The sequence below is a fragment of the Vibrio rubrogenes genome, assembly GCF_059641415.1.
In genome coordinates this window covers 115,344-165,583 of record NZ_JCARSY010000009.1, presented here as the reverse complement: position 1 = coordinate 165,583, position 50,240 = coordinate 115,344, and the positions used below count along the sequence as shown (strand labels likewise).

General features: G+C 44.8%; 47 protein-coding genes (1 of these 47 only partly in view). 17 read left to right on the top strand and 30 right to left on the bottom strand.

Annotated elements, in window-relative coordinates:
• Positions 1–39: 39 nt before the first annotated feature.
• The 16 genes from nadA to cysS form a co-directional block, all read right to left on the bottom strand.
• Entirely contained in the window at positions 40–1,101 is a 1,062-nt protein-coding gene (nadA, locus tag AC55NX_RS09225; RefSeq protein WP_496995452.1) for a quinolinate synthase NadA, read from the bottom strand.
• 193 nt (positions 1,102–1,294) lie between these two features.
• A complete protein-coding gene (gene ybgF, locus AC55NX_RS09220) occupies positions 1,295–2,077 on the bottom strand; it encodes a tol-pal system protein YbgF (protein WP_496995451.1) in 783 nt (260 codons plus the stop codon).
• Between the two features lie 20 nt (positions 2,078–2,097).
• Positions 2,098–2,640, bottom strand: a complete 543-nt coding sequence (gene pal, locus AC55NX_RS09215) for a peptidoglycan-associated lipoprotein Pal (RefSeq protein WP_496995450.1) — start codon at positions 2,638–2,640, stop codon at positions 2,098–2,100.
• A 31-nt stretch (positions 2,641–2,671) separates the two neighbouring features.
• A complete protein-coding gene (gene tolB, locus AC55NX_RS09210; RefSeq protein WP_496995449.1) occupies positions 2,672–4,024 on the bottom strand; it encodes a Tol-Pal system beta propeller repeat protein TolB in 1,353 nt (450 codons plus the stop codon).
• A gap of 34 nt (positions 4,025–4,058) precedes the next feature.
• Positions 4,059–5,069: a cell envelope integrity protein TolA gene (gene tolA / locus AC55NX_RS09205; protein WP_496995448.1), complete on the bottom strand. Its 1,011-nt coding sequence runs from the start codon at positions 5,067–5,069 to the stop codon at positions 4,059–4,061.
• A gap of 14 nt (positions 5,070–5,083) precedes the next feature.
• Positions 5,084–5,524 carry an ExbD/TolR family protein gene (locus AC55NX_RS09200; protein WP_496995447.1) on the bottom strand — a complete coding sequence of 147 codons (441 nt, stop codon included), beginning with the start codon at positions 5,522–5,524 and terminating at the stop codon, positions 5,084–5,086.
• A gap of 5 nt (positions 5,525–5,529) precedes the next feature.
• Positions 5,530–6,213 carry a protein TolQ gene (gene tolQ, locus AC55NX_RS09195; RefSeq protein WP_496995446.1) on the bottom strand — a complete coding sequence of 228 codons (684 nt, stop codon included), beginning with the start codon at positions 6,211–6,213 and terminating at the stop codon, positions 5,530–5,532.
• A 2-nt stretch (positions 6,214–6,215) separates the two neighbouring features.
• Entirely contained in the window at positions 6,216–6,623 is a 408-nt protein-coding gene (gene ybgC / locus AC55NX_RS09190) for a tol-pal system-associated acyl-CoA thioesterase (protein ID WP_496995445.1), read from the bottom strand.
• A 153-nt stretch (positions 6,624–6,776) separates the two neighbouring features.
• Complete coding sequence (locus AC55NX_RS09185; protein WP_496995444.1) at positions 6,777–7,079, bottom strand: cyd operon YbgE family protein; 303 nt, start codon at positions 7,077–7,079, stop codon at positions 6,777–6,779.
• On the bottom strand, positions 7,072–7,179 hold the full coding sequence (gene cydX, locus AC55NX_RS09180) for a cytochrome bd-I oxidase subunit CydX (RefSeq protein ID WP_021020147.1): 108 nt from the start codon (positions 7,177–7,179) through the stop codon (positions 7,072–7,074). Before cydX ends, AC55NX_RS09185 begins: the two co-directional genes overlap by 8 nt.
• Before the next feature lie 14 nt (positions 7,180–7,193).
• The gene (gene cydB / locus AC55NX_RS09175) at positions 7,194–8,330 is read right to left on the bottom strand and encodes a cytochrome d ubiquinol oxidase subunit II (protein ID WP_496995463.1); all 1,137 of its coding nucleotides are present in this window, start codon (positions 8,328–8,330) and stop codon (positions 7,194–7,196) included.
• A 15-nt stretch (positions 8,331–8,345) separates the two neighbouring features.
• Complete coding sequence (cydA, locus tag AC55NX_RS09170) at positions 8,346–9,932, bottom strand: cytochrome ubiquinol oxidase subunit I (RefSeq protein WP_496995443.1); 1,587 nt, start codon at positions 9,930–9,932, stop codon at positions 8,346–8,348.
• Between the two features lie 457 nt (positions 9,933–10,389).
• Positions 10,390–11,394 (bottom strand): Holliday junction branch migration DNA helicase RuvB, encoded by a 1,005-nt coding sequence (ruvB, locus tag AC55NX_RS09165; protein ID WP_496995442.1) that lies wholly within the window; start codon positions 11,392–11,394, stop codon positions 10,390–10,392.
• Positions 11,391–12,008 (bottom strand): Holliday junction branch migration protein RuvA, encoded by a 618-nt coding sequence (ruvA, locus tag AC55NX_RS09160; RefSeq protein ID WP_496995441.1) that lies wholly within the window; start codon positions 12,006–12,008, stop codon positions 11,391–11,393. Before ruvA ends, ruvB begins: the two co-directional genes overlap by 4 nt.
• Positions 12,009–12,091: 83 nt before the next feature.
• Positions 12,092–12,613: a crossover junction endodeoxyribonuclease RuvC gene (gene ruvC / locus AC55NX_RS09155; RefSeq protein ID WP_496995440.1), complete on the bottom strand. Its 522-nt coding sequence runs from the start codon at positions 12,611–12,613 to the stop codon at positions 12,092–12,094.
• Between the two features lie 77 nt (positions 12,614–12,690).
• Positions 12,691–14,076 carry a cysteine--tRNA ligase gene (cysS, locus tag AC55NX_RS09150; RefSeq protein ID WP_496995439.1) on the bottom strand — a complete coding sequence of 462 codons (1,386 nt, stop codon included), beginning with the start codon at positions 14,074–14,076 and terminating at the stop codon, positions 12,691–12,693.
• A gap of 152 nt (positions 14,077–14,228) precedes the next feature.
• Here cysS and AC55NX_RS09145 point away from each other — a divergent pair, with 152 nt between their 5' ends.
• From AC55NX_RS09145 to AC55NX_RS09135, 3 genes are all read left to right on the top strand, one after another.
• Positions 14,229–14,723 (top strand): peptidylprolyl isomerase, encoded by a 495-nt coding sequence (locus AC55NX_RS09145; protein WP_496995438.1) that lies wholly within the window; start codon positions 14,229–14,231, stop codon positions 14,721–14,723.
• A gap of 69 nt (positions 14,724–14,792) precedes the next feature.
• Positions 14,793–15,539 carry a UDP-2,3-diacylglucosamine diphosphatase gene (gene lpxH / locus AC55NX_RS09140; protein ID WP_496995437.1) on the top strand — a complete coding sequence of 249 codons (747 nt, stop codon included), beginning with the start codon at positions 14,793–14,795 and terminating at the stop codon, positions 15,537–15,539.
• Positions 15,540–15,627: 88 nt separating this feature from the next.
• The gene (locus tag AC55NX_RS09135) at positions 15,628–16,023 is read left to right on the top strand and encodes a YchJ family protein (RefSeq protein WP_496995436.1); all 396 of its coding nucleotides are present in this window, start codon (positions 15,628–15,630) and stop codon (positions 16,021–16,023) included.
• 74 nt (positions 16,024–16,097) lie between these two features.
• Here the strand turns inward: AC55NX_RS09135 and AC55NX_RS09130 are convergent, their stop codons facing one another.
• Together AC55NX_RS09130 and AC55NX_RS09125 are read right to left on the bottom strand one after the other, a co-directional pair.
• On the bottom strand, positions 16,098–16,757 hold the full coding sequence (locus AC55NX_RS09130; RefSeq protein ID WP_496995435.1) for a YccT family protein: 660 nt from the start codon (positions 16,755–16,757) through the stop codon (positions 16,098–16,100).
• A 174-nt stretch (positions 16,758–16,931) separates the two neighbouring features.
• A complete protein-coding gene (locus AC55NX_RS09125) occupies positions 16,932–17,900 on the bottom strand; it encodes a porin (RefSeq protein WP_496995434.1) in 969 nt (322 codons plus the stop codon).
• Positions 17,901–18,408: 508 nt separating this feature from the next.
• On the opposite strand from AC55NX_RS09125, the gene dinG reads away from it, so the two are divergent.
• From dinG to xthA, 5 genes are all read left to right on the top strand, one after another.
• On the top strand, positions 18,409–20,490 hold the full coding sequence (gene dinG, locus AC55NX_RS09120; RefSeq protein WP_496995433.1) for an ATP-dependent DNA helicase DinG: 2,082 nt from the start codon (positions 18,409–18,411) through the stop codon (positions 20,488–20,490).
• A 36-nt stretch (positions 20,491–20,526) separates the two neighbouring features.
• Complete coding sequence (locus AC55NX_RS09115; RefSeq protein ID WP_496995432.1) at positions 20,527–21,306, top strand: sulfite exporter TauE/SafE family protein; 780 nt, start codon at positions 20,527–20,529, stop codon at positions 21,304–21,306.
• Positions 21,303–21,860 carry a primosomal replication protein PriC gene (gene priC, locus AC55NX_RS09110; protein WP_496995431.1) on the top strand — a complete coding sequence of 186 codons (558 nt, stop codon included), beginning with the start codon at positions 21,303–21,305 and terminating at the stop codon, positions 21,858–21,860. The genes AC55NX_RS09115 and priC overlap by 4 nt, the downstream gene beginning before the upstream one ends.
• Complete coding sequence (rsmS, locus tag AC55NX_RS09105; protein WP_496995430.1) at positions 21,857–22,027, top strand: pleiotropic regulatory protein RsmS; 171 nt, start codon at positions 21,857–21,859, stop codon at positions 22,025–22,027. Before priC ends, rsmS begins: the two co-directional genes overlap by 4 nt.
• 163 nt (positions 22,028–22,190) lie before the next feature.
• A complete protein-coding gene (xthA, locus tag AC55NX_RS09100) occupies positions 22,191–23,003 on the top strand; it encodes an exodeoxyribonuclease III (RefSeq protein ID WP_496995429.1) in 813 nt (270 codons plus the stop codon).
• 121 nt (positions 23,004–23,124) lie between these two features.
• Here xthA and AC55NX_RS09095 read toward each other — a convergent pair whose 3' ends face one another.
• From AC55NX_RS09095 to AC55NX_RS09085, 3 genes are all read right to left on the bottom strand, one after another.
• Complete coding sequence (locus AC55NX_RS09095; protein WP_496995462.1) at positions 23,125–23,802, bottom strand: ABC transporter permease; 678 nt, start codon at positions 23,800–23,802, stop codon at positions 23,125–23,127.
• 2 nt (positions 23,803–23,804) lie between these two features.
• Complete coding sequence (locus tag AC55NX_RS09090; RefSeq protein ID WP_496995461.1) at positions 23,805–24,545, bottom strand: ABC transporter permease; 741 nt, start codon at positions 24,543–24,545, stop codon at positions 23,805–23,807.
• A gap of 89 nt (positions 24,546–24,634) precedes the next feature.
• Positions 24,635–25,408, bottom strand: coding sequence for an ABC transporter substrate-binding protein (locus tag AC55NX_RS09085; protein ID WP_496995428.1), 774 nt, complete (start codon positions 25,406–25,408; stop codon positions 24,635–24,637).
• Between the two features lie 610 nt (positions 25,409–26,018).
• Here AC55NX_RS09085 and pflB point away from each other — a divergent pair.
• Positions 26,019–28,295, top strand: a complete 2,277-nt coding sequence (gene pflB, locus AC55NX_RS09080; protein ID WP_496995427.1) for a formate C-acetyltransferase — start codon at positions 26,019–26,021, stop codon at positions 28,293–28,295.
• A gap of 99 nt (positions 28,296–28,394) precedes the next feature.
• On the opposite strand, the gene AC55NX_RS09075 is transcribed toward pflB, so the two are convergent.
• Positions 28,395–30,275: a methyl-accepting chemotaxis protein gene (locus tag AC55NX_RS09075; protein ID WP_496995426.1), complete on the bottom strand. Its 1,881-nt coding sequence runs from the start codon at positions 30,273–30,275 to the stop codon at positions 28,395–28,397.
• A gap of 347 nt (positions 30,276–30,622) precedes the next feature.
• Here AC55NX_RS09075 and pflA point away from each other — a divergent pair, with 347 nt between their 5' ends.
• The 5 genes from pflA (at position 30,623) to AC55NX_RS09050 (ending at position 37,335) form a co-directional block, all read left to right on the top strand.
• Complete coding sequence (gene pflA, locus AC55NX_RS09070) at positions 30,623–31,363, top strand: pyruvate formate lyase 1-activating protein (RefSeq protein WP_496995425.1); 741 nt, start codon at positions 30,623–30,625, stop codon at positions 31,361–31,363.
• 160 nt (positions 31,364–31,523) lie between these two features.
• Positions 31,524–32,024: a YfbU family protein gene (locus tag AC55NX_RS09065; RefSeq protein WP_496995424.1), complete on the top strand. Its 501-nt coding sequence runs from the start codon at positions 31,524–31,526 to the stop codon at positions 32,022–32,024.
• Positions 32,025–32,343: 319 nt separating this feature from the next.
• Positions 32,344–34,278 (top strand): PrkA family serine protein kinase, encoded by a 1,935-nt coding sequence (locus AC55NX_RS09060; protein ID WP_496995423.1) that lies wholly within the window; start codon positions 32,344–32,346, stop codon positions 34,276–34,278.
• Positions 34,279–34,496: 218 nt separating this feature from the next.
• Entirely contained in the window at positions 34,497–35,768 is a 1,272-nt protein-coding gene (locus AC55NX_RS09055) for a YeaH/YhbH family protein (protein WP_496995422.1), read from the top strand.
• 13 nt (positions 35,769–35,781) lie between these two features.
• A complete protein-coding gene (locus AC55NX_RS09050; protein WP_496995421.1) occupies positions 35,782–37,335 on the top strand; it encodes a SpoVR family protein in 1,554 nt (517 codons plus the stop codon).
• A gap of 77 nt (positions 37,336–37,412) precedes the next feature.
• On the opposite strand, the gene kdsB is transcribed toward AC55NX_RS09050, so the two are convergent.
• From kdsB to AC55NX_RS09025, 5 genes are read right to left on the bottom strand one after another with little or no spacing between them, the layout of a single operon-like run.
• Positions 37,413–38,174: a 3-deoxy-manno-octulosonate cytidylyltransferase gene (gene kdsB / locus AC55NX_RS09045; protein ID WP_496995420.1), complete on the bottom strand. Its 762-nt coding sequence runs from the start codon at positions 38,172–38,174 to the stop codon at positions 37,413–37,415.
• Complete coding sequence (locus AC55NX_RS09040; RefSeq protein WP_496995419.1) at positions 38,174–38,353, bottom strand: Trm112 family protein; 180 nt, start codon at positions 38,351–38,353, stop codon at positions 38,174–38,176. Before AC55NX_RS09040 ends, kdsB begins: the two co-directional genes overlap by 1 nt.
• The gene (lpxK, locus tag AC55NX_RS09035) at positions 38,334–39,341 is read right to left on the bottom strand and encodes a tetraacyldisaccharide 4'-kinase (RefSeq protein ID WP_496995418.1); all 1,008 of its coding nucleotides are present in this window, start codon (positions 39,339–39,341) and stop codon (positions 38,334–38,336) included. The genes AC55NX_RS09040 and lpxK overlap by 20 nt, the downstream gene beginning before the upstream one ends.
• 3 nt (positions 39,342–39,344) lie before the next feature.
• Complete coding sequence (gene msbA, locus AC55NX_RS09030; RefSeq protein WP_496995417.1) at positions 39,345–41,093, bottom strand: lipid A ABC transporter ATP-binding protein/permease MsbA; 1,749 nt, start codon at positions 41,091–41,093, stop codon at positions 39,345–39,347.
• Positions 41,094–41,110: 17 nt separating this feature from the next.
• Positions 41,111–43,294: a DNA internalization-related competence protein ComEC/Rec2 gene (locus tag AC55NX_RS09025; RefSeq protein ID WP_496995460.1), complete on the bottom strand. Its 2,184-nt coding sequence runs from the start codon at positions 43,292–43,294 to the stop codon at positions 41,111–41,113.
• 92 nt (positions 43,295–43,386) lie between these two features.
• Between AC55NX_RS09025 and AC55NX_RS09020 the strand changes: the two genes are divergently transcribed.
• The gene (locus AC55NX_RS09020) at positions 43,387–43,896 is read left to right on the top strand and encodes a DUF2062 domain-containing protein (protein WP_496995416.1); all 510 of its coding nucleotides are present in this window, start codon (positions 43,387–43,389) and stop codon (positions 43,894–43,896) included.
• Positions 43,897–44,144: 248 nt separating this feature from the next.
• Here the strand turns inward: AC55NX_RS09020 and lolE are convergent, their stop codons facing one another.
• Genes lolE through lolC form a run of 3 tightly spaced genes read right to left on the bottom strand, consistent with a single transcriptional unit; the run spans position 44,145 to position 47,280 of the window.
• Positions 44,145–45,392 carry a lipoprotein-releasing ABC transporter permease subunit LolE gene (gene lolE, locus AC55NX_RS09015; protein WP_496995415.1) on the bottom strand — a complete coding sequence of 416 codons (1,248 nt, stop codon included), beginning with the start codon at positions 45,390–45,392 and terminating at the stop codon, positions 44,145–44,147.
• A gap of 12 nt (positions 45,393–45,404) precedes the next feature.
• Entirely contained in the window at positions 45,405–46,079 is a 675-nt protein-coding gene (gene lolD, locus AC55NX_RS09010; protein ID WP_496995414.1) for a lipoprotein-releasing ABC transporter ATP-binding protein LolD, read from the bottom strand.
• Positions 46,072–47,280: a lipoprotein-releasing ABC transporter permease subunit LolC gene (lolC, locus tag AC55NX_RS09005; RefSeq protein WP_496995413.1), complete on the bottom strand. Its 1,209-nt coding sequence runs from the start codon at positions 47,278–47,280 to the stop codon at positions 46,072–46,074. Before lolC ends, lolD begins: the two co-directional genes overlap by 8 nt.
• 164 nt (positions 47,281–47,444) lie before the next feature.
• Between lolC and AC55NX_RS09000 the strand changes: the two genes are divergently transcribed.
• Positions 47,445–48,011: a PilZ domain-containing protein gene (locus AC55NX_RS09000; protein ID WP_496995412.1), complete on the top strand. Its 567-nt coding sequence runs from the start codon at positions 47,445–47,447 to the stop codon at positions 48,009–48,011.
• 7 nt (positions 48,012–48,018) lie between these two features.
• Positions 48,019–50,240 carry the 5' portion of a transcription-repair coupling factor gene (gene mfd / locus AC55NX_RS08995; protein WP_496995411.1) on the top strand. The gene runs 1,243 nt beyond the window's last position, so the window shows 2,222 of its 3,465 coding nt (coding positions 1–2,222); its start codon is at positions 48,019–48,021; the stop codon falls past the right edge of the window.

Below are 50,240 nucleotides of genomic sequence, written 5' to 3'. Positions count from 1 at the left end.
CTATACCAGCCTTCCTTTCATCGTTGAATTCATATCAACTTATGCATTACCTTTGACAGAGAGATTCAGCTGTTCGGCAAAATCCAACATGCGGTTCAGCGGAATCAGCGATTTAACCCGAATCGATTCATCAACAAAGATTTCGTGCTCCTCTCCCCCGTCCCTGAGCGCTTTCTCAATCGCCTGAAGCCCGTTCATCGCCATCCAAGGACAATGGGCGCAACTTCGGCATGTCGCCCCGGCACCAGCCGTCGGTGCCTCAATCAGCTCTTTTTCAGGGACAAGCTGCTGCATCTTAAAGAAAATACCTTTATCCGTTGCCACAATCATTTGTGGGTGCGGTAAAGCTTTCGCAGCTTTGATTAATTGGCTTGTTGAGCCGACTGCATCAGCCAATTCAACCACACTGGAGGGGGATTCCGGATGGACTAAAACCGCGGCTTCCGGATATAACACTTTCATTTTTTTCAACGCATCCGCTGAAAACTCATCATGAACAATACATTCACCATGCCAAAGTAACATATCAGCATCGGTTTTGTTGGCGATGTACCCGCCCAGATGGCGATCGGGACCCCAAATGATTTTCTTATCTTCCGAGTCCAGATGTTCAACAATCTCTAATGCAATACTAGACGTCACCACCCAATCGGCTCTGGCTTTCACCGCTGCTGAAGTATTCGCATACACTACGACGGTATGATCTGGGTGAGCATCACAGAAAGCAGAAAATTCATCGACAGGGCAACCTAAGTCCAAAGAGCATTCGGCTTCTAACGTCGGCATGAGAATTCGTTTTTCCGGTGTCAGGATTTTCGCTGATTCCCCCATGAAGCGCACACCACAAATCAACAGTATTTTGGCCGGATGTCGATTGCCGAATTTTGCCATTTCCAGCGAATCACCAACAAATCCACCTGTTGCTTCAGCCAACGCCTGAATCTCAGGATCGGTATAGTAATGGGCAATCAAAACGGCGTCTTTCTCAATCAGGAGACGTTTGATTTCGCCTATATAAAATTCTTTTTGTTCTTTTGAGAGTTGTACCGGTTTCGGTGGAAATGGGTACACGGTTTCAATCTGTTCTGTAATATGGCTCATTGCTTCTGCTCTACGCAATTTCCAGTAATTAGCGCATTTTACACGCTCTTTACAACGTGTCAAAAACCAGTACGAGGATTCATTGGTAGAATTGATGGGTGACAGAAGGCAGATAGCATAAAGGAGAACCTCGGTTCTCCTTTTGTACATTTAAGATACAGACACTAGTGCTAGCAAATTACAATCATAAATGCTATTTCACCATAGACCGTCTTGCAGACTCAGCAGAAGCAGTATCAGGATATTCATCAATCACCTGTTGATAATACTGATTCGCTAACTTTGTGTTCTTGCGACGTTTCTCAACATCACCTAATTTGACTAATGCGTCTGCACGTTTGTTTGATTTAGGAAAATCCAACACAGCTTTAAAGCTTTCAACCGCTTTATCATCCTGCTGTTTGGCATAGTAAAGCTGACCTAACCAGTAATGTGCATTCGGCGCAAAATTAGATTTGGGGAAGTCACTCTGAAATTTAGTGAATGCGTTGATGGCACCAGCATAATCTCTTTTCTTCAGGATCAAGTCTACGGCATTTTGATAAGCCGTCTGCTCATCAACATTCTCACTGTACGTGCCAGTAGATGCCGACTGAGCACTGTCTTTTGAACCTGATTGGACCTCATGACTACTCTTTGAGTTGAGTTCTTCTCTAAGACGGTCGATCTCAACAAATAACTCTCTCTGTCGAGTAAGCATCTGACCCATATCATGGGAGTTCTTCTCTACCTGACCACGTAGGTGTTGAATCTCGGTCGCCATTTCATCAATCTGCTGCTGCATTTGCACTCGCAACTGACTACTGTTTTGCAGTAGACGTTCCAGACGGTCAACTCTTGTTTCAGGACTTGCCGAAGTTGCATGTTGTTCCATGCCTTCACTTAAGTCCGATACTGGAGCGGGTGCAGCAAGCACAGGGCTTGCTGCACTGACCAGTAACATAAGCACAATTTGTCGCTTTAGGTTACCGAGCATGTTTCATCAAACTCTTCAGATTAGTAAACAATCACTGCACGACGGTTTTTTGCGTATGCAGCTTCGTTATGTCCGCGCACTAATGGTTTCTCTTCACCATAGCTAACAATTGACATTTGGCTGGTTTGTACACCGAGAGCCTGAAGATATTTATAAACAGCTTCTGCACGACGCTCACCCAGAGCAATGTTGTACTCAGGCGTACCACGCTCATCGGCATGACCTTCAATCGTGACATGAACGCTTGGATGCTTACTCAGATAAGAGGCATGAGTTGCCAGCATATCTTCATAATCTGATGCAATTGTTGAATTATCAAAAGCAAAGAATACTGTTTGCTCTTGCATAACCTTATCTTTTAGTTCCTGCTCAGAAAGCTTACCATCATCAGTAACAGGTGATACAACAGTTGTATCTGTGCTATTTGCGGAACCGGATGTAGATTGGTTAGTCGTCGTCTCATTTCCTGAGGCACTCACTGCATCATCGCTTGAACTACACGCAGTAACCGCGAGTACTGGTAGTGCAATCAATAGCCCTTTAAGAACTTTATTCAGTTGCATCTTCTTTTCCTTATTTTTTAATCATGACTCATTACAAAAACGGTGACCACGCCGGCGCTCTTACGCGTCCGTTTGTTTCTGGTAACCTGGCTTTAAATCGTCCGTCAATAGAGACCATGGATAATACATTGGTTTTATTGTAAATCGAACTATAGATAACCATACCACCGTTAGGCGCAATACTTGGAGACTCATCGAGCAAAGTTCTTGTAAGAATTTGCACACTGCCGGTTTCCAAATCTTGCTTTGCCAAGTTAAATCCTGATTGGTTTTTATTCACCATGATCAAGAATTTCCCATCAGGCGTAATCTGCCCACCTAAATTTTGTGAGCCCTGCCAAGTAAGACGATTTGTCACGCCAGTAGACAAATCTACTTTATATATCTGTGGTTTACCACCCCGATCTGAGGTAAATATCAGAGATTTTCCATCCGGATACCAAAAAGGCTCTGTATTATTTGATCTACCCCGCGTTATTTGCCGAATTTTCTTGGTTGCTAAATCCATAATGTAGACCTGTAAACTTCCCGATTTCGACAAAACTAAGGCTAATGACTTACCATCTGGTGAGAATACTGGCGCGCCATTGTGACGAGGAAATGACGATATTTTGTCACGTTTGCCCGTATAAATATTCATGACGTAGATTTCAGCATGTCCATTCTGGAAACTCACATAAGCCAGTTTCTTACCATCCGGAGACCAAGCAGGAGACATTAATGGTTGTTTAGAGCTGAGGACTAACCGTTCATTGTAGCCATCATAATCTGAGATTCTCAGCTGATAAGGATATTTTTCACCATCATGTACAACGACATAGGCAATTCGCGTTAAAAACGCGCCTCTATCCCCGGTTAGTTTTTCATACACTAAATCGGAAATTCGATGTGCATACTCACGAAGCCGTTTCGGTGAGACCGTCGCAATATTATTCAGTAAGACATAATCTTTGGACTCAACAAGTTGACCATCCTCTGTGAGAGACTGTCTTTTACCTTTCAATAATTGCGCTTGAACGATATCAACCAACTGGTAATGAATGACATAATTACCCGCTGCATTTTGCTTGATTGTTCCGGTTAGTAGTGAATCGACTCCGAGTCGAGTCCATGCATCCACATTGACAGCGGATTCATCATAAGGCGTCTGTGGCATATTACTGGTCGCAACCGGACTAAATTTGCCACTCCGCTGTAGATCCGAAGCAACCACACCTGAAACATCTTCTGGTAATTGACGCTTACCTTCCCATTGAAACGGAACGATCGCGATCGGCCTCGCTGAGTTAATCCCGTCGGTAATGACGAGCTCTAATGCTGCATTTGCGGTGTGTATGCCTGATATCACGAGGAACATACAACTCAAAATCAATCGCTGTAACACAAGCTTTTCCTTTTCTCTGATACTTCAGTCAAAATTATATATTCGGTTCAACTGTTATATTAATGTCTTTCAGCTTATTGATAACATCCGGGTCATCTTTCGGCAAAGGAAAAGACGGAACCTGCGCAACCGCTCGCTGCGTCGCAGCACAAACAGCCGAGTTCCCCCCTAACACTTTCAAACTGCCGACAATTGCACCGCTACCCGTCGGAATCAGGTGCAGATTAACCCGACATTTTTTCCCTTGAAACGTCTCTTCTACACGTAGATTTTGCCGAATCAGCTGTGTGTAGATTTCGCCGTAACGATCAACTTCACTGGCAATATATTGACTCCGAGCACTAGAATTCTGTTGCTCTTCTGCCTGCAGTCCGGAAAAAATATCATTTAAGGCTGCTTCCCGCTGTTTTCTTTCCTTTTCTAATTTTTCCAGACGCTCTTTTTCCTGTCGAGCCTTTTCAGCAGCAACCTTTGCTGCTTTTTCCTTTGCCAAACGTTCTTGCTCTGCTTTCTGAGCTGCTTCATGCTCTTTACGTGCTTTTTCTGCCGCCAGCTGAGCTGCCTTTTCGCGCTCAATTCGCTGCTGTTCTGCTTTTGCAATTGCAGCCTCTTTGGCTTTTCTGGCTGCCTCTGCTTTTGCCGCGCGTTGTTCCTCAGCAAGTCGCTCTTGCTCTTTCTGCTTACGTTGCTGCTCCGCTGCTCTGGCGGCTTTCGCTTCACGGGCTTGCTGTTCTTTTAACTGCCGGATTCGCTCTTCTTCTGCTCTCCGATTCTCTTCAAGGCGCTCACTTTCACGACGCAGACGATCAAGCCGCTCTTTTTCTTTACGAGCAGCCGCTTCTCGAGTCGCCTTAATCTGCTGTGCCTGTTGATGCACCAATGCAGGGTCAATCACGACTGCCTGAACCATATTACCGGTCGGGTGCGGCTTTTCTTGATAAAACTGTCCGCCCCAAAGTAATAAACCAATTAAAATCGCGTGCAGCACGATAGAAATGATAAGTGGCTTTGTAAAATCTGAGCGTTTGTCTTCTCTCTTTTTCATGAAGGTTATACTGCTTATTCCCTGATATCTGTTAACAAACCAACCTTTGGAACACCGGCTTTACTCAGCTCGTCCAGCACACGCACAATCTCCGCGTAGGGGCTTGTCGCCTCGCCACCGACTGCAACAGGTGAACCGGGATGTAAACTCAGCTCAGCTTTTACCAGAACAATGGCGTCCTGTAAGGATAGTCCCCGTTTGAAAGGTTCATTATTGATGCTGACCCCCAAGCTACCTTCTTTATTAATTTCGACAATAATGAAGCCACCATCATCACCGACCAAATCAGATGCAGGCTTCGCTGTTTCTGTTTTTGGTAGTTCAACATCCACGCCCTGAGTGATGAAAGGAGAAGTCACCATAAAAATGATTAACAAAACCAACATCACATCGATATAGGGTACCACATTAATTTCTGCGGTCATTTTACGCTTCTTTGGTTGGTAACCCGCCATAAAGCTTACTCCCTACCAGTCATTGCCTGACGATGAAGAATACTATGGAACTCCTCAGAGAATGTTGCGTAATTCATTTCGAGTTTACTGACAACTGTTGTCAATCGGTTGTAAGCCATAACGGCAGGAATGGCAGCAAAAAGCCCCATCGCTGTTGCAACAAGCGCTTCTGCAATACCTGGGGCAACCATCGCTAATGTTGCTTGTTTAACTGCACCTAGCGCAATGAACGCATGCATAATCCCCCATACCGTACCAAACAACCCAATGTAAGGACTAATTGAACCGACTGTCGCCAGAAATGGTAGATGAGTTTCCAATGATTCAACTTCTCGGGAGACCGCCACACGCATGGCTCTCGCTGTCCCATCCATAACAAAATTAGCTTCAGCAGCGTAGTTTTTTCTGAGCCGAGCGAATTCAGTAAAACCTGAATAGAAAATCTCTTCACTGCCACTCAGCTGATCTTTTCTATTTTTCACATCTTGATATAAAACAGACAAATCGGTGCCGGACCAGAAACGGTCCTCAAATGAGGCAGCTTGCTTTTCAGCAGCCGATAAAGCTTTGGTTCTTTTAAAAATCATCGCCCATGACATGATCGACATGCCCAAGAGAATCATCATTACCACTTTGACTAGAAAACTAGCCTGTAAAAAAAGATCAAGTATCGAAATTTCAGCACTCACTGTTACTTCTCCGAAAATACCGCGTCGGGAATACCTTGGGGTTTCATTTTTTGCATGTCAATACATGCTACCTTAACTATTGCTCGACACAATACCTCTTCATGAGGATTAACCAGCTCCTGACAGAATATTAAAGAAGCCTTTTTTCTCTCGGTTAGCTGAGTTAAGACGACTAAGTTATCATCCAGACGCGCTGCTTTCAGAAAATCAATCTCCATGCTTCGGACCACAAAGCCCATATTTTGTTCCAACAACTCCCGTTGGCATACCCCCTGCTCTCTGAGCATTTCCGTCCGTCCGCGTTCAAAAAATTTAAGATAGTTCGCGTGGTATACAACACCGCCGGCATCGGTATCTTCGTAATAGATCGTTACAGGAAATCGAGAAAAAGCTGATTTAGAATGATGCACTTAACGTCCCTCAACGGATTCACACAATCGCTTACTATAACGCAACTCAAGCGCTTTCGCATGAGTGAGACGGGATGAATTTTAATTTTTGGACAAAAAACGCAGCCAGATGGCTGCGCTTTCTTTTATGATAAGGATATTGACGCTGTTTATTCAGTTCATTCGAACCAAACTGAAGTAGACCAATATACATCCGGCAAAGTAAGGGGAAAATAAAATCTGCCAAAACCATCGCCTCGGCTTAAAACCGACACCGAAAATCATGCTGGCACAGATAGCCAAGATCAACAGAATGACTACCCCCGGATTAAAGCCACCAATTGTTGCCGCATAGGTCTGTGGATTCCACATCAGCAACGCAACATGGTAGAAAGCAACGCCCATTAATAGTATTCGGTAAAAAATATGATTAATGGGACGATGCCACTGCGCAACTAAGGCAGAAAAATCATTCACTATCTTTATCCATCATCTCTGCATGTTCTAACCACAATGCATTGATGATGCCGAAAGAACAAGCCAGTAAGACGCCTAGAATCCATGCAAAATACCACATAACTTAGCTCCTCGTTAATAAAGTGAATTTTTGTTGTCTTCGACATACTTGTTATTGAGACGACCAAACATTTTGTAGTACGTCCAACATGTATACCCGAGAATAATTGGAACCATCACAAAGGCAATACCCGTCATCAGCTGCAGTGTCAGTTCACTAGATGTTGAATCCCACATGGTCAGGCTATTACTTGGTGCAAGACTTGAAGGCATAATAAACGGGAACATCGCAAACCCAGCAGTAAAGATAATACCAGCATTCGTTAAGCTTGAAGCAATAAACGCGATACCGCCTTTTTCCATCCGAGATGCAATGACAGCAATCAATGGCATCGCTGTACCAAGAATTGGAGCCAACCATAATAGTGGATATTGATTGAAGTTTGCCATCCACGCGCCAGATTCACGAGCCACTTCTTTATTTAACGGGTTTGATGACGCAAAATGATCCATTGTACTGGTAATCACATAACCATCAATGTGTTGTACCCAAAAACCAGCGGCCACAAAAAGAGCAGCGACAAGCACACCACAGAGTTGGGCAACGCTACGAGCACGAGTATGTACTGCATCAGAGGTCTTCATTTGTAACCAAGACGCACCTTGAAGCACAATCATCAGGACGCTGACCAAACCACACACGATACCGAATGGATTAAGGAGCCCGAAGAATGATCCGTGATAGCTTGGCATCAAAAATTCATTCAGTTCAAAAGGAACACCCTGTAATAAATTACCGAATGCAACACCGATGATCAGCGGTGGTACAAATCCACTAACAGAGATACAAATATCCCAAATATTACGCCATTTGGTGTCTTCAATTTTTGAACGATAGTCAAGCCCGACAGGACGCAGCCATAAAGCAGCTAAGGTAACAATCATCGCAAGGTAGAAACCGGAGAATGATGTTGCATAAACTAAAGGCCACGCAGCAAATAATGCACCACCAGCAGTAATCAACCAAACTTGGTTACCATCCCAGTGAGGTGCAATCGAGTTGATCATGACTCGACGTTCTGTGTCATTTTTCCCGATGATCGGTACCAATGCACCGACCCCCATATCGAATCCATCTGCAATAGCGAAGCCGACAAACAGCACACCAATCAGGATCCACCATATAAATCGTAAGATTTCGTAATCCATAATATTATTCTCCTCGCCTTAAGCTTCTACCTGACGGTTAACTTGATCTGTTGCTGAAGTTGCATTTTGCTCAAAATGATAACGGCCAGTTTTCAGACTACTTGGACCTTTGCGAGCAAATTTCACCATCAGATAAACTTCGGCAACCAAGAACGCTGTATATAATGCAAGAATAGCAATCAGGGAGATGACCAAATCACTGACACTCAATGCAGAGTTCGCAATATGTACAGGGAGAATTTCACCGACAGCCCATGGTTGGCGACCATATTCCGCGACAAACCAACCGGCTTCCACACCAATCCACGGCAGCGGGATACTATAAAGCGCAGCTTTGAGCACCCAGTTTTTCTGCTCAATTTTCTGACGACATGTCTGAACAAATGCAGCGGCGAAAACAATCAACATGATAAAACCACAAGCAACCATGATCCGGAACGACCAGAACAACGGCCAGACTGTTGGCAGTGAATCATCAGCAGCAGCCTGAATCTGTTCTTCTGACGCATTTGCCACATCATCCGTATAGCGTTTCAGCAACATGCCATAGCCCAGATCAGATTTTACTTCATCGAAGGCATCGCGGTTCATTTCTGAAGTATCACCAGAACGTAATTTCTGGAGCAGCTCATACGCATACATCCCATTACGAATCCGTTCCAGGTGTTCTTCACGTAAATCACTTAAGCCTTTGACAGGTGTATCCAGCGAACGCGTTGCAATAATCCCCATCACATAAGGAATCTTAATCGCAAAATCCGTATGCATCGACTCCTGATTCGGGAAACCAAACAGTGTAAATGATGCCGGCGCTTCTTCTGTATGCCATTCAGCTTCAATTGCAGCCAATTTTGCTTTTTGAACGTCACCCAATTCGTAACCAGATTCATCGCCCAAGACGATAACGGAAAGAATCGCAGCCATACCAAATGATGCAGCAACGGTAAATGAGCGACGGGCAAAAGCGATATCACGCCCTTTAAGCAGATAATATGCACTCACCCCTAAAACAAACATTGCGCCAGTCACGTAACCCGACGCGACAGTGTGAACAAATTTCACCTGTGCGACAGGGTTTAGAACGACTTCAGCAAAGCTCACCATTTCCATGCGCATGGTTTCGAAGTTAAAGTCGGAACCAACTGGGTTTTGCATCCAGCCATTGGCGACAAGGATCCACAGTGCAGAGAAGTTAGAACCTAATGCAACAAGCCATGTTGTCACTAAGTGTTGACGTTTTGAAAGTCGATCCCATCCGAAGAAGAACAAACCGACGAATGTAGATTCAAGGAAGAAAGCGACTAACGCTTCGATGGCAAGAGGAGCTCCAAAAATGTCGCCAACGTAGTGCGAGTAATACGACCAGTTTGTACCAAACTGAAATTCCATTGTTAGCCCTGTAGCAACGCCCAGAGCAAAGTTAATCCCGAACAGCTTACCCCAGAATTTCGTCATATCCTTATAGATTTGCTTATCGGTCATCACATAAAGTGACTCCATGATAGCGAGTAAAAACGTCATCCCTAGAGTCAGAGGAACAAACAGGAAGTGATACATCGCAGTAAGCGCGAACTGCAACCGCGATAGATCAACTATGTCAATCATGATAACTCCTTTGTGTCGGCTGAAAGACACCACTCAGATTAAAGCAACCAAATTTTATCAATTCATACCTGTCAAAAAATAATAGAAAAGCAGAATATTTGTTACATCAACGTGTATTTTTATTTGAATAAATATTAATCAAGTAAAATACATATTGCCGAAATACTACTTTCAAACGCATAAGCTTTCAAAGGGTTTATCTACAAGGCTCGTCTTGATTTAGATCAAGTTTCACGCGTGGTGAACCAGCAAAAAAACAACAAAATGATTAAGATCAAAATAAGGGGAAGTTAATTGATATTTTTTTGTAACAAATAGATTTTGCTCACCCAACAAACGCACAAATAATTAACATTAATACTAAGTTTGCAATCTATTTGCTACCTAAAAAATTTTCATAAATGAGACATTTATCACACGAGGAACTCTGTTTGTTAATTCATTCATACATGAAAAATTATTTTTCGAATCCGAAATGCAAATAAGCTCTCTCCGTTGCGAGCCGCCCTCTGGGTGTACGCTGCAAATACCCCTGCTGAATCAGATAAGGCTCTAAAACATCTTCTATTGTATCTTTTTCTTCACCAATCGCAGCAGCAAGATTATCCAAACCAACAGGACCACCGGAAAACTTTTCGATAATTGTGATCAGTAGCTTACGATCCATAAAATCAAAACCCTGCACATCGACATCAAGCATATTTAAGGCGTCATCTGCCGTGTTAGCGCATATATTACCGTCCCCTTTCACTTCGGCATAATCTCTGACTCGCCGCAACAAGCGATTGGCAATTCGGGGAGTTCCTCGAGAACGACGGGCAACTTCCAGCGCGCCTTCCGGTTCAATAGACAAAGATAAACATTCTGCACTTCTCTGAACGATGTTTTGCAAATCACCAACCTGATAATATTCAAGCCGCTGTACAATACCAAAACGGTCACGCAGTGGCGAAGTCAAAGAGCCGGCTCGCGTGGTTGCACCAATCAGTGTAAAAGGTGGTAAATCAATTTTAATTGAACGAGCAGCGGGGCCTTCTCCAATCATAATATCGAGTTGATAATCTTCCATTGCCGGATAAAGCACCTCTTCAACCACAGGGCTCAGACGGTGAATTTCATCAATAAACAGCACATCATTCTCTTCAAGATTGGTTAACAAAGCCGCCAAATCACCGGCTTTTTCTAGCACTGGCCCTGATGTTGTTCTGATATTTACACCCATTTCATTGGCGACAATATTGGCTAATGTCGTTTTCCCCAGACCGGGCGGACCAAAGATGAGGAGGTGATCTAAAGCTTCGTGACGACGCTGAGCTGCCTCAATAAAAATTTCCATTTGATTGCGCACATGATTTTGCCCCTGATAATCGGCCAAAAGCTTTGGCCGTATCGCACGATCAATCAATTCATCATCTTTAAACGGTGTGCTTACTGGTGTTACAAAACGATCCGCTTCAATCATACCATCGCTCTCAATGCTTCTTTAATCAGCGTTTCACTACTCATACCCGGTTGGGCAATCTGAGCAACAATTTTCGAAGCTTGCTGAGGTTTATAGCCAAGCGTTAACAGTGCACTCACAGCTTCTTCTTCTGCATGGCTGGCTGTATTTTGTGGGCGAATTGGTGCTGAGTCTTGAACCAATTCAAACGAATCAATTTCAGAAGTCGGGAAAGATGCGAGGCGATCTTTCATTTCAACCACTAGACGTTCTGCGGTTTTTTTACCAACACCCGGCAATTTAACCAACATCGAAACATCTTCACGTTTGACACATTCAACAAACTGGCTGGCTGTCATTCCGGATAGAATAGCCAAACCAAGTTTTGGACCAACCCCGTTTGCTTTGATTACAGCTCTGAACAACGCACGTTCAGCTTTGCTGTTGAATCCATATAAAAGTTGAGCATCTTCCCGAACCACAAAATGCGTATAGATGACCGCTTCTTGTTCTACTTCGGGTAATTCATAAAAGCAACTCATTGGCATCTGAACTTCATAGCCAACCCCACCAACCTCAATTAGTACTTCTGGTGGCTGCTTTTCCAGCAGAATGCCTCTAAGACGTCCAATCACGATTTTTCCTTTTCATCTATGTTGATTCTGATTGATCATAATCAATAACTGGATAAATAGCCAGTATCCGATGGTCTCAAATTTCATCGATAGCGCCCTCGCCGAGCCCCACTCGCCTGACCTGCAAGAGCAACCAATGTTTTATTGGTGTTTGCGTGGCAGATAGCGACACCAAGTGCATCGGCAGCATCTGCTTGTGGTTTAGATGGTAACTTCAACATTTGCTGAACCATATGCTGAACCTGTATCTTATCTGCGCCTCCCGTTCCGACAACAGCCAGCTTGACTAAACGCGCCGCATATTCATAAACTGGCAGGTCTGCATTCACAGCCGCAACAATCGCACATCCCCGGGCTTGCCCGAGTTTCAATGCAGAATCCGCATTCTTCGCCATAAAAACCTGTTCTATCGCGAAAACATCCGGTTGAAATTGCATAATCACTTCCGAAACACTGGCATATATTTGCTTCAAACGTCCCGGTAATGCTTTCTCTGTTGTTTTAATACAACCGCTACCAAGGTAAGTCAGTATTCTTCCTTGCTGGCGAATGACGCCGTAGCCAGTCACCCGGGAGCCCGGGTCAATCCCTAGAATGATCGACATATCTATTTTATTGCCTTCAATCGGATGAACAAAAAGGGCTTATCCATATCGTAAGCCCTTTCAAAACCGTGCCGCAATTATTTACGCCGCCAAGTTGTGCCACCGGACCCGTCTTCGAGAATAATGCCCATTGCCGTCAGTCGATCCCGGGCGAGATCAGCATTCGCCCAATCTTTCGCAGCTCGCGCGTCATTACGCATTTTGATCAGCGACTCAATTTCAGCTACTTCCTCTTCTGAACCGCTATCACCTTGCAAGAAACTCTCCGGTGTTTGAGACAAAATCCCGATTACACTGGCCAAATCTCGCATACGAACCGCAAGTTGACTGGCTTGTTGCAACTGTTCTTCCTGCTTGAGTCGATTAATCTCTCGCGCCATATCAAACAATACCGAATAAGCTTCCGGCGTATTAAAGTCATCATTCATGGCGGCTTCGAAACGGGTCACGAATGCCTCTCCGCCAGACGCTGCAACAGTGAGATCCAGTCCACGCAATGCAGTATAGAGGCGCTCCAGTGCTGCCTGCGCCTGATTGAGGTTCTCTTCACTATAATTTAACTGACTGCGATAATGACCAGACATCAGAAAATAGCGCACAGTCTCCGAATCATAGTGAGCCAGTACATCTCGAATGGTAAAGAAGTTCCCCAGTGACTTAGACATTTTCTCTTTATCAACCATCACCATGCCACTATGCATCCATGTATTCACATAGGCAGTGTCGTACGCACAGCAGGACTGGGCAATTTCATTCTCATGATGTGGGAATTGCAAATCAGACCCTCCACCATGAATGTCAAAATGCGTGCCTAAGATAGAAGAGTTCATCGCAGAACATTCAATATGCCAGCCCGGGCGTCCCTCACCCCATGGTGATTCCCACTTGGGTTCACCCGGCTTAGACATTTTCCATAATACGAAATCAAGCGGACTACGCTTCGCCATTTCAACATCAACCCGAGCACCAGCCTGAAGCTGTTCCAGATCCTGCCGGGAAAGCTTGCCATAGTCATCGAAGCGACTGACCTCAAACATCACATCGCCATTCTCAGCAACATAGGCAAAGCTTCTATCAATCAGCCGTTGTACCAACGCGATGATTTCATCGATATATGCGGTTGCACGCGGCTCCACATCAGGACGTAAGATATTCAATGCATCGAAATCCGCATACATATCCTGAATCAAACGTTCCGTCAGCACATCGCACGACTCGTCATTCTCCGCGGCACGATGAATGATTTTGTCATCGATGTCGGTAATATTTCTGACTAGGGTCAAATCATATCCCAAATAACGTAAATAGCGGGCAACGACATCGAAGGACACAAACGTCCTTCCGTGACCAATATGACAGAGATCATATATAGTGACGCCACAGACATACATGCCGATTTTTCCGGCGGTGATGGGCTTGAATTGCTCTTTTTGTCTGGTAAGTGTGTTATATATTTGTAACATGATCTCTATCTAAGTTGTCGTAATTTACTGAATAGTCCGATTATAACAATGCTCTTGTCTATAGGTCATCCTATTCTTTTAAGAACATTTGAATGTCACCAAAACTAAGTTAGAATCACGTCTTCTTGTACAAAAATAGAAAGGTAATCGTGATGATCACCCTGCATACAAACTTCGGCGATATTAAAATTCAGCTTCATGAGGACAAAGCTCCTGAAACCTGTGCAAATTTCCTACAATATTGTCGTGAAAATTTCTATGACAATACCCTGTTCCACCGTGTGATTGACGGTTTCATGATTCAGGGCGGCGGTATGGCTTCCGGAATGAAAGAGAAAGCAACCAAAGCTCCGATTAAAAATGAAGCCAATAACGGGCTGAGTAATAAAGTCGGAACGCTTGCCATGGCCAGAACGATGGAACCACATTCAGCAAGTTCTCAGTTCTTCATTAACGTCAATGACAATACATTCCTCGATTTCCGTTCGGAAAGTCTCGACGGATGGGGATACTGTGTATTCGCTGAAGTTGTTGATGGTATGGAAGTGGTCAACCAGATTAAAGGGGTGAGTACTGGTTCATACGGTATGCATCAAGATGTTCCTCTGGAAGAAGTTCTGATTACCGGAACAACTATCGAAGAGTAATAGACAACTGTTCTGATTGGTGCAGAGACTGATACTCTGCATCAATCACCTTTCCCGACAAGCGAATTTATGCATACACTTTTTATTTCTGATCTCCATTTGACCCCGACCCGTCCAGACTTAACTGCCGCCTTTCAACATTTGATGCAATATCGGGCACCGCAAGCGGATGCGCTCTATATTCTTGGTGACCTATTCGATTTTTGGATCGGCGATGATGACCCGGGCGATTTTGCACAAACGATTAAAGCAGCATTCAAGGATCTGACATCTTCAGGAACCTCTTGTTATTTCGTTCAAGGAAACCGAGATTTTTTGGTTGGAAAGCGTTTTGCCCGAGAAACCGGTGTCCAATTGCTTGCCGAGAAAACACGCATCGAGCTTTACGGGAAGCCTATCGTCATCATGCATGGCGACACATTATGTCTGGAAGATACCCGCTACCTCCAGTTTAGAAAGAAAGTTCATCAGCCTTGGCTACAGTGGATTTATTACCAATTACCTTTCACATTGAAGCAGCGAATTGTTAGTAAAGTAAAACAAGATGCTCGGATGGATAAGCAGTCAAAATCAATTGAAATCATGGATGTCACTCAAGCAGAAGTGGAACGCGTAATGACTGAATATCAAGTTGACTTGATGATTCACGGTCATACACATCGCCCCAACATTCACCATTTTCATCTTGATGGGATTGAAAAAACACGTATTGTTTTAGGGGATTGGGATCGTGAAATATCTGTACTGGAATACCATCAGGATGCGAGTTACCGTCTTCTCCATCAGCCGGTTTCGCCATTAACCGACGCATCTTGATGAACTGACCAGCGATAACGTTGCTCTATTTTATTAACCCATTATTTTGACGACACATTCACCCAGCGTAATCTCAATCAATAACACCATGAAGAAATGTCCGTGTGGCTCTCAGCGCCACTATAAAAACTGCTGTCAACCGATACATCGTTCCCCCGATGCGGCAAAATTACCCGCTCAGCTGATGCGGGCGCGTTATAGCGCTTACGTACTCGGATTCGTTGACTTTATTGTGGCAACGTACCACCCGAGTTGTCAGGCGGAAAATGATCGTCAAGAGATCGAGCATGGTACGCAAACGCACTGGATCAAGCTCGTCGTTCTTGAGGCGGGAAATGGTCGTCATGTCGATGAAGGATTTGTCAGTTTCAAAGCCTATTTCGAGCAAAACGGTGAATCTTACTCACTACAGGAGCGTTCTCGTTTTATTCGGGAAAACGGCCAATGGTATTACATTGACGGCGAATTTGCTGACAACGATTAATCGTTCACGTGAAACGTAAAAACCACCGCAGAATCGGTGGTTTTTAGCTCAAGATAAATTGGCTTACCACATCATCACTGACCGGCAATCCACGCCTTAATTTTCTGCTGCTGAGCAGGAGACGCATTGTTATAAAGCAGTTGAATGGTTTGAATCAATGTATCATCGCCTTTTGGCGGCGTGATTTTTTGAGCGGCAATATTGGGTGCCGTTACAGCCGCTTGTTGAGCCGGGGCGAACTCATTACCTTGCTCGGCATTATATCTCGCTACCGCTCTCTCAATATCATTAAATGGCATGATACCGTTGCCGGTTAATGGCTCGTAATGAACCGATTTTACGCTGCCATGCTGATCCTGAATCTTCCATTCAGCACCACGACGAAAATAACCTTCTGCTTGTGTATAACTGTTCAGACGCGGCGCTAAAATCTTAATGCTGTCATCTTGCTTCAAATCAACGGTAAACACATCCGGTGCCGTTGAATAAATCACATCGCGCTGTCCTCTTCTGACCTCACCATAATAGCGGATCACCACCTGATGCCGGCCAGCCTGAACTTCTAAAGCGTTCGGATCAGCGAAATTTTTATCATTAACTTCAACGCCATCCAACGCAAGAATTTCGACATCACTCTGGCTGGTAATTGTCGCGGCATAACTCTGGGCCGATAGACCAAACATTGAGATACCCATCAGGGCAACCGGCCCCAGTATTTTTTTCCATAACAACATGGTTGATTCTTTCCTTTCACAAACTCTGAAAAACACATTCTAATCTATCGGCTACTAGATGAATACGGGTGATAAACCGAATAATGACTGGCTCGACATAATCATCCTCTCATCTATGAAAAAACCGCCCCAGTTGAGGCGGTTTTCGCTAGCAAGTCTTCTAATCAACAATAATTAGAATTTAACTTCCATACCCAGTGTGTAAGCTGGATCGTAGTCAGTGCTGCTATCATCATCATAGAAACCAATTTCCGCATAAGTACGGACATTAGCATTCATTTTGTACACAACAACACCGTACAGGTTATCACCATCGTTGCTTGTACTGGTGTTGTCATCATTATGAACATAACCTAGAGAGAAAGTGGTTTTATCCATGGTGTAAGAACCAACCAGTTCAATGATGTCACGATCAGTGACTTCATTACCAGCTGTATCATCTTGCTCAGTTTGACCATAAGATGCTGCAAAGTTAAATGCATCCATCTCATAAGTGACTTCAAGGTTGAATGAATCTTCATCCCCAGTTGTTGTACTAGTCAGATCGATATCATCACCAGAATAGATATACAAACGAGCATCTAAACCTTCATAACGGAAACCGATACGACCATCAGTAGAAGTTGCATCAACTGTTGTGCCTTCACTTTCGTCTAGATCGTGTGACAAACCAAAGTAGAAAGTACCGTTGTCATAAACATACTTGATAACGTCTTTTCCAACGGTAGTTTCTTGACCGTACTGATTCTTACCGACTTCAAAATCAGCACCGATACCGGAATCATCAGTGATCAGATATTGACGACCATAAGTGACTGTACCGTAATCAGCATATGCAAAACCAACATAAGAGCCGTCAGTTTGAACTGTGCCTTTTACATCATCATTATCTTCGAAAGTGAAGTCCAAGCCAACAATAGCATTCAGACCTTCAGCTACTTCGATTGTACCGTGAGTGTTCAACTGCATATCATCAATACGTAGCTTAGTTGATACGTCAGTACCGTCAGCTTCGTATGTTTGATATAGCTGAACTTCACCTGCACCAGAGACTGTGATTGCAACACCATCTTGGTTGTAGATTTCAGCCGCGCTAGCAGAACCTGCTGCTAGAACCGCAAGAGCGATTAGAGTCTTTTTCATAATTAATCCACTGCCTTTTCTTAGATTAGGAATTCCTTATCCGGATTCCTTTTGTTTTTTGATGGTGACCAAAACATCAAGCCCTCGTCACCGCCATTTCAATTACGGAGATTAGATTGCAAAAGAATAGCTTATGTGTCAAATATTCTAAAGCCATAAAATAAAATTAAATAAATACTTATAAAACAATTAATTAGTAATGATTATTCTCAACAGTGCATACTTTGTAACCATTTTTATAAATTAAGGTAGATTCTATTTTTTGCCAAAAATTCAGTATAAAAAACCAATTAAATAGTAAAAAAACATCAATTTTGGTTTTTTATAAAAATTTCTGACTAACTTAAAGGCTTTATATTTTTCACGTTCTGAATTTATTTTAAGTCCCTGACGATTCAATTTTTTTGTGAACAAGATCCCCATTTAGAACAAAAAAATCACATCTAAAGGAACTTCTCCTGTTTTTCGTATGTGTTAGTATGTCCGCTCCATCCCATCAGGTTACATTATGATTACACCCAAAATTCAAAAATCGATCCGTCAGAGTTATCAAAACCTGCAGGCTCAGATGGAAAATTTTACCCCGCGACGCGGACAAAATTATCTGGTTGCTGAAATTGCCAAAACATTATGCGGCACCTACCATGCGAAAAATCGGCTACTGGTTGCTGAAGCAGGGACAGGGATTGGTAAATCACTTTCTTACCTGATGGGGGCGGTACCAGTTGCCGTGTTAAACAATAAAAAACTAATTATTGCGACAGCAACTGTGGCATTACAGGAGCAATTACTTCATAAAGACTTACCCCTTTATCGCCGCCTGACCGATTTAGACTTCCAGTTTCGAATCGCCAAGGGACGGCAACGTTACTGCTGTGCTGAAAAACTGGCTGCGATTTGTGAACCGGAAGCCTCATCAGGCCAAGTGGCTCTGTTTGAAAGCCCGCCAACTGAGCAGGATATTTCTCTCTATAAAGAACTCTATTCACAATGGTCCACGGGAAAATGGGATGGTGATCGGGATAGTTGGCCGACCCCGATTAATGACTCGATGTGGTTACAAATTGTCAGCGACAAACATAGCTGTAATCCTGCTTTTGCCATTCATCATCATTGCCCGTTTCAAAAAGCACGTGCAACTTTAGAACAAGCCGATGTCATTATCGCCAATCATAGTCTGGTGATGGCTGATGCTGATTTGGGCGGTGGTATCATTCTTCCTGAGCCGGAAAATAGTATTTATATTTTTGATGAAGCTCACCATTTACCGCAAGTTGCCCGCGATCATGCTGCAGCATCGTCCACCTTGAAAAGTACAGCCTCTTGGCTGGAAAAATTTCATCAATCATTGGCTCAATGGGTATCGCTAACCGATGAAAGTCGGGTCGCACGCTTTAAAGAAGACATTGCCAGTGCAATTCAAGTTTTAATTCCCACATTATCTCAGTTGAGTCGGCAATTTACACCTGAGCAATGTCAGGATGGTGTGCTCCGTTTCGAGCATGGCGAACTCCCGGAATGGTTACTTGCAGAGTCCAAAGCTTTGAAACAGGCATCGGTCAAAATTTGTCAGGCAACGGCGAAAGTGGCAGATTTACTCACGGAACGACTTCAGGAAGGCCAAATCAGCAATCGCATCGCCAGCCCAGTTTTGGCCGAGTTAGGGATAAGCTTACAACGTCTGGACAGTATGGCACAGGTATGGACCCTAATGGCCGAGCCACCGAGAGAGTATGGGGCTCCAATGGCGCGCTGGATCACTGCCTCAGAATCTCAGCCCGGAGATTACACCGTGCACGTTTCGCCGATAGAAATCGGCTGGAAGCTGGATCAACAGTTCTGGAGCCGCTGTTATGGCGCGATTATGGTCTCTGCAACGCTGCGAGCCTTAAATTCATTTACTTTCTTTTGTCATCAGAGCGGTATCAGTGCCCAGTCGGATGAGGGAACCCAGTTTATTGCACTGGCGTCACCGTTTGACTACCCACGTCAGGGAGAATTATATATTCCGCATGTTCATCAGGAACCTCAGTCACCTCATTATACTCAAACGCTTATTGAACAGTTACCTACGTTGATTCGCGAGAAACAAGCGACACTGGTCCTGTTTTCGTCCTACTGGCAAATGAATCAGGTTGCTGAATCGCTCAAATCTGACTTTAAAAAACGAGGCTGGCTACTACAAACTCAAGGCAAAAAATCACGCACAGAAATTCTAAAAACACATCGTTTTACTATAGAACATCAAGGCACTGCCGTGATTTTTGGCACCGGCAGCTTCTCTGAAGGATTAGACTTACCCGGTCGATTGCTGGAAAACGTCATTATTACCAAAATCCCGTTCTCAGTCCCGACCTCGCCGATTGAGCAAGCGCATGCGGAATATATCCTTTCCAAAGGCGGCAATCCGTTTATGCAAATCACCGTGCCGGAAGCCAGCCGGAAATTAATTCAATGTGTGGGAAGATTACTGCGTAACGAGGAAGATTCTGGTAGAGTTGTTATTCTTGATCGCCGAGTTGTCACCAAACAATACGGCAAAGCATTACTTGATGCTCTCCCTCCGTTTAAACGCATCATCGAGCCGTAATTCGGTGATTCGAGAATAAGAAGGCCAATCAAATTAATGGATTTTCTGGAGCCGACGCTTTTAATTGTATTGGCAGTAGTTGCTTTTATTGCAGGGTTTATTGATGGTATCGCCGGAGGTGGTGGTATGTTGACGGTTCCCGCATTATTATCTTTAGGGCTTCCGCCCCATATTGCCTTAGGTACCAACAAAGTTGCGGCGACCTTCGCAACATCAACAGCCGCCATTACCTATTACCGCAAAAATATGTTTCGGCCCGCAGTCTGGAAACATGTGTTCGTTTCAACATTCGTCGGTGCTATTCTCGGGACACTCATCGTTGATTTCATCAGCACCGCATTACTGGATAAGGTGCTCCCCATCATTATCCTGGCGACAGCACTGTATACGATTTTTTATCATCCGCAGCATGGCAAGTTGCACACAGATCCGAACCTACCTCCGCAAAGTAAACTGAAGCAGATCCCGCAGGGATTGAGCCTCGGTTTCTATGATGGTATTGCCGGCCCCGGTGTCGGTGCATTCTGGGTGGTCTCTTCGATGGCATTGTACCGACTCAATATTTTATTTGCTTCAGGTCTCGCCAAAGCCATGAACTTTACCAGTAACGTGACGTCGCTGGTGACATTTGCAATTTTAGGTCATATTAATTGGGTACTGGGGCTGACAATGGGGGTTTGCCTGATGGTTGGAGCTTATGTCGGTGCTCACTCCGCGATTCGTTTCGGAACATCATTCATTCGGCCGGTTTTTATTCTGGTTGTCAGTATCCTTGCGATCCGGCTGGGATACCATGCATGGTTTGATACATTATGATTGATCTGTCTCGTCTACACGACTTGATTTTTGCTTTAGAACATCAAGCAACCAAACTCGATGAACGGCGTGGAGAACAACGTTATCCGCTGTTCGATCCACAGTTGTTCCGCTGCAAGTCTCATTTACTGGTACCTTGTATTACCGAACTTAAAAATACATATCATGAAATTGTGCGAAGTCAGGAACATCAACGGCTAACAGCAATCCAAGCGACTTACCTGACAGAGAAACTCCTCAATCAGTTGAATGCGATTCAGAGGGAACTCGCCACCGCTGAGCTGAGGAAAAAAGAGAGTCATAATTTGCCTCGTGAAACATCAATCAGTTCTCTTTATCAAGAATTATCGCAACATCAGGACTGGGAAAGACGTTTGCAGGAAATGATCTTTGAAAAAGAACAGCAGCTTGAAATCAAACCGATGAGTCCGACAGAGAAGAAATCCTGTCAGCAGGCTATTCTGACACTGGAACAACGTCTGATCCGCTGCCAACAATCTAAACAGCGCATTAAGAATAAAATTACTGCCAAAGAGAGAAAAGGCTTCAAATGAATGATCAACATCCCCCTTTAGAGCAGGCACCAGAGTCAGTACAGCTTGCTGTCGACTTAATTTATCTGCTTGAATCCAATGCAATCGACCCGGCCGTCGCTCTGGAAGCCATCCAAATGGTGGAAGCAGACCTCAAAAATAAGTTAAATGCTGCAACCGAAGCATAACATGACTGAGTCCCCAGTGATTTTATTCAGATTATTCGTACATAGCTTGTATATAGCTAATGGTTGCAGATAGCTAATATAGTTGCAGATAACCAATAGATAGTTGCAGATAACCAACAGACTGTTAACATCATTCGTTCAATAGAATTCAAGGATATTTATCATGAAATTGGTTAGTTTTAATATCAATGGACTCAGAGCTCGTCTTCATCAGTTACAGGCACTTATCGACAAACACCAGCCTGATATTATCGGGCTTCAGGAGACGAAAGTTCACGACGAAGTATTTCCGCTTGCTGATCTGGAAAGCATGGGATATCAGGTTTTCTATTATGGTCAAAAAGCACACTACGGTGTGGCTTTACTCTGCAAACAAACCCCCGTTTCAGTACAATATGGATTCCCCGGTGATACGCCTGAACATCAAAAACGGATGATTATGGCGACGTTCCATACCCAGAGTGGTAAACCGTTCACGGTGCTCAATGGTTATTTCCCTCAGGGGGATAATATTGCTCACGAAACAAAGTTTCCCTACAAGCGCCAATTCTATCAGGATCTGATGGGTTATCTGTCTGCGAATCACCAGCCGGATGATCATCTTGTCGTAATGGGAGACGTCAACATTAGCCCGATTGATTTGGATATCGGTATCGGGGAGGTGAACCGCAAACGCTGGCTGAAAACCGGTAAATGTTCGTTCCAACCTGAAGAACGAGAATGGTTTGCTACCCTACTCGACTGGGGATTAGTTGATACCTTCCGCTACCTTCATCCTGATGCGACAGAACAATATTCATGGTTTGATTATCGCTCTCGTGGATTTGATGATAATCGAGGGCTCAGAATCGATGTTATCCTTGCTACAGCTGCGCTCTCTCAGCAATGTCAGGACGCTGGTATCGACTATGAATTGAGAGGGATTGAAAAACCCTCGGATCATGCGCCAATCTGGAGCACTTTTGATTTTCAGTAATCCCATCCAAGCATGATGCTATCCATTGACTGGCCTCCGTTCTGAGGCCTTTTGTTTCACAGAGCCACAAAGGCTAGATTATATGTTCTCTGCTTGTGATCTTTTTGATTAGGATTAAATCCTACGTCCGAGGCCGCAAATAGGCTAAAAAACGCTTTTCTGCCCAGCGGAATCCCCAGAGAATCATAAAACTCAACCCCATATAAAAAATGCCCGCCGTTAAAAACGCTTCAAATGGTGCATAGTAGCGGGCATTCACCAGTCTTGCCGCACCCGTCAGATCAATGATAGTGATAATACCGGCGACGGCACTACCATGAAGCATAAAAATAGCTTCATTACTATAGGCCGGTAATGCCCGGCGCAACGCACTGGGGAAAATGATTCGGCGGTATATTTTCCAACCGCTCAGACCATACGCCTTTGCGGCTTCGATTTCCCCTTGAGGCAAACCATTGATCGCACCACGAATAATCTCTGCCGTGTAAGCTGACGTATTCATCACAAATGAAATCAAAGCACAGAACCACGCATGTTCCCACAACGTTCCTTTCACGGAAAAAAACTGATCCATACCGTAATAAATCAAATACAGCTGAACCAACAAGGGAGTTCCCCGAAAAAAATAGATATATGCCCATGCCGGCCACGCCCAAAGCGGGTTGTGACTGTTACGAATCAGCGCTAAAGGCAACGCAATACAGAAGCCAATGATGAGAGATGAGGCCACCAGCCAGCTTGTCGTCCACAAACCACTGAGATAGATCGGCCAACTATCCGCAATCAATGCAAAGTCCATCATCACCTCATATGCATACTATATTTACGTTCAACATATTTCAGAATGCCGGTAGATACACTGGTGAACAACAGGAAAATCACCGCGATCGTCATATAGAATGTAAATGGCATTTTGGTGGACCCCGCAGCTAAAGCGCCCATACGTACCATATCTTCTAGTCCGATGATCGAAACCAACGCTGTTGTTTTGAGCAACACCAGCCAGTTATTACCGAATCCCGGCAGAGCATGTCGCATCATCTGAGGTAGCAAAATGAGTCTAAACGACTGAAATGGTGTCATACCATAGGCCTTAGCTGCTTCCAGCTCCCCTTGCGCAACCGCCAGAATGGCACCTCGAAAGGTTTCAGCCATATAAGCACCAAATATAAATCCAATCGTCAATACACCGGCTATCAGAGGACTGATATCAATATAATCCGGCAAATATGCGGTCCATTGATGTGAAACATCAAAAGCAGAGAGGACCTGGTTTAACCATTCATTGATTGTATACAGGCTATGATTGAGCAGCAGCTGTCCCCCGAAGAAAATCAGCATCATTAAGACTAAATCCGGAATGCCGCGAATAATAGTGGTATAGAGCGTGGCAAGATAGCGCGCCCAGCGATAGGTTGAAAGTTTTGCCAGCGCGCCCACCAAGCCCAGTAATACGGCCAACAACAGCGACATCAAAGCGACCTCAAGGGTCAGCATCGCCCCATGAATAATTACGCCTTCATATCCCTTTAAATCCAGCATCATGAGCACCTTGATATAGAATCCAACAATAAACATCATCTGCCGGATCTTTGATCATCAATTATTATGGAGACGAGCGATTGATATGACTAATTCCCATAAACATCATAGTTGAAGTATTTATCTTGAATCTGCTGATAAATGCCATTGTCACGCAGCGCTTGAATCGCCTGATTCAGTTTCTCATTCAAATCTTTATCCTGTTTGCGCGTTGCGATCCCGAATCCCTCACCGAACCACTGCGGATCAGTCAAGGTCGGTCCGATAAACTGGTACTGCTCCCCACCTTCTTTTTTCAACACGCCTTCTTCCAAAGCGGAGGCATCACCTAATACGGCATCAATTCGCCCATTGGCTAAATCAAGATAAGCCTCATCAAAAGAGCCATACCGGACAATCTCAACACTATCTCCATAGTTATCCGACAAATAGCGATCATGGGTTGTTGCCCGCTGCACCCCAATTTTTACACCTTGCAGCCCTGCATTGGTAAATTCGATATTTTTACCTTTCCGAGCAATGAATTTATTCGGAATCAACGCGTACTTCTGGGTAAAATCGACTTTTCTTTTTCGTTCTTTGGTAATCGACATTGCAGCAATAATCGCATCATATTTTCGCGCTAATAGTGCAGGGATAATGCCGTCCCAGTCTTGTGGCACAATCTTACATTTCACTTTCATTTCTTGGCATAATGCGTTCGCCATATCGACATCAAACCCTTGTAAAGAACCGTCAGCTTCCGTCCAGCTAAAAGGTGGATAGGCCCCTTCTATACCAAAACGAACTGTGTTCCATTCTTTGGCCTGAAGATATCCTGAAGCCACTGCAAGCCCTACCGCGATCACCCAACCGATTTTCATACCATGCTCCTTTGATGAAAGAACAATCATATTCATTGTTATTGATATAAAACCTAGCACCCGATATCACAACGCGCAATAAATCACCCTTTTCCTTATATGAGCAAAGAATCATCCGGATGTAGCTCATCACTAAGCACTTCATCACCACTGCTGTCGATGAAATGAAATAGATGGGATAGAAACCATTTAGGACAGGTCTAAGGAAAGTAACTATGGCAAAAATAGTATCGTTTTATGGCCAAGAACCAGTAAGGACGCGCCTTTCGCCAGAAGACACCTATACTGAGAAGACTGATTGAGCTCTATCTATTCTGAAACGGTGAGCGGTTATACAAGTCAATATAACTCCAGATTTTATTCCTATTTTTGAAGTTTTATTGATTTAGTTTAAGGTTTATGTGTTTTTTTTATCCTAAGCTACAGTCAATACGATGAGGTTCGTGGTAAGAGTCGCAATATCATTAACCAAACTGATGTATACCATCAGGTGTTCAATCATATTGTTATTCGAAGAGTGTACTGATGTCTTTTTCAACAAAAAAGATAAGTTGGCTCAACGGCTAAATCAGTACGTGTTTTTCTCTACTATATTAAAGGTAGGTATATCATGGCAGAGCAATTTGCTAAAGCTTGGGAAGGTTTTGTCGCAGGGGATTGGCAAAACGAAGTTAACGTTCGTGATTTTATTCAAAAGAACTACACACCTTATGAAGGTGACGAATCTTTCCTTGTTTCTGAAGGTACCGAAGCGACCAAGTCTCTATGGTCAGCCGTCATGGAAGGTATCAAAAAGGAAAACTCAACTCACGCTCCTGTTGATTTTGACACTTCCGTTATCTCTACCATCACTGCACACGATGCGGGATACATCAATAAAGATCTAGAAACAATCGTTGGTTTACAAACTGAAGCACCTTTAAAACGTGCCATTATTCCAAACGGCGGAATTCGTATGGTCGAAAGTTCATGCCAGGCTTATGGACGTGAACTCGACCCTCAAGTGAAAAAAATCTTTACAGAGTACCGTAAAACACACAACCAAGGTGTATTCGATATCTATACGCCTGCAATTATGAAATGCCGTAAATCAGGTGTCTTAACTGGTTTACCAGATGCTTATGGTCGTGGTCGTATTATTGGTGACTACCGTCGTATTGCACTGTACGGTATTGACTTCCTGATGAAAGATAAATTCGCTCAGTTCACTTCTCTACAAGAGAAATTTGAAACGGGTGAAGATCTGCATATGACAATGCAGTTGCGTGAAGAAATTGCTGAACAACACCGTGCCCTTGGCCAAATCAAAGAAATGGCAGCTAAATATGGCTGTGATATTTCACGTCCTGCTGAGACAGCTCAAGAAGCAATTCAATGGACTTACTTCGGTTATCTGGCAGCTGTAAAATCTCAAAACGGTGCCGCGATGTCTTTGGGCCGTACATCAACGTTCCTCGATATCTTCCTGGAGCGTGATATTGCCGCAGGTAAATTGACTGAGGAAGGCGCTCAAGAAATGATTGACCACTTCGTCATGAAACTGCGTATGGTTCGCTTCTTGCGTACGCCTGAATATGATGAGTTGTTCTCTGGCGACCCAATCTGGGCAACAGAATCTATCGGTGGTATGGGACTTGACGGACGGACACTGGTCAGTCGGACTAACTTCCGCTTCCTGAATAGCCTGTACACAATGGGGCCATCTCCAGAGCCAAACATCACTGTACTTTGGTCTGAACAGCTACCTGAAGGCTTCAAACGTTTCTGTGCGAAAGTCTCCATCGACACATCATCAATTCAATATGAAAACGATGATTTGATGCGCCCTGACTTTGAGTCTGATGACTATGCAATTGCATGTTGTGTATCACCAATGGTTGTTGGTAAACAAATGCAGTTCTTCGGTGCTCGTGCCAACCTGGCAAAAACCATGCTCTATACCATTAACGGTGGTATTGATGAAAAACTGAAAATTCAAGTTGGTCCGAAACTGGAAAAAATCACATCTGAAGTTCTGGACTATGATGAATTGTGGGAAAAAATGGATCACTTCATGGATTGGTTGGCAAAACAGTATGTCACCGCTTTGAATGCGATTCACTTCATGCATGACAAATACAGCTACGAAGCCTCTCTGATGGCGCTGCATGACCTTAATGTAAAACGCACAATGGCTTGTGGTATCGCTGGTCTGTCTGTTGCTGCCGATTCTCTGTCAGCAATCAAATATGCGAAAGTTACACCAATCCGTGATGAAGACGGCATCGCGACCGACTTCAAGATCGAAGGCGACTATCCTAAATTTGGTAACAATGACCCTCGTGTTGATGACATTGCATGTCAATTGGTTGAAGTCTTCATGAACAAAATCCGTTCATTGAAAACTTACCGCGATGCTGTTCCTACACAGTCAATTCTGACCATTACATCGAACGTTGTTTATGGTAAGAAAACCGGTAACACACCTGACGGACGTCGAGCTGGCGCGCCATTTGCACCGGGTGCAAACCCAATGCATGGTCGTGATGAAAAAGGCGCGGTCGCATCACTGACTTCAGTCGGTAAACTACCATTTGCTCACGCAAAAGATGGCATCTCTTATACCTTCTCAATCGTACCGAATGCACTTGGTAAAGATAATGATGCACAACGCTCTAACCTTGCTGGTCTCATGGATGGTTACTTCCACCACGAAACTGGTATTGAAGGTGGTCAACACTTGAACGTCAACGTCTTAAACCGTGAAACATTGGAAGATGCTGTGAAACACCCAGAGAAGTATCCACAGCTGACAATCCGTGTATCAGGTTACGCTGTCCGCTTTAACTCTCTGACAGCAGAACAGCAAGCTGACGTGATTGCGCGTACATTTACTGAAACGCTTTAATCATTAAGTCCTGATAAAAAAAGCTCCCTTCTGGGAGCTTTTTTATTATCATCATTTCTATTTCTCGTTATCAGGTAGGACTCGATTCATAGACCGGGCCTATACCGCAAAACGCTGGCAATCCTCAGAAAGAAGTGTTGAACGCTGATCAACAACTTTGCTGGTTTTTCTGAGTCTTTGATTGTTCTCTTCTAAGTTTTTCATCGAAGATGAAATCTGCACCATGCTATCCGCCATTGAGTGGCTGGTCACCGCTAATTCTTTGATGGATTCAAAAATCGTTGCTGTCTGATTTGCAGCTTCATTGGCTTTTTCGGTGATATGAGAAAGTGCCTGTATTGCTTCTTGGCCTTGCTCTTGACCACGATTCATAGAGCTTTCAGACTGAGCGATATACTGAATCACTTCTGCACTCTCACGTTTCATAGTCTCAATGGTCTCGGTTATTTCTGACACGGCATCGACCGTTTTGACAGCGAGGTTACGGACTTCATCGGCAACCACAGCAAAACCCCGTCCCTGTTCACCCGCGCGGGCAGCTTCAATCGCAGCGTTTAAAGCCAGTAAATTAGTCTGCTCAGCAATCCCATTGATAATGTCCATTACGGCATCGACTTTCTCTGAAGCTGACTCAAGCTGCTGAATATGACCGGCTGCTGAATTCAAAATATTGCCAACATCCTGAATGGATTGAATCGCTGACTCAATAATTTCGCCCCCGGCTTGTGCCGCAGCGGTTGATGCTTGGCTCACATCCGCCACAAATTCAAGCGAGTTACTCACTTCCTGAGTCGTGACACTGACTTGCTCCGTCGCAGAGGCAAGCAGATCAGTTTGACGAACAATCTGGGTCTGGGCCGACATGAGTTGGTCTAAGCCATCATTAAGCTCCGCAGCATCACCAGAAAGCGCCTGGCTGTTTTTCTGCACTTGATTTACCAACAATCCTAAATGCTCACAACTGTCGTTCAAAGCGATAGCAAGTTGATTAAACTCATCCTCTGGATTGGTTGTGAGCGGTAAACGTTTTGACAGATCACCTTGAGACAACGCATCCAGAAATATTTTTGTCTGTGTCAGAGAACGGGTCAGAGATAATCTCAGAGTGATAAAAATAGCAATAGTAAGTGCGGCAAGCGCGGCACAAGCGGCCATCACCGACCATAGTGTTTGCGTTGCCTCCCGATGAGCGGTCCGTTGATAATCGCGACTGACCGCTTTTAATCGCTCTGAAGCATTTTGAATCAGTTGTTGAACAGTTTTTTCTGATGCTGATAGTTCCAGCTCATAGTTTTTTACTTGCTGAGATAATTCACCGACCCGTGCAAAGGTCTGTTTAAACTGATCAACTTCCGTTTGATAGCTTGACAACGCTGCATAAAGCTTAGATGTGTTGATAAAAGTCGCCATCGCACGATTGAATAATTTGAGGTTTTTTTCATTGGGTGCCAATAAATAATTTTGCTGAGATTTAATCATCGCCCGAAAATCAGAACGAATCGTCACCATTCCGGTTTCTTCAATTTTTGCATCGATTTTCTCCGCGAGTTGCGTCAATACGCCCTGTTTCCCCTCACTGATGTTAAACCCCAATTCAGATTTAGTGTTCAACCAAGGATGCATTGCGTTTTCAAATTGATTCATGGCTTCAAAGAGCATCTTGCCTTCATTCTCAAAACCAGCATCCTTCAGAAAGGTGACATCCTTATCGATATCTTGACTTAATTCTGCCAGCAGTTCAGTCACGCGAGAAACGTCTTTGATCTGGAGCGCATTTCTTTCTGCGGCCAGAGATAATAATTTTGTCTGAGAAGCAAATAACTTGGTTGTCCCCTGAGAAATCTCCCCACTCAGATCATACTGGGATGTCATCATCGATAACTTACGTGCAATGAATCCCCCCATCGCTAAAAAACCAAAACATAAAACAACAATGAAAATAGCAATCTTCCGCTTTTGCGATAATTTCAGTACATCCATGACCACAATATCCTTCACTCAAGTCAGAATTTTAAAAAGCAAATTTTCTGAACCAATATCAACCCTTTTGCTATCAACAAATTTATTACATGAATTACAAAATTACTACAATTTTATGCCAAAATAACAAACTAATGGTTCGGGCTACCAGCAAAGACGCCAACGCAATTTTTCTGGTATGCGAATCAGAATTAAAAGCATTAAAAATGACACTATTTTTGAGCTTTACCGATTTAAAAATAAGGGCTTCAAAAACTCTCGAATTGCGTATCGTCTGGTGACTAGGTCTATATCATTGTATGGAAATGTAATAAAATGACAGGTAAATCCTCCAAAGAGAAATCATCATGTCAACTCTAGGTCGTATCCATTCTTTTGAGACATGTGGCACCGTTGATGGTCCGGGCATTCGTTTCATTGTTTTCATGCAAGGGTGCTTGATGCGCTGCATGTATTGCCATAACAGAGATACTTGGGATGTTCATGCAGGAAAGCTGATTTCTGTCGAAGATATCATTCAAGAAGCAAAATCTTATCGCCATTTTATGAATGCATCAGGTGGTGGAGTGACTTGTTCTGGTGGGGAAGCCGTTCTGCAACCTGAATTTGTCAGAGATTTTTTCCGTGCAGCCAAAGCAGAAGGAATGCATACCTGCCTTGATACCAATGGCTATGTCCGCAAACACACCCCCGTTATTGATGAACTACTTGATGTTACAGATTTGGTCATGCTGGATATCAAACACATGCAGGATGAGATTCACCAAAAACTCATCGGTGTATCCAACCACCGAACGTTAGACTTCGCCCGCTACCTGCATAAAATCGGTCAGACTACATGGATCCGCTATGTGATTGTCCCCGGATATACTGATGATGAAGATGCTGCTCATCAGTTAGGGCAGTTTATTCAAGATATGGATAATATTGAGAAAATAGAGCTTCTCCCCTATCACAAACTCGGGGCCCATAAATGGGAAGCCATGGGTCTGGACTATCCTCTGGATGGTGTTCAGCCTCCGTCGAAGGAGACCATGGATAATATTGTTTCGATCTTGAGCCAATATCATTCCAATGTGAAATATTAACGCCAAAAACCAAGCTTACCGAGATACTCAAAGGATGAAACATCTCGGTAATCAAATGATGCAAAATCAGATAAAAACCCGTACTGAGATCATGTTTCAGGCACACAATTCACGTTACTCTACTGATAACAATCTTTTATCATTCGAGTAGGAATTTGCTATGGAAATGACCAATGCTCAACGCCTTATCCTATCCAATCAATATTTATTGATGTCACAGCTTGACCCGGCAAATGCTGAAAAATATAAGCGTTTCAGAACAATTATTGAACGTGGTTATGAATTGCACATGCGGGAGCTGAATAAAGAATTTGGCTGTTTGGCAGAGAGTGAATGCAGCGAAATCATCAATATCATGGAAATGTACCATGCGATGCAAGAGTCCTATAAGCTGTTGACCGATGTAGATCAAGACCAGATTGATGCAAGACGTCTACAATTTTTAGGCTTTGATTTATCGACAGAAACGCAATTGGTCCACTATGTTCGCTTTTTAGTCAATTCCGAGGGGTTATATACCCACTTTGAACAGGGTGAACATCAGTTCAACAGTCAGGTGCCGATGTTAGATAAATACCGTCGTATGGCAGCAAAATGGCAGTCGTGCCCCCGTCAATATCACCTCTCTGTCTCTGAGTTCCGACAGATTTTTAACGCATAACCCTCTCACACAGCTCCGGGCGATAGCCAAAGCCAAGGTGTCGCCCGAAAACTCGAACAATCGAATCCATCATTCAAACGGAAACTATTTACCTTTCTATCGAGACAATTCGATGTCCTCCACCTTTCGTGAAATTTTGTTAAATTGATGATACATTCATTTAACAAATCATTTAAACACCCAGTATGACACAGACCTGATTTTTTGATTAAACACATATTTTTTAAGCAGAATTGCTAATTAGCGACTAGTCTTAAAGAGTGTGCGATTTGTGTTGAAGCGTTGACATGTCGTCAAGACATTTTAGAGGGAATGAGCTATGAGTATATTCGACCATTTTCAAGCGCGTTATGAAGCAGCGAAGGAAGAAGAGTTATCACTACAGGACTTCTTACAGTTATGTAAAGAAGATAAAAGTGCCTATGCTAACGCTGCCGAGCGTCTACTATTAGCCATTGGTGAACCTAAAGTCATCGATACATCAAAAGATCCCCGTTTGAGCCGTATTTTCTCGAACCGGGTGATCTCTCGTTATGATACCTTTAAAGACTTTTACGGGATGGAAGAATCCATTGAGCAGATCGTCTCTTATCTGAAACATGCTGCTCAAGGACTTGAAGAACGGAAACAAATCCTCTATTTACTCGGTCCTGTAGGGGGCGGTAAATCATCACTTGCAGAAAAACTAAAATCATTAATGCAACTGATGCCCATCTACGTACTCAGTGCAAACGGGCAACGGAGTCCGGTGAACGATCATCCATTCTGCCTGTTCGATATCAGTGAAGACGGAGAGCTACTCAAAACGGAATACGGTATTGATCAACGCTATCTCCGGACCATCATGTCCCCATGGGCTGCCAAACGCCTGCATGAGTTTGGGGGAGATATCACTAAATTCAAAGTCGTCAAATTACGGCCATCGATACTGGATCAAATTGCGATCGCAAAAACAGAGCCGGGAGATGAAAACAACCAAGACATCTCTTCATTAGTCGGTAAAGTTGATATTCGCAAACTGGAACATTTCTCTCAGGATGACCCTGATGCATACAGTTATTCCGGTGCGCTTTGTCGTTCCAATCAGGGCTTGATGGAATTTGTCGAGATGTTTAAAGCACCCATCAAAGTGCTGCATCCCCTTCTGACTGCAACTCAGGAAGGCAATTATAACGGCACGGAAGGTTTATCCGCCTTGCCATTTGAAGGAATGATTCTTGCCCACTCAAATGAGTCCGAATGGCAGGCATTCCGTAACAATAAAAACAACGAAGCATTCCTTGATCGGGTTTATATCGTCAAAGTGCCTTACTGCCTGCGCGTATCTGAAGAAGTCAAGATCTATCAAAAACTATTGGATCACAGTGAACTTTCTCTCGCGCCTTGCTCCCCCAGCACCTTAGAAACACTAGCGCAATTTAGTGTCCTGTCTCGTCTGAAAGTACCGGAAAACTCGTCTATTTTCTCCAAAATGCGGGTATACGATGGTGAAACGCTCAAAGATACCGATCCCAAAGCGAAGAGCTATCAGGAGTATCGAGACTATGCCGGAGTTGATGAAGGGATGAACGGACTATCGACACGTTTTGCCTTCAAGATACTCTCCCGGGTATTCAACTTTGATCAGACTGAAGTTGCCGCGAACCCTGTGCATCTGTTTTATGTCATCGAACAGCAGATAGAACGAGAGCAGTTCCCTCAAGATACCGCCGAACGGTATCTCGAGTATCTCAAAGGTTATCTGGTGCCACGGTACGTTGAGTTCATCGGCAAAGAAATCCAGACTGCTTATCTGGAGTCTTACTCCGAATATGGGCAAAACATTTTTGACCGTTACGTCACTTATGCTGACTTTTGGATTCAGGATCAGGAATACCGTGACCCGGAAACCGGCCAACTGTTTGATCGTTCTGCGCTCAATAGTGAGCTGGAAAAAATCGAGAAAACAGCCGGTATCAGTAATCCAAAAGATTTCCGCAATGAAATCGTTAACTTTGTTTTACGTGCCAGAGCAAATAACAATGGTAAGAATCCTGCATGGACCAGTTATGAAAAACTGCGGACTGTGATTGAGAAGAAAATGTTCTCCAATACAGAGGAACTCTTACCGGTTATTTCTTTCAATACGAAAACATCCTCTGAAGAACAGAGAAAACATGATGATTTCGTCGCACGGATGATGGAAAAAGGTTATACCGAGAAACAAGTCAGGTTGTTATCCGAATGGTATTTACGTGTTCGTAAATCGTCATAAATCATCTTGCACCATACGCTCGGTGTGGTCGGAGGCAGACTTCAAAAGACGCCAATTTAAAGTGTTGTGATACAGTAACTTTAAAGGGGCTGACTCGAAGATGGAGAGTTGAGAGAAACGCTGTTCAACCGCTTCTGCCTCCATTCCGAGGGAACCACGCAGCAACTCATATACCCTACTGGGTTGTTGTTCGGTGATGTTAAGTAAAGGGGATATTCATGGCGCAATTTATTGACAGAAGATTAAATGGTAAAAATAAGAGTGCGGTGAATCGCCAACGTTTTCTCCGCCGCCACAAGCAGCAAATCAAAGAGTCTATTGCGGATGCGGTGAATCGTCGCTCAATTACCAATACTGAATCTGGGGAAGATATATCAATCCCTAGTAAAGACATTAAAGAGCCAAGTTTTCATCATGGGAAAGGTGGCCTGAAAGAACGTGTGCATCCCGGTAATGACCAATTTATCACGGGCGATAAAATTGACCGCCCACAACAAGGTGGCGGCAGTGGTTCCGGTCAGGGAGATGCCAGTGCTGATGGTGAAGGCAATGATGATTTTGTGTTCCAGATATCCAAAGATGAATATCTGGATATCCTATTTGACGACTTGGCCTTGCCGAATCTGAAGAAACAGCAAGTCAATCGAATCGTCGAATGGAAAACACATCGTTCCGGCTACCAGACTGCTGGTGTGCCTGCCAATATTTCTATTGTGCGTTCACTCCAACAATCGTTGGCAAGAAGAACCGCGATGACCTCCGGCAAACGTCGTCTGCTCCATGAACTCGAAGAAACACTGGCAGAAATCCAGAATCTGGAACCGGCACAACCACTGGAAGAGAAGCGTCTCCAGCAGGAAATACTGGATATTCGTAAAAAGATCGATCAGGTACCATTTATTGATACGTTCGATTTGCGTTATAAAAACTACGAGAAACGTCCGATCCCTTCCAGTCAAGCCGTGATGTTTTGTCTGATGGATGTTTCAGGTTCAATGGATCAGGCAACGAAAGACATTGCCAAACGTTTTTATGTCTTGCTCTATCTATTTTTAACCCGAACCTATAAGAATGTTGAAGTCGTATTCATCCGTCACCACACACAAGCGAAAGAAGTGGATGAACATGAATTCTTCTACTCACAAGAAACCGGCGGAACCATTGTATCCAGTGCTCTCAAACTGATGCATGAAATCGTGGAAGAACGTTATCCGCTTAATCAATGGAATATCTACGCAGCGCAAGCATCTGATGGCGATAACTGGGCCGACGACTCCCCCCGCTGTCGTTCAATCCTGACTGAAAACCTACTACCGTGCTGTCAATACTACGCATATATTGAAATTACACACCGCTCTCATCAGACACTCTGGCATGAATATGAAAAATTACAGACAAGTTTTGATAACTTTGCGATGAAAAATATTCAGTCCGTGGATGATATTTTCCCCGTATTTAGGGAATTGTTTCAAAAAGAAACAACAGCTTAGGAGGGACTTTTGAATGGTAACCAAAATAAAGTCGGCACCTGACAAGCACCAAAGTAAACGGCTCCCGGACGGACCGGACTGGACGTTTGATTTGCTCGACCGCTATCACACCGAGATCAAACGGGTCGCAGAGCATTATCGTCTGGATACCTATCCCAACCAGATAGAAGTCATCACATCTGAACAAATGATGGATGCCTACTCAAGTATTGGTATGCCCATCAATTATAACCATTGGTCCTTCGGTAAGAAGTTCATCCAGACAGAACAAGGCTATAAACATGGTCAGATGGGATTAGCCTATGAGATTGTTATCAATTCTGATCCCTGTATTGCTTACCTGATGGAAGAAAACACCGTTACCATGCAGGCACTGGTGATGGCTCATGCCTGCTATGGACATAATTCTTTCTTTAAAGGGAACTATCTGTTTCAGGCCTGGACAGATGCCAGTTCCATCATCGACTACTTACTATTCGCCAAAAATTACATCAGCGAATGTGAAGAAAAGTATGGGGTCACTGACGTCGAGGATATTTTAGATTCTTGTCATGCCCTGATGAATTTCGGTGTGGATCGGTATAAAAGACCGGAAAAAATATCGATTACTGAGGAAAAAATTCGCCAAGAGCAACGTGAGATGTATTTACAATCTCAAGTGAATGAACTCTGGAAAACACTGCCGAAAGCCGAACCAAAATCAGAGGATGAGCGCATTCGCTTTCCGAGTGAACCGCAGGAAAACATCCTCTATTTCATTGAAAAACATGCACCGTTACTTGAGCCATGGCAACGCGAGATTGTACGAATTGTCAGAAAAATCAGCCAATACTTCTATCCTCAAAAGCAGACTCAGGTGATGAATGAAGGATGGGCAACGTTCTGGCACTATACCATCTTAAATCACCTCTATGATGAAGGACTGGTTTCTGAAAAGTTCATTCTCGAATTTCTGCACAGCCATACCAGTGTGGTGGCTCAACCATCATACAATAGCCCCTACTACAGTGGTATCAACCCATATGCATTAGGCTTTGCAATGTTCAAAGACATTCAGCGGATCTGTCAGGAGCCGACGGAGGAAGATAAAGAGTGGTTCCCGAATTTAGCCGGAACCGATTGGTTGGATGCGGTTCATTTTGCGATGAAGAACTTCAAAGATGAGAGTTTTATCAGTCAGTACCTCTCACCTAAACTCATTCGAGATTTTAAACTCTTTGCCATCACCGATGATGACCGCAAAAACTTTATTGAAGTCAATGCGATCCATGATGAACTGGGCTATCAGAAAGTCAGGGAAAAGCTCGCAGCACAATACAACCTGAGCAATATTGAACCCAACATTCAGGTTTATAATGTTGACGTCCGCGGTGATCGTTCTCTCACGCTCCAATATGTCCCTCAGGATCGTATTCCACTCGACCAAAGCTATGAGGAAGTTTTAAAACATTTGCATCGTTTATGGGGATTTGAGGTCATTCTGGAGGAAGTCAAAGATACGGGCAGAAGAGAACGGTTAGCCGTTTGCCCAACCAAAGAGACAACGCAGCTCCCGACAACTCCCTAACAAAATCAAATCAACCCAAGCGTGACCCAATACAACAGTCACCACATAAAAACGGATGGGCTCCCCATCCGTTTCTCTTAGTGACCTTGGGCGATAATCGCTCGAAGGTGAGCCAAATCTGCCTCGGTATCCACACCAATCGGCGGCGTTTCCACCGCAACATCAACGTGAATCTTCTCGCCGTACCAAAGGACGCGCAGCTGTTCCAGACTTTCAATTTTCTCTAGTTGACTCGGCTCCCACCGAATGTAAGTCTGAATAAATCCGGCACGATAAGCATAGAGACCGATATGCCGCAATAATGGTGTATGAATGTCAGGCTGCTGTTGACCATATCGGTCACGATCCCAAGGAATCGTTGCCCGACTAAAATAGAGTGCATATCCCTGATGATCCGTCACAACCTTGACGACATTGGGATTGAACGCTTCCTCCCGGTCAGTAATTTCAACAGCAAGTGTTGCCATCGGAACATTGTGACTGGCCAGATTTTCAGCCACCTGAGTAATAATCGCGGGTGGAATCAACGGCTCATCGCCCTGAACGTTGACCACAATGTGATCATCCGGGATCGACAGTTTTCGCACCACTTCCGCCAGTCGCTCCGTACCGGATTGGTGTTCCGCTCCCGTCATACAGACTTGTCCGCCGAAGGATTTAACCGTTTGTTCAATTCTTTCATCATCCGTCGCGACCACCACGCGTTCAGCACCGGACTGAATCGCCTGTTCATAGACACGCTGAATCATGCTCTTCCCGCCGATATCGGCCAGTGGCTTTCCCGGTAACCGGGAAGACTGATAACGCGCAGGAATCACCACAGTATAGGCAGTCGTCATCAGTGCCCCTCTTCCATTGACATGGTTCGGGCTTCAGGCTCCAGCAACACTGGAATACCCTCTCTGATTGGATAGGCAAGCCGATCAAATTTACAAATCAACTCTTGTTGCTCTTTATCATAGGTCAGTTTTCCCTTACATACCGGACAGGCAACAATTTCAAGCAGACGATGATCCATAGTGTTTAATAACCTCTTCAATTGATCGTAATATTTTTTGCGCATCCACCGGGCGGAATGTCGCAGATACGGGTAAATACCACCAGTTATCTTGCGCAAAGGGAAGACATTTCACTGCATCTTTTTCCGTCATGATGACATGTTCGGCTGCTGCGGCAATCCCCTCAATATCATGAGCACTATATTGATAATGATCGGCAAATCCCCGGGTCGTAACCAGAGACGCGCCTAACTGCAATAAGGTCTGAAAAAAACGCGAGGGGTTACCGATCCCGGCAATGGCAGTTAATTTCCCTAATTGCTTAACATCGCGGCAGATACCGGAACAAAGGTGAACGGCTTGCTGAGGTGTCAGCGTCATCGGCATCTCATTCGCTTCGGGTGTTCCGCCATTGTTAATCACAAAGTCAACCGACGTCAGCCGATGTAGCGATTCCCGCAACGGGCCGTAAGGAATAAACCGCTGATTGCCAAAACGTCGTTGTCCATCAACAACCACAATTTCAATGTCCCGCGCCAACGCATAGTGTTGTAAACCATCATCGGCAACCACCACATTTACACCTTGCGTCAATAATGCTTGTACCGCATCTGCGCGGTTTGGTGCCACAGCAACCGGCGCACCGGTTCGCTGATAAATCAGTTTTGGTTCATCGCCACAATGATGAACGGGTGTCTCTTGAGTCAGCAGTAACGGATATCGTGGCGCTTTGCCCCCATATCCCCGGGAAATCACCCCCGGTGTCATTCCCATCTGCTGTAATGCTTCCACCAGCCAGACAACGACGGGCGTTTTGCCATTCCCGCCAGCGGTAATATTACCGACGACAATCACCGGAACCGGTGCCCGATAGGTTGGCTTACGTCCTTGCTGATAAGCTTTCCTGCGCGCTTCACTGATCCAGCGGTACAGCAGACTCAGCGGCCATAAGATCGGGGCGAATAGCCGACCGGCAAAATGATTTTTAAACCAGATGTCCTCAATCACAATTTAGCTACCAAACTGGGTACGATGCAGCTGTGCATAAGCACCGTTTTTTTCAAGCAGCGCGACATGATGACCTCTTTCGATAATTTCACCTTCATCGATGACCAAAATTTCATCGGCTTCTTCAATCGTCGATAACCGGTGTGCAATCACCAGAACCGTCTTATTCTTCTGTAGCTCAGCTAAAGCTTCCTGAATCGCCCGTTCTGATTCGGTATCCAGTGCGGATGTCGCTTCATCTAAAATCAGAACCGGGGCGTCCCTCAGGAGTGCCCGGGCAATCGCAATTCGCTGGCGTTGACCGCCAGACAGGCTGGCACCATTCTCACCAATCAACGTGTCCAACCCTGCGGGCATATTATCAATGAATTCCATCGCGTGTGCCTGCCGGGCAGCGTGTTCAATCTGTTCCCGGGTATAAATACCCTCAGCAGCATAGGCAATGTTATTTGCGATCGTATCGTTAAACAGATGCACATTTTGCGAGACCAGCGCAAAGTGTTTCCTGAGGTTGGTTAATTTATAATCCCGGATATCCTGCCCGTCTAACTGGATCACGCCATCATCGACATCATAAAAACGGGTAAATAAACTGGCAATGGTACTTTTCCCCGAACCGGAACGGCCGACCAAAGCAACGGTATGACCCGGTTTGATGGCAAAAGAAATGTGTGAAAGGGTCGCCTTTTCTTTCCCCTGATAAGTAAACGTCACGTCATTGACTTGAACCAATCCAGTCACGGCATCAACTTCGTAATTGCCGGTATCTTTTTCGGTCTCCAGATCCATCAATGAGAATAATGTCTGACTGGCAGCCATCCCACGTTGAAAATCTGACGTCACATTAGTTAGCGCTTTTAATGGGCGCATCAAACCGAACATGGCAGAAAAAATCACAGTAAATGTACCGGGAGTCAGTTCGGAACGAATCGAGTCCACACTGGCTAAAAATAACACCGTCACCAATGCCACAGAAGCGATCATCTGTATTACTGGATTCGCGATAGCCTGAGCGGCGACCAGCTTCATCGTCTGTTGGCGCATCCGGTTACTCACATCATCGAAGCGCTTGCATTCAACATCATGGCCTCCGTAACTGAGGACCACTTTGTGCCCTTTCAGCATCTGCTCAGCAGACGAGGTTACCTGTCCCATTGCATCCTGCATATTTCTTGATATTTTCCGAAACCGTTTTGACACAACGCGGATAGCCATAGCAACAACGGGCGCGACAACGATCAGGACCAGAGATAATTCCCAGCTATTCCAGAACATCAATGCCAATAAGCCCACAATACTGGCGCCTTCACGGACAATACTGACCAATGCCCGACTCGTCGCACCGGCAACCTGTTCCGTGTCATAGGTAATTCTTGACAGTAATCCACCGGTTGATTCCTGATCAAAGAAACTCACCGGCATATGCATGAAATGGTTAAATATTTTACGTCGCATCATCATCACGACGTTCCCGGAAACCCAACTCAGGCAATAAGATGATACAAATCCACTGAGCCCACGGATCAGCATCATGGCTAAAATAATAAACGGTAGTATTTTCAGAAAATTGGATTCAGCAGAACCAAACCCTTCATCCAACAGAGGCTTGAGCAGGGAAACCATGTAGGTATCCGACGCAGCATTAATAATCAGAGCAATAACGGCAACAAACAGACCTGACTTGTATAAGCGGATATAAACCCAAAGACGCTTAAAAGTTTGCCAAGTCGTTTCATCATTTATATTTGACATAGATACCATGGTACTTTTCATCGAGAATAACCGCGCCATTCTACCTGTTTACGCAGCGTCTGCCTATACCATGGCGAGAAGGCGTGACTGCGTATCGTACTGACCTCATATTTTTTGTTCGAAATGGTGATCCGAACCTGACCGGACGTGGCCGTATCCAGCCAGTGAGTACCATTTTGCTGATAGCGTTTGACGACACCGACATTGGGCAAATGCCACATATTCATCCCGGCCAAAGAGGCAATGGCTAACTCAGCACCGACCCGTTTCACCCATAAAGAGGAAGAAGATGTATAGCTGCCATGATGAGGCACAATCACCACGTCACTGCTAAGCGGCAGGTTCTGCTGTAACATCTGCCATTCACTGCCCTTTTCAATATCACCGGTCAACAGCACAGAATGTCCGGTATCATCAGAAATACGAATCGTACATGAAGCATCATTATCTGCTTTCACAACGCGTTGCGGTGGCCATAAAACATCAAAACTCAGTGCTTGCCACTGCCATGAGTGACCTTGAGTGCAAGGCTGATATCCCGGCAAGAACTCACTGGCCCGTTTCCATTGGGGATGCCAGATTTTTTCAACATCAAAACGACCACCGGCATGATCATTATCCAAGTGGCTGAGCATCAAACCATCCAGATGCCGAACACCTCGCTGCCTTAAGACAGGTGTCACTACAGACTGAGCAATACTCCCACCCGGCCAGCTTTTCCCTGTATCATAGAGAACATAATGCCCATTTCTCCCAATTAAGATCGATAGACCATGACCAACATCCAGCACGTCGATCTGCCAGTCAGTTGTTGTCTCACGCCCAACTAAGAGCCCACACATCATGACCAGAAAAAAGCCGATACTACGGGGGGATAAAATGGGCCAAAGTAACACAACGACTGTCGCAATTATCAACAGATAAGTAAGGTGAGAAGGCGTAAACAGCCAAGCCGGTTCAGCAAAACCGGCTGCCCACATGACCGGTTCAAGTAAAACATGAATCATCTGCCATATCAGTATCGCCGAACCACCACACACCGTCACCCACAACCCGATAAAGAGCAAAGGTACCACCAGCACACTGAACCAAGGAATAAAGATCAAGTTATACAAGGGGGCAACCAGACTCACCCCGCCAAAAAAGTAAGCACTGACAGGCAACATACAGACCATTAATACAAGATGCCCTTTCATCTGTCGTATCAGTTTTCCGATGCGATCGCGGCGTAGAATGTCTCTTTCCTGATTCACCAGATAAAGTACAAAGAAAACCGCAGCAAACGACATCCAGAAACTGGCTGAAACCCCGGCAAACGGATGAACGGTTAATATGCCGCTTAACGTCAGTAAGAATCGTTCTCTGAGACTGATTCGAAGTTGGCTCAATCTAAATACAATATGGATGAGTAACATCAGCATGGCCCGTTGGGTGGGCAGAGAAAAACCGGCTAACCATGCGTAAGTCAAAGCCGAGCCTCCCCCGAAGATAACCGGTGCCCATAACCAGCGTCGACCTAAACGAGAGATAGGTATGCCAAGAAAGAAGCCAAATGAATACGCAATCCCAATGTGCAATCCTGAGATGGCAATCAAATGCGCTAAACCACTCTCTTTCAGGACTCGCCACTGTTGCGCGGTTAAATCATTGCGGTTTGCAAAAGAAAGCGCAAGGATAATACCTTTCAACGTATCGTTTTGGAGCTGCTGAGCCACTCGTTGAAATAACCGATAACGCCAAGAGTCTCCTGACTTTTTCACCTCGACATCAGAACGGGCGAACACTTTTGCAACGATACCTTGACTGAAAAAATAGCGTTCACTATCAAACCCCGCTTCATTGAGTAAACCCGTAATCGGTTTGATATTGACTGACATTTTCAATATATCACCAGGATAGTATTGAGCAGCCGTATATAGCTTGACTTTTGGGTGCATCCACCACTTAATAGGTGTGTTATTTATCGATAACACTTGCGCTTGCGCACTATAGCCAAAACTATTTGATGTAAAAAAGCTGTCAACTTTAACGTTTATGGTAATATCGTGCTTAAACTGAAATAAAATGTCAGATTGCCGTTTAAATATATTTCCGTGACATAGCACCAATATCAACGCAGTGAATATACCGATTGTGTACCACAATTGATTCATCCGGAGAGCAAAAAACAACAGCAAGACACCCCACCAGCAATAAATCATACTCGGCATATTCGGCCAGTAAGGTGATGATAATAATGTTAAACAATAAGAACTGAGCAACCAGTTGTTTTTTATAAGAGCCATCGTTTTATATGCCTAAAAAATTAATTAAGCGATTCTTACCGGACAGGGAACTGATCAAACGGCAAAAAGCCCTGAAAATTTTCGGTAACGTGTTATATAACCCTAATTTATGGTGTCTGAACCGTCGTTCAGCTGCCGGTGCTTTTGCCGTTGGCTTATTTATGGCATTTGTCCCGCTTCCCAGTCAGATGATTATGTCCGCTGGACTAGCTATCGCCTGTGGTGTCAATCTGCCACTCTCTGTCGCTTTGGTTTGGGTGAGTAACCCAATTACGATGCCGGTACTCTTCTATTTTGCTTATAAGCTCGGCGCTTGGGTTCTCCATGAACCGCCACAACATTTTCATTTTGAACTGTCTTGGAGTTATATCACTCAGCAGATGTCAACCATTGCACCTTCACTGGTTGTCGGGTGTTTGATTTGTGGCGTCATCTGCGCCCTGCTCGGTTACTTTGGGATTCATGGTTTGTGGCGTTACTCTGTCGTCAGAAGCTGGCAAAAGCGACAATTAAAGTAGCCTGAGAAAAAGAGAGTGTCTTGAAAAGTGTCCGTCATTACGAGGCATCCATGATAAAGGTGTGAAATCGTTGACATCAGAGAATGGTCATCCTCGGTTCACTTCACACTTTCTTATACATTTCAGACACTTTTATATATTGCAGGAATGGCAACGCCATGAGCGTCAGAAAAAATAACGAAAGCGACTTCAGCATTCACGGCACGAAGTCGCTTTTTACTTATTGAAAAGAATCTATCGAAAGCAATCTATCGGGAAGAAAGAACGGTTGCGGGATTGAGGCGGCTCGCCTTCAATGCGGGATAGAATGTCGCAGCCAAACTCAATAAGATTGCCGTCCCGGACACCAACACCACGTCCTGGACTTCTACTTGAGATGGCAGAAAATCCACAAAATAAATATCACCGGATAAAAAGTGGTGCCCGATTAACGACTCGAGTTGTTTAATCAATCCTGTCAGATTCATTGCAATCAACACCCCAATGATGCTGCCACACAGACTCCCCAATACACCGGAAAAAATCCCTTGCCACATGAATATCTGCCGGATCAAACGGTCTGAAGCGCCCATCGTTCGCAAAATCGCAATTTCTGCGGCGCGATCTTTCACCGCCATCATTAAGGTTGAAACAATATTAAAACTTGCCACTCCAATCACGAGAACCATCACCAGATACAAAATCGTACGAACCAGCTGAATATCCCGATAAAGATAGCCGTATTGCCGCTGCCAGCTCCGCAGATAAACATATTGATTGAGCTGATTACCGACCTGACGAACAATTTGCTCTGCGCGGAAAACATCATGTACTTTGACTGACACCCCGGTAACCGCCGATCCGATACCGGTATATTGTTGAGCATCTTCCAGCGGAATTAACGCCAGATTGTGATCAATCTGCCCATGCAGCGCCAATACCCCAACCAGTGTAACCCGTATCCGCTGCGGCGCTTTCAGTGATTTGCCCCCACCTGACATGTTCGGTACCATCAAAGTCAAAGCATCACCGACATCAACCCCCAAGCGTTGTGCAACCCCCTGCCCGAGGATGACTTGATGTTTACCGGAAGAAGCCTTGGTAAATGTCTGTCCGGAGATATACCGGGACAGCTCGGACACATGACGCTCCATCTCTGGATCCATACCACGAACTTCAATCGCTTTCAGTTGCTGACCTTTCTCTGCCAAAGCGGTAAACCTGACATAAGGTGCAGCTGCAACAATCTGAGGAAAAGAGGTAATTTTCTTCATCATCGCCGGCCATGCTTGGATCGGCCCGTCAACACCTTCAAATTCACCATGAGGGATAACCGATAGCACTCGGTTATCCAGCTCTCTTTCAAACCCGTTCATCGCTGATAAGCCAATCACAATCACAGCGACCCCGAAAGCAATCCCCAGAGTGGAAGACATTGAAATGAAGGAAACCAATTTGTTTCTTTTTTTGGAACGGCTGAAACGACGACCAATCATCAGAGATAATGATGAAATCACTTTGTGCTCTCCTTACGACGTCAATAAGCCGTCTTGCATCGTCAGAATACGATTCATTTTTCCCGCAAGTTGCTGATCATGCGTGACCACTAAAAATGCAGTTTGGGAATCCTCATTCAACTCTCTCATCAGCTCATAAACAGCCAGAGCCGTCTGATGATCCAGATTACCGGTCGGTTCATCGGCTAATACCAAAGACGGTTTGTTGACCAACGCCCGAGCAATCGCAACCCGTTGCCGCTCTCCCCCCGAAAGTTCGCTCGGGCGATGGGAGAGCCGATGGTCAAGCCCGACGCGAGTAAGCCATTGTTTCGCACTGTGGGTCGCATTCGCGACTGACTCACCGCCAATCAACAAAGGCATCGCCACATTTTCTAAGGCCGTAAAATCCGTCAGTAAGTGATGAAACTGATACACAAAACCAATGTGTTGATTACGGATTTTAGCCTGCTGCGCAGATCGGAGCTGCAACATGTCATGCCCTAAAAACGTCACATCACCACTGGTGGGTTGATCAAGTGCGCCTAAGATGTGTAGCAGGGTGCTTTTGCCCGATCCGGATGACCCAACAATCGAGGCAAACTCTCCAGACTGCATCGAAAAGCTGACACCTCGTAAGACATGTGTCGCAAGCTCGCCTTCTCGATAAGTTTTTGTGAGCTGACGACATTCAAGGAGATTATTCATAGCGTAAAGCCTCTGCTGGATGAACGGACGATGCACGGAATGACGGATACAAAGTTGCCAAAAGACTCAAGGCAATAGTGAGCAGCTCCACTACGATAATCTGGCCGGGTCGAATCATGACTGGCAGCGAACCACCTATTGCCATCAAATCAACCCCCAGTATCTGTAGAATCGAATTCAGGTGACTTGCAATCAGGATACCGAGAATGCCACCACTCAATGCGCCGGCAATACCACTGCTCGCACCTTGTACGATAAAGACAAATAGAACCTGCAAATTCGTCATGCCCTGCGTTTTCAAAATCGCCACTTCTGACTGCTTTTCCATCACAACCATGATCAATGCAGAAATAATATTAAAGGCGGCAATGGCAACAATCAGTCCCAACATCAGCCCCATCATATTTTTTTCCATCTGCACGGCCTGAAATAATTCACCACGCTGATCCCGCCAGTCACTCCAGTGCCACCCTTGGGGTAATGGTTTCTTCGCCAGTTCAGACACCACAAAAGGATCGGCAAATGACAGTCGCCAACCGGAAATCGTTTCCTCCGGGAGACGCAATAGCCGTTGTGCATCATGGATATGGGTAATCATCAGTTGAGCGTCAATATCAGAACCAGTATTAAAGATACCGGCGACCGTAAAGTTGCGCTGGCTGGGAATTCGCCCCAGTGGCGTAAACTGACTGGCTTGGGTTACCATCAGACGAACTTTATCACCTTGAGAAACATTGAGTTGTCTTGCTAACTGATGACCGAGGAAAAGTGTATAATCTCCGGCATGTAAATCTTGCATGGTTCCGATGATCAGGTATTGAGCAAGTGGATCGTTGTCCTGAGGCTCAATCCCTAACATAATGCCTGCCGATAGTTCGCTCGCACTTTGCACGACCGCTTCACTACGAACAATCGGTTCGGGGGAAGCCTGCGTGGGAAACTGTTTAAGAAAAGACGGGGGGACTGCCTGCCACTGAGTTCGTTCATGTCCCTGATAAACCACTGCATGAGGTAAAACCCCTAAAATCCGGTTCTTCAGTTGAGACTCAAAGCCATTCATGACCGATAAAACCGTGACCAGCGCTAACACTCCGATAGTGATACCGACGGTTGAAATGCGCGAAACAAAACGGCTGAACCGATCACCTGACTGTCCTCGTAAATATCTGAACCCTATAAATACCGAAACAGGACGAAACATACTATAAACCAATAAAGACTATTGCACGGTACTTTAACGATAAACTGGCTCAGGTTGTAGTATTAATTTGCCAATTCATTGTTAATTCATACAAATGACAGCTCTATACCTTGATTAGTTCATTCGTATAGCGATAATCAAGATGCAAAGATGAGGAATGAACCATGGTCGAACAAGAGTTTTTTACAGTGCAACATGCACTCACAATCAATATTGAGCCTTTGGAGACGGGGGCATCATTCCCTTCTGAAGAGGTATTTGAAAGTGAAATCCCTGTACCATTTATTGTTGCATGTGAATTCAGTCATCTTGACCAGCTCGGGGACATCGCCCGGCAGGAACTGAAAAACAATGATTTTAAAAATCTCATCCAGTTACTGGATAGTCAAAATGCCAAATTAAACCTGCTGTTGAATTTTATGTTGTCTCAGCAAGATGACCCTCATCAACGTCATCGGACCGAATCATTTGGCGCCAGTCAGTTTACTTACGTCAGTCATGATCCGATCGAGGTCGGTACGTTACTACGCGTCAAATTGTTTCTGGACCATCCACCGGCTGCAATATACTGCTATGCACATGTTGGAAGCTGTCAGGCTGAAGATGAACACTATCTCATGACCGTAAAATACGATCTTCTGAGAGAATCCGATCAGGATTTACTCATTAAAGCCGCACTATATCAACAGCAAAAACTATTACGTCGTCGCTCTCTTGAAAGAAATAAATAGCAAACTCATGACCAGCTTGAATCCCATTCTATCGCTTCCGGCATCTCAAGGTCCGGGAGATAAAAAACAGATCGGCAGCCTGACCGGTGCCAGTCTCGCATTTGTGGCAGCGGAGCTGTCCCATCGACATCAACGCCATACGCTGCTCGTCACTGCTGACCCGCAGATGGCGTTGAAATTACAGCAGGAAATCGAACAGTTTTTCTCAGCAGACATCATGTTATTTCCCGACTGGGAAACGCTGCCTTATGACAGTTTTTCTCCGCATCAGGATATTATCTCCGATCGGATCTCGCGGCTCTATCACCTGCCCAAACAAACGGGTGGGATTACAATTATCCCGGTGACTACATTACTGCAAAAACAGTCACCCCGAGATTTTTTGCTGCAACATACACTGATCGTCAAACAAAGAGATCGCTTTTCTTTAGTGAAGCTCAGAGAACAGCTTGAAAATGCCGGCTATCGTCATGTTGATCAGGTATTTGGCCCTGGTGAATATGCGAGCCGGGGCGCGATTCTCGATTTGTTCCCAATGGGCAGTGACCTCCCCTATCGTTTCGACTTTTTTGATGATGAAATCGATACCATTCGCACCTTTGACCCAGAAAATCAACGCTCAATAGAAGAAATTCAAGAAGTTCGGCTCCTACCGGCGCACGAATTTCCAACGACGGCGACTGCGATCGAAGCGTTTCGGAGCCGATGGCGTCAGCGTTTTGAAGCCTCAAGAGAACCTGAATCTGTCTACATGCAGGTCTCAAAAGGAATATGGCCGGCAGGGATTGAATACTGGCAACCCCTGTTTTTCGATCACACCGAAACCCTCTTCGACTATTTACCAGCAGATACTCAGCTCATTGTCGTCGGTAACATTGAACCATCGATTGATCGTTTTCTGAATGATGTCGCAGAGCGTTACGAACAGAGGCGAGTCGACCCATTACGGCCATTGCTTGAGCCTGCCGAACTGTGGCTGCAAAAAGATGAACTTTTTGCCATGCTCAAGCCTTTCGCGCAATTTCAGCTTCGGAGTGAACCGATCACTGAAAAAGCTGGCCGATTCAATCTTCAGGTTTCGCCCCTACCGGAAATCAAAGTTCAGCATCAGCATAAAGAGCCACTGGCGGCATTGCGTCAGTTTGTTGAATCCCATACGGGACAAATTGTATTCTCCGTCGAATCGGAAGGTCGTCGGGAGGCCCTGCTCGAACTACTCCAACGGATCAAATTACGTCCCACGACACTGCCATCTTTTCAGGATGCTTGCCTGAGCGACGAAAAATATGGGCTGATTATCGGAACTGCTGAGCATGGGTTTATCCTGCATGAACAGCAGATTGCCTTGATTTGCGAAAGCGATCTGCTTGGTGATCGGGTTGTTCAACGTCGTAAAAAAGACAAACGAGTCACCAATAGTGATGCGGTGATCCGCAATCTTGCTGAACTCAAACCCGGTCAGCCCGTGGTGCATATTGATCATGGTATCGGGCGCTATATCGGGCTGCAAACACTCGAAGTGGGTGGTATTACCACAGAATATGTCACACTGGAATATCAGGGAGAAGCCAAATTGTATGTCCCGGTTTCAGCCCTGAATTTGATTAGCCGCTATTCCGGTGGTGCCGATGAAAACGCCCCGATCCATAAACTGGGTGGGGAAAGTTGGACCAAAGCTCGACGCAAAGCTGCAGAGAAAGCCCGGGATGTCGCAGCCGAATTGCTGGATGTCTACGCCAAACGAGAACTCAAACCGGGTCATGTCTTCGCTCTGGACCGCGAGCAGTACGCAACGTTCAAGGCCAGCTTCCCGTTTGAAGAAACAGATGATCAGTCGATGGCAATCAACGCTGTTCTCTCGGATATGTGCCAAAATAAGGCCATGGATCGCTTAGTCTGTGGTGATGTCGGTTTCGGTAAGACTGAAGTTGCCATGCGTGCCGCTTTTGTCTGTACCGATAACAGCAAACAGGTCGCAGTTTTGGTACCGACAACTTTGCTGGCGCAGCAACATTTTGAAAACTTCAGAGACCGCTTTGCCAATCATCCGATTCGGGTTGAAGTTTTATCCCGCTTTAAAACCGCCAAAGAACAAAAACAGATTCTTCAGGACGTCGCGGATGGTAAAATTGATATTCTGGTCGGTACTCATAAGCTACTCTCCAGTGAGTTGAAATTTAAAGATCTCGGGTTGTTGATTGTCGATGAAGAGCACCGCTTCGGGGTGCG

Excerpts from the sequence above, each read along its gene's own strand:
- AC55NX_RS09200 (WP_496995447.1), bottom strand. The coding sequence starts at position 5,524 with ATGGCGGGTTACCAACCAAAGAAGCGTAAAATGACCGCAGAAATTAAT.
- pflA (WP_496995425.1), top strand. The coding sequence starts at position 30,623 with ATGTCAACTCTAGGTCGTATCCATTCTTTTGAGACATGTGGCACCGTT.
- AC55NX_RS09135 (WP_496995436.1), top strand. The coding sequence starts at position 15,628 with ATGAAGAAATGTCCGTGTGGCTCTCAGCGCCACTATAAAAACTGCTGT.
- tolA (WP_496995448.1), bottom strand. The coding sequence starts at position 5,069 with ATGAAAAAGAGAGAAGACAAACGCTCAGATTTTACAAAGCCACTTATC.
- rsmS (WP_496995430.1), top strand. The coding sequence starts at position 21,857 with ATGAATGATCAACATCCCCCTTTAGAGCAGGCACCAGAGTCAGTACAG.
- AC55NX_RS09075 (WP_496995426.1), bottom strand. The coding sequence starts at position 30,275 with ATGGATGTACTGAAATTATCGCAAAAGCGGAAGATTGCTATTTTCATT.
- AC55NX_RS09145 (WP_496995438.1), top strand. The coding sequence starts at position 14,229 with ATGATCACCCTGCATACAAACTTCGGCGATATTAAAATTCAGCTTCAT.
- AC55NX_RS09130 (WP_496995435.1), bottom strand. The coding sequence starts at position 16,757 with ATGTTGTTATGGAAAAAAATACTGGGGCCGGTTGCCCTGATGGGTATC.
- ybgF (WP_496995451.1), bottom strand. The coding sequence starts at position 2,077 with ATGCTCGGTAACCTAAAGCGACAAATTGTGCTTATGTTACTGGTCAGT.
- AC55NX_RS09115 (WP_496995432.1), top strand. The coding sequence starts at position 20,527 with ATGGATTTTCTGGAGCCGACGCTTTTAATTGTATTGGCAGTAGTTGCT.
- msbA (WP_496995417.1), bottom strand. The coding sequence starts at position 41,093 with ATGTCAAATATAAATGATGAAACGACTTGGCAAACTTTTAAGCGTCTT.
- lpxH (WP_496995437.1), top strand. The coding sequence starts at position 14,793 with ATGCATACACTTTTTATTTCTGATCTCCATTTGACCCCGACCCGTCCA.
- AC55NX_RS09020 (WP_496995416.1), top strand. The coding sequence starts at position 43,387 with ATGCCTAAAAAATTAATTAAGCGATTCTTACCGGACAGGGAACTGATC.
- pflB (WP_496995427.1), top strand. The coding sequence starts at position 26,019 with ATGGCAGAGCAATTTGCTAAAGCTTGGGAAGGTTTTGTCGCAGGGGAT.
- lolD (WP_496995414.1), bottom strand. The coding sequence starts at position 46,079 with ATGAATAATCTCCTTGAATGTCGTCAGCTCACAAAAACTTATCGAGAA.
- priC (WP_496995431.1), top strand. The coding sequence starts at position 21,303 with ATGATTGATCTGTCTCGTCTACACGACTTGATTTTTGCTTTAGAACAT.
- lolC (WP_496995413.1), bottom strand. The coding sequence starts at position 47,280 with ATGTTTCGTCCTGTTTCGGTATTTATAGGGTTCAGATATTTACGAGGA.
- AC55NX_RS09065 (WP_496995424.1), top strand. The coding sequence starts at position 31,524 with ATGGAAATGACCAATGCTCAACGCCTTATCCTATCCAATCAATATTTA.
- AC55NX_RS09060 (WP_496995423.1), top strand. The coding sequence starts at position 32,344 with ATGAGTATATTCGACCATTTTCAAGCGCGTTATGAAGCAGCGAAGGAA.
- dinG (WP_496995433.1), top strand. The coding sequence starts at position 18,409 with ATGATTACACCCAAAATTCAAAAATCGATCCGTCAGAGTTATCAAAAC.
- AC55NX_RS09090 (WP_496995461.1), bottom strand. The coding sequence starts at position 24,545 with ATGCTGGATTTAAAGGGATATGAAGGCGTAATTATTCATGGGGCGATG.
- xthA (WP_496995429.1), top strand. The coding sequence starts at position 22,191 with ATGAAATTGGTTAGTTTTAATATCAATGGACTCAGAGCTCGTCTTCAT.
- kdsB (WP_496995420.1), bottom strand. The coding sequence starts at position 38,174 with ATGACGACTGCCTATACTGTGGTGATTCCTGCGCGTTATCAGTCTTCC.
- AC55NX_RS09025 (WP_496995460.1), bottom strand. The coding sequence starts at position 43,294 with ATGATTTATTGCTGGTGGGGTGTCTTGCTGTTGTTTTTTGCTCTCCGG.
- AC55NX_RS09000 (WP_496995412.1), top strand. The coding sequence starts at position 47,445 with ATGGTCGAACAAGAGTTTTTTACAGTGCAACATGCACTCACAATCAAT.
- pal (WP_496995450.1), bottom strand. The coding sequence starts at position 2,640 with ATGCAACTGAATAAAGTTCTTAAAGGGCTATTGATTGCACTACCAGTA.
- cysS (WP_496995439.1), bottom strand. The coding sequence starts at position 14,076 with ATGTTACAAATATATAACACACTTACCAGACAAAAAGAGCAATTCAAG.
- AC55NX_RS09125 (WP_496995434.1), bottom strand. The coding sequence starts at position 17,900 with ATGAAAAAGACTCTAATCGCTCTTGCGGTTCTAGCAGCAGGTTCTGCT.
- AC55NX_RS09085 (WP_496995428.1), bottom strand. The coding sequence starts at position 25,408 with ATGAAAATCGGTTGGGTGATCGCGGTAGGGCTTGCAGTGGCTTCAGGA.
- AC55NX_RS09040 (WP_496995419.1), bottom strand. The coding sequence starts at position 38,353 with ATGGATCATCGTCTGCTTGAAATTGTTGCCTGTCCGGTATGTAAGGGA.
- AC55NX_RS09050 (WP_496995421.1), top strand. The coding sequence starts at position 35,782 with ATGGTAACCAAAATAAAGTCGGCACCTGACAAGCACCAAAGTAAACGG.
- AC55NX_RS09055 (WP_496995422.1), top strand. The coding sequence starts at position 34,497 with ATGGCGCAATTTATTGACAGAAGATTAAATGGTAAAAATAAGAGTGCG.
- ruvC (WP_496995440.1), bottom strand. The coding sequence starts at position 12,613 with ATGTCGATCATTCTAGGGATTGACCCGGGCTCCCGGGTGACTGGCTAC.
- cydX (WP_021020147.1), bottom strand. The coding sequence starts at position 7,179 with ATGTGGTATTTTGCATGGATTCTAGGCGTCTTACTGGCTTGTTCTTTC.
- nadA (WP_496995452.1), bottom strand. The coding sequence starts at position 1,101 with ATGAGCCATATTACAGAACAGATTGAAACCGTGTACCCATTTCCACCG.
- ruvB (WP_496995442.1), bottom strand. The coding sequence starts at position 11,394 with ATGATTGAAGCGGATCGTTTTGTAACACCAGTAAGCACACCGTTTAAA.
- cydA (WP_496995443.1), bottom strand. The coding sequence starts at position 9,932 with ATGATTGACATAGTTGATCTATCGCGGTTGCAGTTCGCGCTTACTGCG.
- AC55NX_RS09095 (WP_496995462.1), bottom strand. The coding sequence starts at position 23,802 with ATGGACTTTGCATTGATTGCGGATAGTTGGCCGATCTATCTCAGTGGT.